At 72.2% G+C, this 57489-nt stretch carries 49 protein-coding genes, 4 pseudogenes and 1 riboswitch; of the genes and pseudogenes, 32 read left to right on the top strand and 21 right to left on the bottom strand.

What is annotated here, in order from left to right; translation table 11 throughout:
- Positions 1-70: 70 nt before the first annotated feature.
- The 8 genes and pseudogenes from ACIRVF_RS22315 to ACIRVF_RS22280 all read left to right on the top strand — a co-directional run.
- Positions 71-532, top strand: coding sequence for a DUF6924 domain-containing protein (locus ACIRVF_RS22315; RefSeq protein WP_402820378.1), 462 nt, complete (start codon positions 71-73; stop codon positions 530-532).
- Positions 533-562: 30 nt separating this feature from the next.
- Entirely contained in the window at positions 563-1258 is a 696-nt protein-coding gene (locus ACIRVF_RS22310) for a TetR/AcrR family transcriptional regulator (protein ID WP_402820375.1), read from the top strand.
- A 245-nt stretch (positions 1259-1503) separates the two neighbouring features.
- Positions 1504-2646 carry an FAD-dependent oxidoreductase gene (locus ACIRVF_RS22305; RefSeq protein WP_402820372.1) on the top strand — a complete coding sequence of 381 codons (1143 nt, stop codon included), beginning with the start codon at positions 1504-1506 and terminating at the stop codon, positions 2644-2646.
- 69 nt (positions 2647-2715) lie between these two features.
- Positions 2716-3453 (top strand): alpha/beta fold hydrolase, encoded by a 738-nt coding sequence (locus ACIRVF_RS22300; RefSeq protein WP_402820369.1) that lies wholly within the window; start codon positions 2716-2718, stop codon positions 3451-3453.
- Between the two features lie 364 nt (positions 3454-3817).
- Positions 3818-4639: a hypothetical protein gene (locus tag ACIRVF_RS22295; RefSeq protein ID WP_402820366.1), complete on the top strand. Its 822-nt coding sequence runs from the start codon at positions 3818-3820 to the stop codon at positions 4637-4639.
- 99 nt (positions 4640-4738) lie between these two features.
- Positions 4739-4972 (top strand): annotated as a pseudogene (locus ACIRVF_RS22290) (transposase); the annotation flags it as partial.
- 38 nt (positions 4973-5010) lie between these two features.
- Positions 5011-5589, top strand: coding sequence for a hypothetical protein (locus ACIRVF_RS22285; protein WP_402820363.1), 579 nt, complete (start codon positions 5011-5013; stop codon positions 5587-5589).
- 50 nt (positions 5590-5639) lie between these two features.
- Positions 5640-5786 (top strand): annotated as a pseudogene (locus ACIRVF_RS22280) (IS630 family transposase); the annotation flags it as partial.
- A 59-nt stretch (positions 5787-5845) separates the two neighbouring features.
- On the opposite strand, the gene ACIRVF_RS22275 reads toward ACIRVF_RS22280, so the two are convergent.
- The 7 genes from ACIRVF_RS22275 to ACIRVF_RS22245 all read right to left on the bottom strand — a co-directional run bounded on the left by ACIRVF_RS22275 (position 5846) and on the right by ACIRVF_RS22245 (position 14486).
- Positions 5846-6412, bottom strand: a complete 567-nt coding sequence (locus tag ACIRVF_RS22275; RefSeq protein WP_402820360.1) for an SRPBCC family protein — start codon at positions 6410-6412, stop codon at positions 5846-5848.
- Between the two features lie 76 nt (positions 6413-6488).
- A complete protein-coding gene (locus ACIRVF_RS22270; protein WP_402820357.1) occupies positions 6489-7835 on the bottom strand; it encodes a carotenoid oxygenase family protein in 1347 nt (448 codons plus the stop codon).
- 48 nt (positions 7836-7883) lie between these two features.
- Positions 7884-8324, bottom strand: a complete 441-nt coding sequence (locus tag ACIRVF_RS22265) for an SRPBCC family protein (RefSeq protein ID WP_402820354.1) — start codon at positions 8322-8324, stop codon at positions 7884-7886.
- Positions 8325-8405: 81 nt separating this feature from the next.
- Positions 8406-9848 (bottom strand): MFS transporter, encoded by a 1443-nt coding sequence (locus tag ACIRVF_RS22260; RefSeq protein ID WP_402820352.1) that lies wholly within the window; start codon positions 9846-9848, stop codon positions 8406-8408.
- A 60-nt stretch (positions 9849-9908) separates the two neighbouring features.
- Positions 9909-10364, bottom strand: a complete 456-nt coding sequence (locus ACIRVF_RS22255; RefSeq protein ID WP_402820349.1) for an SRPBCC family protein — start codon at positions 10362-10364, stop codon at positions 9909-9911.
- A 128-nt stretch (positions 10365-10492) separates the two neighbouring features.
- Positions 10493-13195, bottom strand: coding sequence for an AAA family ATPase (locus tag ACIRVF_RS22250; RefSeq protein ID WP_402820346.1), 2703 nt, complete (start codon positions 13193-13195; stop codon positions 10493-10495).
- Between the two features lie 487 nt (positions 13196-13682).
- Positions 13683-14486, bottom strand: coding sequence for a hypothetical protein (locus ACIRVF_RS22245; protein ID WP_402820343.1), 804 nt, complete (start codon positions 14484-14486; stop codon positions 13683-13685).
- 474 nt (positions 14487-14960) lie between these two features.
- On the opposite strand from ACIRVF_RS22245, the gene ACIRVF_RS22240 reads away from it, so the two are divergent.
- The 7 genes from ACIRVF_RS22240 (at position 14961) to ACIRVF_RS22210 (ending at position 22080) form a co-directional block, all read left to right on the top strand.
- A complete protein-coding gene (locus ACIRVF_RS22240) occupies positions 14961-15770 on the top strand; it encodes an ankyrin repeat domain-containing protein (RefSeq protein WP_402820340.1) in 810 nt (269 codons plus the stop codon).
- Between the two features lie 617 nt (positions 15771-16387).
- Positions 16388-17695 carry a molybdopterin-dependent oxidoreductase gene (locus tag ACIRVF_RS22235; protein ID WP_402820337.1) on the top strand — a complete coding sequence of 436 codons (1308 nt, stop codon included), beginning with the start codon at positions 16388-16390 and terminating at the stop codon, positions 17693-17695.
- Between the two features lie 2 nt (positions 17696-17697).
- Positions 17698-18180: a hypothetical protein gene (locus ACIRVF_RS22230; protein ID WP_402820334.1), complete on the top strand. Its 483-nt coding sequence runs from the start codon at positions 17698-17700 to the stop codon at positions 18178-18180.
- A gap of 211 nt (positions 18181-18391) precedes the next feature.
- The gene (locus ACIRVF_RS22225; RefSeq protein WP_402820331.1) at positions 18392-19246 is read left to right on the top strand and encodes an S-methyl-5'-thioadenosine phosphorylase; all 855 of its coding nucleotides are present in this window, start codon (positions 18392-18394) and stop codon (positions 19244-19246) included.
- A gap of 103 nt (positions 19247-19349) precedes the next feature.
- Positions 19350-20717, top strand: coding sequence for a hypothetical protein (locus tag ACIRVF_RS22220; protein WP_402820328.1), 1368 nt, complete (start codon positions 19350-19352; stop codon positions 20715-20717).
- Positions 20718-20771: 54 nt separating this feature from the next.
- The gene (locus tag ACIRVF_RS22215) at positions 20772-21485 is read left to right on the top strand and encodes a molybdopterin-dependent oxidoreductase (protein WP_402820325.1); all 714 of its coding nucleotides are present in this window, start codon (positions 20772-20774) and stop codon (positions 21483-21485) included.
- Complete coding sequence (locus tag ACIRVF_RS22210; protein WP_402820322.1) at positions 21469-22080, top strand: cytochrome b/b6 domain-containing protein; 612 nt, start codon at positions 21469-21471, stop codon at positions 22078-22080. Before ACIRVF_RS22215 ends, ACIRVF_RS22210 begins: the two co-directional genes overlap by 17 nt.
- A gap of 85 nt (positions 22081-22165) precedes the next feature.
- Here ACIRVF_RS22210 and ACIRVF_RS22205 read toward each other — a convergent pair whose 3' ends face one another.
- The 3 genes and pseudogenes from ACIRVF_RS22205 to ACIRVF_RS22195 all read right to left on the bottom strand — a co-directional run.
- Entirely contained in the window at positions 22166-22822 is a 657-nt protein-coding gene (locus ACIRVF_RS22205; RefSeq protein WP_360429367.1) for a class I SAM-dependent methyltransferase, read from the bottom strand.
- The gene (locus tag ACIRVF_RS22200) at positions 22819-23346 is read right to left on the bottom strand and encodes a DUF2064 domain-containing protein (protein WP_402820715.1); all 528 of its coding nucleotides are present in this window, start codon (positions 23344-23346) and stop codon (positions 22819-22821) included. The genes ACIRVF_RS22205 and ACIRVF_RS22200 overlap by 4 nt, the downstream gene beginning before the upstream one ends.
- A 99-nt stretch (positions 23347-23445) precedes the next feature.
- Positions 23446-24156: pseudogene (locus ACIRVF_RS22195) on the bottom strand (glycosyltransferase family 2 protein); the annotation flags it as partial.
- Positions 24157-24308: 152 nt separating this feature from the next.
- Between ACIRVF_RS22195 and ACIRVF_RS22190 the strand changes: the two are divergent.
- Both ACIRVF_RS22190 and ACIRVF_RS22185 read left to right on the top strand, forming a co-directional pair.
- A complete protein-coding gene (locus tag ACIRVF_RS22190; RefSeq protein ID WP_402820319.1) occupies positions 24309-25112 on the top strand; it encodes a response regulator transcription factor in 804 nt (267 codons plus the stop codon).
- Positions 25109-26266 (top strand): sensor histidine kinase, encoded by a 1158-nt coding sequence (locus ACIRVF_RS22185; protein ID WP_402820316.1) that lies wholly within the window; start codon positions 25109-25111, stop codon positions 26264-26266. Before ACIRVF_RS22190 ends, ACIRVF_RS22185 begins: the two co-directional genes overlap by 4 nt.
- Positions 26267-26268: 2 nt before the next feature.
- On the opposite strand, the gene ACIRVF_RS22180 is transcribed toward ACIRVF_RS22185, so the two are convergent.
- Entirely contained in the window at positions 26269-27324 is a 1056-nt protein-coding gene (locus ACIRVF_RS22180; protein WP_402820313.1) for an NAD-dependent epimerase/dehydratase family protein, read from the bottom strand.
- Between the two features lie 468 nt (positions 27325-27792).
- On the opposite strand from ACIRVF_RS22180, the gene ACIRVF_RS22175 reads away from it, so the two are divergent.
- On the top strand, positions 27793-29073 hold the full coding sequence (locus ACIRVF_RS22175; RefSeq protein ID WP_402820712.1) for a PP2C family protein-serine/threonine phosphatase: 1281 nt from the start codon (positions 27793-27795) through the stop codon (positions 29071-29073).
- A 324-nt stretch (positions 29074-29397) separates the two neighbouring features.
- Here the strand turns inward: ACIRVF_RS22175 and ACIRVF_RS22170 are convergent, their stop codons facing one another.
- Complete coding sequence (locus ACIRVF_RS22170; RefSeq protein ID WP_402820311.1) at positions 29398-29568, bottom strand: hypothetical protein; 171 nt, start codon at positions 29566-29568, stop codon at positions 29398-29400.
- A 73-nt stretch (positions 29569-29641) separates the two neighbouring features.
- On the opposite strand from ACIRVF_RS22170, the gene ACIRVF_RS22165 reads away from it, so the two are divergent.
- Positions 29642-32959, top strand: coding sequence for an SGNH/GDSL hydrolase family protein (locus tag ACIRVF_RS22165; protein ID WP_402820309.1), 3318 nt, complete (start codon positions 29642-29644; stop codon positions 32957-32959).
- Positions 32960-33281: 322 nt separating this feature from the next.
- On the opposite strand, the gene ACIRVF_RS22160 is transcribed toward ACIRVF_RS22165, so the two are convergent.
- Positions 33282-33587, bottom strand: a complete 306-nt coding sequence (locus ACIRVF_RS22160; RefSeq protein WP_402820307.1) for a hypothetical protein — start codon at positions 33585-33587, stop codon at positions 33282-33284.
- Between the two features lie 362 nt (positions 33588-33949).
- On the opposite strand from ACIRVF_RS22160, the gene ACIRVF_RS22155 reads away from it, so the two are divergent.
- From ACIRVF_RS22155 to ACIRVF_RS22140, 4 genes are all read left to right on the top strand, one after another.
- The gene (locus ACIRVF_RS22155; protein ID WP_402820306.1) at positions 33950-34876 is read left to right on the top strand and encodes a hypothetical protein; all 927 of its coding nucleotides are present in this window, start codon (positions 33950-33952) and stop codon (positions 34874-34876) included.
- A 590-nt stretch (positions 34877-35466) separates the two neighbouring features.
- Positions 35467-35635, top strand: a riboswitch (cyclic di-AMP (ydaO/yuaA leader).
- A gap of 2 nt (positions 35636-35637) precedes the next feature.
- Positions 35638-36546 (top strand): CAP domain-containing protein, encoded by a 909-nt coding sequence (locus ACIRVF_RS22150; protein WP_402820304.1) that lies wholly within the window; start codon positions 35638-35640, stop codon positions 36544-36546.
- Positions 36547-37097: 551 nt separating this feature from the next.
- Positions 37098-37757, top strand: a complete 660-nt coding sequence (locus ACIRVF_RS22145; protein WP_402820301.1) for a hypothetical protein — start codon at positions 37098-37100, stop codon at positions 37755-37757.
- 59 nt (positions 37758-37816) lie between these two features.
- Positions 37817-38872, top strand: a complete 1056-nt coding sequence (locus ACIRVF_RS22140) for a LacI family DNA-binding transcriptional regulator (RefSeq protein WP_402820299.1) — start codon at positions 37817-37819, stop codon at positions 38870-38872.
- Between the two features lie 359 nt (positions 38873-39231).
- On the opposite strand, the gene ACIRVF_RS22135 is transcribed toward ACIRVF_RS22140, so the two are convergent.
- Positions 39232-39837, bottom strand: coding sequence for a TetR/AcrR family transcriptional regulator (locus ACIRVF_RS22135; RefSeq protein WP_402820297.1), 606 nt, complete (start codon positions 39835-39837; stop codon positions 39232-39234).
- A gap of 129 nt (positions 39838-39966) precedes the next feature.
- On the opposite strand from ACIRVF_RS22135, the gene ACIRVF_RS22130 reads away from it, so the two are divergent.
- From ACIRVF_RS22130 to ACIRVF_RS22100, 7 genes are all read left to right on the top strand, one after another.
- Entirely contained in the window at positions 39967-40899 is a 933-nt protein-coding gene (locus ACIRVF_RS22130; protein WP_402820295.1) for an alpha/beta hydrolase family protein, read from the top strand.
- Positions 40900-41315: 416 nt separating this feature from the next.
- Complete coding sequence (locus ACIRVF_RS22125; protein WP_402820293.1) at positions 41316-41885, top strand: DUF2243 domain-containing protein; 570 nt, start codon at positions 41316-41318, stop codon at positions 41883-41885.
- A 14-nt stretch (positions 41886-41899) separates the two neighbouring features.
- Positions 41900-42736, top strand: coding sequence for a cytochrome c oxidase assembly protein (locus ACIRVF_RS22120; RefSeq protein ID WP_402820291.1), 837 nt, complete (start codon positions 41900-41902; stop codon positions 42734-42736).
- A 289-nt stretch (positions 42737-43025) separates the two neighbouring features.
- Positions 43026-43679, top strand: coding sequence for a hypothetical protein (locus ACIRVF_RS22115; protein ID WP_402820288.1), 654 nt, complete (start codon positions 43026-43028; stop codon positions 43677-43679).
- A gap of 461 nt (positions 43680-44140) precedes the next feature.
- Positions 44141-44368 (top strand): ferredoxin, encoded by a 228-nt coding sequence (locus ACIRVF_RS22110; protein WP_402820286.1) that lies wholly within the window; start codon positions 44141-44143, stop codon positions 44366-44368.
- Positions 44365-45756: an NAD(P)/FAD-dependent oxidoreductase gene (locus tag ACIRVF_RS22105; RefSeq protein ID WP_402820283.1), complete on the top strand. Its 1392-nt coding sequence runs from the start codon at positions 44365-44367 to the stop codon at positions 45754-45756. The genes ACIRVF_RS22110 and ACIRVF_RS22105 overlap by 4 nt, the downstream gene beginning before the upstream one ends.
- 13 nt (positions 45757-45769) lie before the next feature.
- A complete protein-coding gene (locus ACIRVF_RS22100) occupies positions 45770-46993 on the top strand; it encodes a cytochrome P450 (RefSeq protein ID WP_402820280.1) in 1224 nt (407 codons plus the stop codon).
- A 7-nt stretch (positions 46994-47000) separates the two neighbouring features.
- Here the strand turns inward: ACIRVF_RS22100 and ACIRVF_RS22095 are convergent.
- Positions 47001-47144 (bottom strand): annotated as a pseudogene (locus tag ACIRVF_RS22095) (transposase); the annotation flags it as partial.
- Positions 47145-47425: 281 nt separating this feature from the next.
- Entirely contained in the window at positions 47426-48457 is a 1032-nt protein-coding gene (locus ACIRVF_RS22090) for a LysR family transcriptional regulator (protein WP_402820277.1), read from the bottom strand.
- A 108-nt stretch (positions 48458-48565) separates the two neighbouring features.
- Between ACIRVF_RS22090 and ACIRVF_RS22085 the strand changes: the two genes are divergently transcribed.
- Positions 48566-48844 (top strand): 4-oxalocrotonate tautomerase family protein, encoded by a 279-nt coding sequence (locus ACIRVF_RS22085; protein WP_402820709.1) that lies wholly within the window; start codon positions 48566-48568, stop codon positions 48842-48844.
- 654 nt (positions 48845-49498) lie between these two features.
- On the opposite strand, the gene uppS is transcribed toward ACIRVF_RS22085, so the two are convergent.
- From uppS to ACIRVF_RS22070, 3 genes are all read right to left on the bottom strand, one after another.
- Positions 49499-50275 (bottom strand): polyprenyl diphosphate synthase, encoded by a 777-nt coding sequence (gene uppS, locus ACIRVF_RS22080; protein ID WP_402820274.1) that lies wholly within the window; start codon positions 50273-50275, stop codon positions 49499-49501.
- Positions 50276-50341: 66 nt separating this feature from the next.
- Positions 50342-51130 carry a hypothetical protein gene (locus tag ACIRVF_RS22075; protein ID WP_402820272.1) on the bottom strand — a complete coding sequence of 263 codons (789 nt, stop codon included), beginning with the start codon at positions 51128-51130 and terminating at the stop codon, positions 50342-50344.
- Positions 51127-51426, bottom strand: coding sequence for a PadR family transcriptional regulator (locus tag ACIRVF_RS22070; protein WP_402820269.1), 300 nt, complete (start codon positions 51424-51426; stop codon positions 51127-51129). Before ACIRVF_RS22070 ends, ACIRVF_RS22075 begins: the two co-directional genes overlap by 4 nt.
- 84 nt (positions 51427-51510) lie before the next feature.
- On the opposite strand from ACIRVF_RS22070, the gene ACIRVF_RS22065 reads away from it, so the two are divergent.
- The gene (locus ACIRVF_RS22065; RefSeq protein ID WP_402820266.1) at positions 51511-52542 is read left to right on the top strand and encodes a hypothetical protein; all 1032 of its coding nucleotides are present in this window, start codon (positions 51511-51513) and stop codon (positions 52540-52542) included.
- A 232-nt stretch (positions 52543-52774) separates the two neighbouring features.
- On the opposite strand, the gene ACIRVF_RS22060 is transcribed toward ACIRVF_RS22065, so the two are convergent.
- Together ACIRVF_RS22060 and ACIRVF_RS22055 are read right to left on the bottom strand one after the other, a co-directional pair.
- Positions 52775-53326 (bottom strand): hypothetical protein, encoded by a 552-nt coding sequence (locus ACIRVF_RS22060; protein WP_402820263.1) that lies wholly within the window; start codon positions 53324-53326, stop codon positions 52775-52777.
- 87 nt (positions 53327-53413) lie between these two features.
- On the bottom strand, positions 53414-56098 hold the full coding sequence (locus tag ACIRVF_RS22055; protein WP_402820260.1) for a hypothetical protein: 2685 nt from the start codon (positions 56096-56098) through the stop codon (positions 53414-53416).
- Between the last annotated feature and the right edge of the window lie 1391 nt (positions 56099-57489).

Raw genomic sequence — 57489 nt, 5'->3', positions numbered from 1 at the left:
TTTGGCCAACTGTCGGTACGGCCTGGCACCTTGTACGCAGTAGCTGTATCCATACAGATCGGAGCCCGAAGTGCTGCCCGCCATCGCCGGCCGTTGTGAATCCGCCGCTCTGATCATCAGAACCGACTTCACCGATGACACGGCCTGGCGAGCCGTGTGCGCGGAGTCGTCGAGGCCGTGGGGCGACGGTGACTGTGCGTCCGCCGTTCACATCGTCGACGATCCGGTCTGGGCCGGCGCCGCGCCCGATGACGTGATCGCCGCCGTATCCGCGGACCCTGACCTGAGCGTCGTCTTCCTTGCCGACCGCATCACCATGCGGGACCACGACCACGCGCTGCTGGCCGTAGCGGTCCTGACCCGAGAGGAGTGCGAGAGCGATGAGGAGTTCGAGGCCTACGGCGGATCGGTCCGTACCGTTCCCGCCGGTATCCATGACATCCATGCGAACCTGTCGATCGCCAACCTGGACTTCGCAGACGTCATCGATGCCGCCCGGACCGATCCGGCAGGAACCTTCCGCTCCTTCTAGAGAGCCGAACGTGTTCGTTACGATCGGGTTGTGAGTGCGAGAAGAGAACCGATCAGCCGCCGGGAGCGTCCGGCGAAGCCCGCCCTGTCCCGGCGGTGGATTGTGGACACCGCAGTGCGGATCATGCGGGCAGAGGGGCTGGGGAAGGTCACGATGCGCCGCCTGGCGCAGGAGCTGGACACCGGGCCGGCGTCACTGTACGTCTACATCGCCAACACCGCCGAGCTGCACGCGGCCGTTCTGGATTCCCTGCTCGGCGAGGTCGACCTGACCGGGCGGGACGGAGGTGAGGGCTGGCGCGAGCAGCTGCGTGCCGTCATGACGTCGTACATCCAGGTGCTGTTCGAGTACCCGCAGCTGGCGCGGGCCGCGCTCGTCGCCCGCCCGAGCGGCGAGAACTACCTGCGGCTGGTGGAGCGCATCCTCGATCTCCTCTCGCAGAGCGGCGCCGGTCGCGAGCAGGTCGCCTGGGGGGTGGACAAACTGCTCCAGGACGCGACAGCCACTGCTGCCGAGCACTCGACGCGTGAGCACGATCCCGCCTCCGAGGACGACTGGAACGCCACCGTGCGTGCACTGCACGCCGTGGACGCCGCCACGCATCCGGCGATCACCGCGCACATGCCCGCCCTGATCGGCGGCTCGGTGTCGGACAGGATCCGCTGGAGCTTCGACGTCCTCGTCAACGGCATCATGCACACGCCCGTTCCTGGCGCAGGAGGCTGAGTCCGGGCGGGGTCGCCCGCCCTGCCGGCGGCTGCCGCCTGGTTGAACGCAGTTCTTTCGCCGCCTGCCGCTGACGCACAGCCTCTACCGAACTTGTTCGCAACGAACATGTTCGCTACGGTCTTGTGTGTGACCGCGCGCCATCGCCTGCCGGTCCGCGTACGCCGGCCTTCCTCGGAGCCCGGCGGCGTCGGCGGGGCCGGCTCGGCGGACAGAGGTGTTCCCCTACTGCTTTCGGAGGCCCCATGAGCACCAGCCATTTCCCGATCGCGATCATCGGTGCAGGTCTCGGCGGCCTGACCGCCGCCCGTGTCCTGCACGTCAACGGCATCGAGTCGGCGGTCTTCGAACTGGAGGCGTCGGCGGCGGCCCGTACGCAGGGCGGGATGCTCGACATCCATGAGGAGAACGGGCAGCAGGCTCTGCACGCCGCCGGCCTCCACGACGACTTCCTCGGGATCGTCCATGAGGGAGGTCAGGCCATGCGCCTGCTCGGCGCAGACGGCACCGTGCACGTGGCCGAGGAGGACGACGGTACCGGCGGCCGGCCGGAGGTGGACCGTGGCGACCTGCGGGACCTGCTGCTGGGCTCCCTGCCCGACGGCACGATCCACTGGGGACGGAAGGTCACCGGCGCCCGGGCGCTGGGCGACGGGCGCCACGAGGTGACGTTCGCCGACGGCTCGGCCGTCACCACCGAGCTCCTGATCGGCGCGGACGGCGCCTGGTCCCGGATCCGGCCGCTGGTCTCGGACGCCCGGCCCGCCTACACCGGCATCTCCTTCGTCGAGAGCGACCTGTTCGACGCCGACACCCGCCACCCGCGCAGCGCCGCGGTCATCGGCGGCGGGTTCCTCATCGCCCTGGGGGACGAACGCGGTGTCCTCGCGCACCGGGAGAGCGATGGCAGTCTCCATGTCTACACGGCGCTCAAGGTCGACGAGGGCTGGCTGGACACGGTCGACTTCACCGACCACGCAGCCGCCAAGGCTGCGGTCCTCGCCCACTTCAAGGGCTGGGACGAGAGCCTGCGCGGCCTGGTCGCCGACGCGGAGACGATCATGCCGCGCCGTATTCACGCCCTGCCTGTGGGGCACCGCTGGGACCGCGTCCCGGGCGTGACGCTGCTCGGTGACGCCGCTCACCTGATGTCCCCCTTCGCCGGGGAGGGCGCCAACCTCGCCATGTTCGACGGCGCCGAACTCGCCCTGGCCATCGCCGCACATCCCGGCGACACCGAAGCCGCCCTGGCCGCGTACGAGGAGGCCCTCTTCCCGCGCAGCGAGGCGTCCGCCACCGAGTCCGCAGCCAACCTGGACACGATGTTCGGCGCGCGGGGCCTGGAGCGGATGGCCGCGTTCTTCGCCTCCGGCCCGGCGGCCCGGTAGGCCCGCCCCGGCGGCCGCCGCTCTCCCAAGTCACCGAACCCATCCGCTCAGCCCATCCGGGAGGACCCCATGACGATGCCCCATCGGCGCACCATCCCGCTACGGCCCGGCCTGGACCTCGAAGTGCGGGAGGCCGGCACGGGCAGCAGCCCGGTCCTCGTCCTGCACGGCGGCCCCGGCCCGTCCAGCATCGCGCCCCTGATCGACCACCTCGCAGCGGATCACAGGGTGGTGGCGCCCACCCACCCGGGCTGGGACGGCACGGTACGGCCCGACGATCTGGACTCCGTGCCCGCACTCGCCGCTGCCTACCTGGACCTGCTCGGCCACCTCGGGCTGAACGACGTGACGGTGATCGGCACCTCCTTCGGCGGCTGGGTCGCCACCCAGACCGTCCTGGACGACCGCGAGGGCCGCATCTCCCAGCTCGTCCTCATGGACGCCATCGGCCCCGTCGTACCCGGCCAGCAGATCACCGTGCCCGCCGGCCCACCGGCTCCGGCGCCGCAGGGCGGACCATCCGCACAGCCGATGGCCGCCATGCGCGCCTACGCCGGGAAGGCCATGGCAGACGCCGGCCTGCTGCCCCGCCTTTCCACCGTCACCTGCCCGGTACTGGTGATCTGGGGTGCCGACGACGCGGTCGTCACCCCCGACTTCGGCCGCGCCTACGCCGCGGCGTTCCCCCACGCGCGATTCGAACTCGTCCCCGGCGCAGGACACCTGCCCATCCGCGAGAAGCCCGAGACGGTCTTCACCCGTCTCGACTCCTTCCTCACCCGCCGAGCCCGGGCCACCGGCCCGTGAATCCCTGCCATCCGTTCCCCGTCCGCGGACCGACGTCGGCGCTGTTCTCGGCAAGCGGTTGATCACGCGTGGCCGGGGGACCGCTCCGCGCCCTGGACGGGGAGCCGCCGTTGCCGGGCCCTCGGCTGTTGAGCCCGTCGCGCGCCCTGGTGACCGTTGGCCGGCTGTGTTCGGCCGGGCTGTCCTTGCCGTTCCGGGATCGAGCCCGTCTTGGCTGCCGTCCGGTCGCCGTTCCGCCGGGCGGTGCTCCGGGCGGTGCTCCGGGAGATGGACGATCCCAATCCATTTGGCCGCCTGACCTGCGCAGACGATAATGAACAGTGCCAATTCGAACAACTGAAAGGGAATCAGAACTGTGCGAGCGATGGGGAGGGGTATCGCGGTGGCGGCCGCGGGAGCGGCGCTCACGATGGTCCTGGCAGGCTGCGGCGGGGAGCCCCACGGCGGTGCGGCGGGGGCGAGCCCGGGCGGGGACAAGACCGCGAACACGCGGACCGACGCTCCGACCGTGCTGATGGCCGCGTCCAAGAAGACCGCGGAACAGGCCTCGTACCGGACAATCCAGACGGGGGAGGGCGGCTCCGACAAGTCCGAGATGCTCTTCCAGCGTCAGCCGTACGCCTCGTCCATCACGTCGACGGGGAAGAAGAGTGCGGACAACCCCACCGGCGTCACCCAGATGATCGTCACGGGCGACGCGGCCTACATCAAGTCGGACCAGATACCGGGCAAGAGCTGGTACCGCATGGACGCGCCGACGGGCAGCGGCCCCTCCAACGCGCGGGCTGCGGGGTCCGTCAACGAGGTCGCGGGCGCGCTCGCCGCCACCGCGTCCACCTCGTGGGTCGGCGAGGAACAGGTGGGCGGTCGAGCGGCGGACCACTACCGCGGCACGGTGGTCTTCGAGGAGCTGGCCCGCTACACCGGGCCCGCCATCAAGGACGAAGTGCGCGACTACTACGTCCAGTTGGCCAAGCGGCGGGGCGAAACCTCGGGCGTCCTCGACGTGTGGGTCGGCAAGGACGACCTCGTCCTGAAGTCGCAGCAGGTCATCACCGGCAGCAAGGGGCAGGCCCAGGTCTTCGAGGAGTACTCCGACTTCGGCACCGTCCCGGCCATCACAGCACCCCCGGCCGAAACCGTCGGCACCTGGGACGAGTTCATCGCTGGCACGGCGAAGCGCTAGATTCTGTACGGCGGATCTTGTGACCGCCGCACGATCGGTTCGTTGTGCCGGTCACGGGGCCGGGAGGTCTGAGCAAGGTGCGACCAGCCGAAGCCGCACCTGCCGGCGAACGGGCGGCAGGGCGGCCAGTGGGCCGGCCAGCGATGTGTGATCAACGGAGTCCTCCACCGGGTACGCGCCGGCGTGCCGTGGCGGGATGTGCCGCCGCGTTTCGGGCCGTGGACCACGGTGTACGACCGGCGTCGCCGCTGGTGCGCCGACGGCACGTGGAACCGGATCCTGACCGCTCCGCAGGCCGCGGCCGACGCCGGCGGCCGCCTCGACCGGAGCATGTGAGCGGTGCCGTATTCGCCGAGGCCGGAGGACAACCAGTGCCGATCCTGTTCGAGTTCCGCACCGAAGCCAGGCCCGACAACGGTCTCATCGAGGTGTACGACTCCGACGCCTACCTCACCAACTCCGAGGCTGTAAGGCAGAGCTGGGACACGGTGGTAGCGAGCACCGGTACCCAGATCTATCTCCGCAGCCTCCAGAGCATCGCACCTGCCGAGATCCTGGTACGGGTGTGGGACGGCCCTGCGCCGGCCGACAGCACCTGGATCGCCGAGGGAGAGCGCTCGACAGTGCTCGACAGCCCCACCGGCGAAGTGGTCATCCGCGCCTTTGCCCCGGACATCGCTGGTCACTTCCAACTGCCCCGCCCGGGTATCTACGAAGGCCGCGTGTCCTGGAAGGGGCGACATGAGGCCGCCGCGCAGGAGGCGGCCCTCCACGCCGAACTCGGCACGGCGAAACCGCCGTCACAGGCTGACACCGACACGATTTGGGCAGCCCATCGGGAGGTCCTGGAGACCTACCGGATCGACCTGTGGTGGACCTCCGAGGACGACGAAGACGAAGACTGGTGCCGTTCCAGGCAACGCTCGCCCCGTCCTGATGCCCCGTCCTGATGCCCCGTCCGGTGCTGCGCCGATTGGCACCGGACGGTCAGAACGATCACGTGGCTGAACGCGTACGGGTCCGTGAGATCGATGACGACGAGGGCGGCCGGTTGCCGAGGATCATCCGCAGAGGGGCCGGTTCGGTGGTGACCTGGCGGCGGGCTCAGATGGTGCTGCTAGACCGCGTGGGAACACCGGTCCCACGGGCCGGCGCCAGGACGTCTGCTCGGCAGCAGGGGCTGCCCGGCCCCGGCCTTGTGGTCGATCACCGGATTTCTGCTTCGTGCTTGAGGTTGGTGACCCAGTTGTGCAGGGAGTTGTCCAGGGCCGCCTGCAGGGCGGCTCGGTTCGCGGTGACGGGTTCCCCGGTCCAGGACTCCTCGGTGTGGACGAGGACGCCCTCGCGGGTGGGGGTGAAGGTCCAGACGTGGACGGCGGTGATGCCCTGGGCCGGGCCGCCCCACGCGAGGCGCCTGCCGTGATCGACCTGCCGGACGGTGGAGGTGATGTCGAGCCCTTCGGTGCTCCAGCGGAACCGCGAGCCGGGGCGCAGCCGACCGGGGGTGTCCTTGACGACGGTTTCTACGTTGGGCTGCCAGGTGGGCCACTTCTCGACGTCGGTCTGGATGTTCCAGACGGTGTGCAGCGGGGCGTGGATGAGGATGTCGGCGCGGGTGATGACCGGGGCGTGTTCGTCGATCTGCACGTCGGTGCGGTGGGCGGCCGCTGCGGTGGGCGTCCGGTCGGTGGTGAGGGCGGACGCGGCGGTGGAGGCGGTGAGGAGGAGTGCGAGGGTGAGGGCGGTGGTAGTGGCTGCGGCGGGTGCGCGCATGGCAGTGCTCTTTCCTTGAGGTGGTCCGGCGGATCCCGGGGGCGGCGGGCGTCCCCGGGATCCGGCTCGGGTGGAGTCAGAGGGTGCTGTCGGGAATCCAGGAGCCGTGGATTCCGGCGGTGACGCGGCGGGGGAGGTGGACGGTGGCGACCTTGTCGAGGCGGGCGGCGTCCAGGACGAGCAGCTGCGAGGCGTCCTGCTTGAGGTCCGAGACGACGGTGAGCAGGTAGCCGTCGTCCTCCCGGGTCCCGCCGGCCGCGGCGACGAACACCGCTTCGCTGGGCAGCCGGGCGTCGCCGGCCTGGTGGATGCGCCGCTCACCCGTGGCGCGGTCGTACTTGACGACGCCGTAGCCGCCGAAGCCGTCCTGGTCGGGGAAGGAGATCGCGTACTGGTAGCGGTTCTCGCTGCCGAGGAAGTCCTCGTTGAGGGTCGGGAACTCGATGGCGAGGTCGTCGATCACCCGCTCGTCGACCCGGCCGGTCGCCAGGTCGAGGACCCAGCGGCGGTTGTAGGAGCGGGCGTTGGGCTCGCTGCCGCGTCCGGGCGCGCCGACCCACCAGTTCCAGGAGACCTGGAAACCCTCGCGGTCGACGGTGGGGCCCTCCAGCACGATGCGGCCCTTGGCGTCCTCGTAGGCGTTGGCGACGTGGAGCATGTTGCCGGGTTCGATCGGGAACCACCGGATCGCGGCGGCGCCCTGTGCTCCGCGCGGCATGACGCCGATCCGGGCCGGCTGCTCGTCCTGCCAGGAGTAGGGGATGCCGGAGTGCTCGGTGGGGTCGAAGGTGACGGTGCCCTCCACGAAGACCACGTGGTGGCGAGTGATCGCGAAGTCGTGCTTGAGCGCGGCGCCGGCACCGGGGATCTCCGCGCTGTGCGTGATCTGCCCCTGGGCGTCGGCGACGTAGTACACCAGGTAGGGCGGGAAGGGCGAGGAGCCGAAGAAGTGCAGCTCGCCGGTGACCGGGTCGCTCTTGGGGTGCGCGGTCATCGCGCTGCGCAGCTTGCCGTCGAAGTCGTAGGCGCCGACGGTGTCCAGGTCGGGCGTGAGTTCGAAGGGGAGGTTCGCCTCGCAGAGGGCGAGCAGCCGGCCGGCGTGCTCGATGACGTGGGTGCCGGCGGTGGAGGCGGTCAGGTCGGGGCCGTGCTCGGTCATGTAAGGGGCGCCGTCCAGCGCGGGGGTGCGTACCCAGCGGTTGCGGTACCACTCGGCGCGGCCCTCGCGCAGCCGGATGCCGTGCACCATGCCGCTGCCCTTGAACCAGTGGGCGGGGGTGACGCCCGGCTTCGGGTTGTGGCTGTTGCGGACCAGCCGGCCGGTCAGCTCCGGCGGGAGGGTGCCCTCGACGGTCAGGTCGGTGGCGGTCAGTTCGTCGGCGACGGGGGTGTAGTGGCCGGTCAGGTAGGGCTTGGGGGTCATGCTCGTGGTCCTCGTGTCTCCAGTGCGGAAAGGGGAAAGGTGGCGGGGTCAGGAGAGCTTCTCGGCGCGGTTCCTGAGGCAGGTGAGCCAGTCCTCCAGGGAGGTGCGCAGGGCGGCGGCGAGCTGGTCGGTGGCGGCGTCGACGGGCGCGCCGCTCCAGGACTCCTCGGTGCGGACGACGACACGGTCACCGCTCTGTTCGAAGGTCCACACGTGGACGCCTTCGATGCCGTGGGCCGGGCCGCCCCAGACGATCCGGGCGCCGGGCACCAGCTCGTGGACGGTGGAGGTGATCTCCATCCCGTGGGTGCGCCAGGTGAACGAGGCGCCCTCGGTGAGCGGGCCCTCCAGGCGGGCCTGGTCGATGTCGGGGTTCCAGACCGGCCAGTTGTCGATGCCGGTGTGCAGGGACCAGACGCGCTCCAGCGGGGCGTTGATCTCGGTGGACAGGCGGACGATGACGGGTGCGTTCTCGTCGATGGTGAGCACGGGTGTTTCCTCTCGGCGGTTCGGTGGTCAGGGCGAAGGGTTGATGTGGGTAGGGAGGTGACGTGAGGGGGTGCCGGGCAGTCAGCGACGGCCGGGGACGGCGGACTCCTCGGTGGGCGTGCGGCGCGGCCGGTCAGCGGTGGGTGTGCGGCGCACCCACAGGGCGGCGAGCAGGGCGGTCAGGACCAGGACGGCGGCGCCCAGGGTGAAGGCGCTGCGGTAGCCGGCGGTCAGCGCCTCCAGGGGTGGCCGGTGGCTGCCGGCGCGGGAGGTGACGGATCCGGCGACGGTCGCCAAGACGGCGAGGCCGACGGCGCCTCCGACCTGCCGGGTGGTGTTGACCAGGCCGCCCGCCAAGCCGGCGTCCGGTCCGTCGACGCCTGCCACGGACAGCCCGGTGAGCTGGACGAAGGCGACGCTCAGACCGAGTCCGACCAGGACGCTCGGGCCGAGCACATCGGTGAGGAAGGTGCCGTCCGCGCCGATCCGGGACAGCCACAGCATCCCGGCCGCCTCGGTCAGCAGTGCCGACACCAGCGCGGCGCGGCCGCCGGTCCGGCGGACGAGGGCGGGGGCGAGCGCGGCGCCGAGCATGTTCGCGAAGGCGAGGGGGAGTTGCCCGAGCCCGGTGGTCAGCGGATCCTCGCCGAGGACCTGCTGCTGGTAGAGCGGCAGGAAGAAGAACAACGCGATCCACACGGAACCGAACAGGCCCGTCAGCAGGTTCCCGACCGTCACGTCGCGGGCGGCGAACAGCCGCGGCGGCACCAGAGGGGAGGTGCTGGTGCGCTCGACCCGCCGGAACACCACCGCGAGCACGGCGGCGGCGCCGAACGCGGCCAGCACCCAGGGGTCCGTCCAGCCCGAGCGACGGGCCGTGGTCAGGCCCCACACCAGGGCGGTCAGGGCCAGGGCGCTCGTGGCGGTCCCGGCCCAGTCGAACCTGGCCCGTTCCACCCGGCCCGAAGCGGGGACGCAGGCGGCCGTCGCCGCCAGTACCGCCAAGCTGCCGATCGCCACCGTGCGGAAGATCCACGGCCAGCCCCACGCCTGGGTCAGCAACCCACCGAGCACCACCCCCGCCGCACCGCCCGCACCGGACACCGCACCCCAGACCGCCAGCGCCCGGCCGCGGGCCGGGCCCGGCGCATACAGGCCCACCGCGAGGGCAAGGGCCGCCGGGGCGACGGCCGCCGCCCCCGCCCCCTGGACGGCCCGTGCGGCGATCAGCACACCGGGCGAGGTGGCCAGCGCCGCGACGGCGGAGGCGGCCCCGAAGGTCCCCAAGCCGGCCAGCAGGACGCGGCGCCGTCCCAGCAGGTCGGCGGCCCGCCCACCGGCCAGCAGCAGCGCCCCGAACGCCAGGCCGTAGGCGTTGACCACCCACGTGGTGGCGGAGTCGGAGAGGCCGACGCCGTCCCTGATCTGCGGCAGGGCGACGTTCACGATCGAGGTGGCGAGCATGACGGTGGCTTGGGCGGCGGCCAGCACCGCAAGGACGGCGCCACGCGGCGGACTTGGCATGGGAACTCCGTGAACTGGGCCGTGGGAGACAGCCGGTGGGAGGGGAACGGCGCGGCGGCGTCAGCGCTCGGCGCGCTCGGCGGCGGACTTCAGGTGCAGCAGCCACTGCGCGAGCGACCGCTCCAGGGCCCGGGTGACGGCGTCGGCGTCGGCCCGCACGGGCGCACCGTCCCAGGACTCCTCCGTGACGACGAAGGTGGCCCTGGACGAAGGTGTGAACGTCCACTGGTGGACGGCGGTGATGCCCTGCGAGAGGCCACCCCAGAGAATCGACCGGGGCGCGTCCACCGCGTACACGGTGGAGGTGACGTCCACCCCGCCGGTGCGCCAGTGGAACACCGCGCCCGGAGCCAGCGGAGTCAGGGCGCGGGCCACCGCGATGTCCGGCTGCCAGGTCGGCCAGCCGGGCACGTACGTCAGCAGCGCCCAGACGGCAGGGGACGGGGCCCGGATCGGCAGCTCACGGCGGGCGACGACCGGGGCGGCCCGGTCGATGCCCGAGGGCGTGTTCTTCATGCCCCCGAGTCTGGTCCGCCCCACCCCGCGCCTTCATCGGCGAAAGTCACCTAGCCGACTGCCTAGGCGTCCCGGTCGAGCAGGTCGGCGACTGCCTAGGCGTCCCGGCCGAGCACGTCGGCGACTGCCTAGGCGTCCCGGCCGAGCACGTCGGCGAGTTGGCGGCGCGAAGTGACGTCGAGCTTGCGGAACACACTGCGCAGATGGGCGTCGATGGTGCGCGGGCTCAGGAACAGCCGGTCGGCGACCTCCCGGGAGGTCGCCCCGGTCGCCACCAGGCGCGCGATATTCAGCTCCTGACCGGTCAACAGTTCCACCGCGCCGAGCCCGGCCGGCCGAGCCTGCTCCCCGGCGGCGGCCAACTCCACCCGGGCCCGCTCGGCGAACCCCTCCGCGCCCATCGCGGTGAACAGCTCATGAGCGGTGCGCAGCGCCTCACGGGCCTGCCCGCGGCGGCCGTCCCGGCGCAGCCACGCGCCCTGGTGCAGCAGGGCCCGGCCGCGCCACACCCGCAGGCCGGCGGCGTCCAACCGGGCCACTGCCTCGGCGTGGAGTTCCGCCGGGTCGTCCGACAGCAGGGCGGCGAGGGCCGCGCGCACGCCCAGCGCCCAGTCGGTGCCCGCCGCCGACGCGTGCCGCGACAGCCGCGTGAACGCCTCCTGGGCAGTGTCCTGCTCGCCGCACCGGACGGCCGCCTCGACGAGCTCGGGCAGGGCGAGGCTGGACGTTCCCAGGTCTCCGTCCGCCACGGCCAGCCGCGCAGAGGCCAGGGCCGCGCGGTGGTCCGCGACGCCGTTGGCGTGCAGCGCCGCCGCCGCGTGGACGGTCGCCGTCAGCATGCCCTTGCGCCGGGCATGCGACTCGGCCAGCACCCGGTCGAACAGGGGCCGCGCCTCAGCGTCCCCGCACACCGCGACCGCGAACAGCCGGCCGTACCAGTGCGGCGGGACGCCGGTCACCTCGGCTATGCCGTCGGCCTCGCTGTTCAACGCCGCCGCATCGAGGACGTCACCGCGCTGCGCGGCGGCCATCGCCTGCATCCACAGGCCCACCGGCAGGACCATCAGCGTTCCGCCGGCGCGCGCGGCGTCAACGGCCCGACCGGCGAGCCGGTCCTCCAGGGCGACGTCCCACAACTCGATGGCGAGCAGGGCGGCCAGCGACAGCCGGCCCGCCCACAACGGGTCGGCCACGTCGGACAGCATCCCGAGCAGCGCCGGCACCACCGCGAGGTCGCCGTCGAGGTAGCCGACGAGGGCGTCCAGCAACTCGTCCGCAGTCGAGGGTTCACCGGCCGGTGCGGGCGCCCGCCGGGCCGCCGTCAGGGCGTCCCGCGCCGCAGGGGAGGACCTGCCCACCACCAGACCCGCCTGAAGGGCGTCCAGCAGGTGTGTCCGCGCCCGGCCGGGATCGAGGTCGGCCGCCGCCACCAGGTGGCCGACCGCGTCCGCCGCACCGTCGCCGAAGAACGCCGCACGGCCGCGCAGAAGTTCCGCCTGCACCCGTCCGGCGGCGTCGATCGGGCCGCCCTCGGCCGCCTCGACCAGCGTCAGCGCGCTCTCGAACGAGCCGGCCTCCATCGCAGCCCGCGCGGCGGCGAGACTGCGTTCGGCCCGCAGCCGCGGATCGGCCGTCAGGCCCGCGGCCTGCTCCAGGAACGCCGCCTCGGCAGCGGCCCCGCCCCGGCGCCGCGCTCGCTCCGCGCAGCGCAGCAGATCGGCCGCCACCTCCTCGTCCGGCCGGGACAGGGACTGCGCCCGGTGCCACGAACGCCGATCGGGCGCCGTCAGCGGATCGGTGACCTGTGCGAGCGCCCCGTGCACCCGGCGGCGCTCCGCCGGCGAAGCCGCCGTGTACACCGCCGAGCGCACCAGCGGATGCCGGAACCTCGACTGCCCGCCCAACTCGATCAACTCGCTCGCCTCGGCCTCCGGCCCCGCTTGTGGCCCCACCCCCAGCAGATCGGCCGCCCGCCACAGCAGGCCAGGGTCGCCCAGCGGTTCGGCGGCCGCCACCAGCAGCAGAGCCCGGGCGTCCTCGGAGAGCCGGGACACCTGCTGCTGATAGCTCTGCTCGATCCGGCTGGCCGGGGAGACCGGCGTCGGCAGGCCGAAACCGCCCGCCAGCACGGCGGGCCCGAGCCGGCGCGGCAACTCCAGCAACGCCAGCGGGTTACCGCGCGCCTCGGCCAGAATCCGCTCCCGCACCTGGTCGTCCACGGGGCCGAGCAGACTGGACGCCAGTAGCCGACGTGCCACCTGATCGGACAACCGGGGCAGCGTCAGCACGGGCAGCCCCTCCAACTCCGCGATGACGTGCGCGTCACGCACCCCGAACACGAACGCCACCGACTCGTCCGCCACCCGCCGCGCCACGAAAGCCAGTGCCTGCGCCGACGCCCGGTCCAGCCACTGCGCATCGTCCACCACGCACACCACGGTCTGCTCCCGGGCAGCATCCGACAGCAGCCCCAACAGGGCCAAACCGACGGCGAAACGACTCGGCGCGCCTCCCTCGTCCAGCCCCAGCGCCACCGCCAGCGCGTTCCGCCGTGCGGCGGGCAACCGCCCGATCCGCTCGTGCAGCGGGCGGGTCAACTGGTGCACGGCGGCGTACGCGAAGTCAGCCTCGAACTCCGCCCCGTTCACCCACAGCAGCCGCACACCCGGCAATCCGTCAGTGACATGGCGCAGCAACGTCGTCTTGCCGATGCCCGCCTCACCCCGCACGACCGCCGCCCCGCCCCGACCTGCCCGCGCACCGGCCAACAGGTCGACGAGGGCAGCACGTGCAGCAGGCGGTATGTACTCGGAGACGGTCGCAGAAGCCACCCCGGAATCATGCCATGCCACTTGACCTCGGCTTTTTCTCTCAGCCCGTAGGGCGGCCCAGGTGCCCGCTTCCAGGGCGTGGGCGAGGGCCAGCAGTGCCGGGCGGGGCGTTGCGGGCCGGGCAGGGGCGGCAGAAGGCGATGCGGAGGTACGCCCTTGCCGCGCGGGCGGGCAGCGGGCCCGGGGGGTCGGCGCTCCGGCGCAGGCAGGCGGCGAGGTCCTGCCAGGTGGGGCGTGAGCCCGCATCGTTCCCGGCCGCCCTCGGCGAAGGCGTCGCTCTGCGGCAGATGCACCTCGTTCACACCGAGGACCAGCTTCTGCCGGCCTGCGGCCACCGCCGCGGGGCCGGGCGGGGACGCCGCCAGACTTCATGTCGCCGACCGAACACCCCCGCGTCGTTCGACAGTGGTGGTTCTTCTGCGCGTCCGGCGAAGCCGTCCCGGTGGCGGCCCTTGGTCCGCCGGCCGCGCCGCCGTCCTGGTCGTCGTCAAAACGGTAGGTCTTCGGAGTAGCCGTCGGTCGCCCGCCAGGAATCACGTTCCGCCTTGAGACGGGCGTCATGCTCGCGGGCTGCGATGTCGTCCGCGTTCTCCAGGTCGCTGGTGTCGTGACCCCATGCCTTCATCGCGTCCAGGACGCGGTCCCGGTTGTAGCGGTCGGTGCTGGTGGCCAGCAGACGACGGGAGTGGCCGACCAGCTCGACCTGGTGTTCGGTGAGGACGGGATGCTCTGCGAGGGGGATCGCAGCAACCAGGGCCGCGTCGCGTACGTCTGCGTTGTCATGGCTGAGAAGGGGATGGACAGCGGAGAAGATCGCCGGGCGCAGGTCCCGGAACTCGCGCATCTCCCGGTACTCGCCGAGGAACCCCTTGCCGAAGTGGCGTTCGCCGAGGGCGACGCACTCGTCGTCGGCGTCGTAGGCGTTGTCACTGAGCCACTTGAGCAGTCTCACGAGGGTGGGGCGGTGCGGTGGTATGTCGGCATCCTGACCGAAGTGGTCTGCCGCGACGGCCGGGTGGTTGAGGATGGCGGCGACGTACAGCGCCACGGGCACGGTGGCTTCATAGATGGTGTTCTGGTGGGTCACTTTCCTGAGCGCGTTGTGGGTGGCGGCCGCGCTGACGACTGGGTCGGGGCTGAGGATGCGCGCCAGCGCTGCCGGCAGGGTTTCGCCGGTTCCTGGCCCGGACGGGGTTTCGAGCGACGCCCAGTCTGTACCGTCCAGGAGCGCCTGGTAGTGGGGTAGCTCCTGAGGGTGAGGATTCTCGGTCTGGCTGCGGCTGTTGGTCACAGGCGAAGGCTATAGCGCCTATGAGCCGTGCGGCGCGGGGTGTCATGTGTAGCGCAGACGCGCTTTCGTAGCGGGCGGAGAGGGCGGTCGTCGTGGTTGCCGGCCGGTGTTCGGCCGGGTTCCTCGCCGCCGTGGGGCCGGCCGCCGCCCTGCCGGCGCGGATCGCCAGGTCCCACCGCGGACTGTCCGGCGTTCCTGACGTCGCAGCAGGCACCCGTGCCGATCGCCTCGGTGCGGACAGGATCGGTTCCGGAACGACGGTTGTCGGACTCGTGTGCGATCGTGCAGAGGGGCTGATGCCCGCGTTGGTGCGGAGAGGACGGAGAGGCAGGATGACGGGCTGGGCCGGTGTGACCTGGGAAAGCTGGCGAGACCTCGGCGACATCCGCGCGCGGCTCGACGCGGGCGCTGACCCTGATGCGTGGGGCGGGGGGGCATCCTCTGCACCGGGCGGCAGGGTTCGGCTCTCCCGAGGTGGTGGCCGAACTGGCGGGTCGTGTCTCGGACGTGGATGCGCTGGAGTACGGGACGACGGCGCTGTGGGAGGCTGCCATGGGGGACCAGCCGGACAATGCCCGCGCCCTCGTAGCTGCCGGTGCCGATCCCTGGCGGCCCCAGCTCGGCGGTTGGTCGCCGGGCCGCCTCGCCCTGGCCGGGCCGATCCCCGATCTGTTCCCCGTCCCCGACGAGGAACCCGGCCTGACGGCAACCGAGCAGGCCACCATTCAGCGCGGCCGGCAACTCGTCGAGGCACTGGGACGTTTCCATTACGAGGGTACCGGCCTCGCCTGCATCGCCGGCATCGACGCCGCAGAGGCGGTCCGCCGCCTGGACGCGACGCCTGTGGACGAGGAGTTCGTCGCGGACTTCCTTGACGATCCGTACGAGTACGACACGGACGAGAGCCTGCTCATCGCCGGCGTCACGACCGTTCCCGGTGGATGCATCGTCACCCAACCCTGGGGCTACACCCCGTCCACCCCGGGCGCGATGACCCGCCTGACCACCGGTACTGTCGGCTACGGCCTCTACGCCAACCCCAAGAGCGGCAACCAGGGCAGCATCGTCCGCGACGGCACCGTCGAAGGCTCGGACCTCCACCCCGGCGGCAGCCCGCTCCCTGACGACAGCCCGCAGGAGGTCCTGGCCGGCTATCTCTACCGCCGTCACGCCGTCGCCTACGCCTGCGCTTTCGCCGGTCTCCGACCCACCAGCGCCCGCGCTGTCACCGGCCCCGCCGACACCTGGATCCGGCTGCCCGACCTCGACTACTGGGAGCACTGACCTGCCCCGCAGGCCCCTGCACGCCTACACCTGGCCGACTTCTACGGTCGGCTGCGGGACCGCTTCCGACTCACCGACGCACCCGCCACCGCGACCGACCCGGAGTCCTCCCCGCTCTTCCGTCCCGACTCCGCCGTACCCCCGGACCTCGCGGGGCTGCCGCCGCCCACCGCGGCCCGCTGAACGCCTCCCGGCCGCGCGGGCCGAACTCCCGACCGTCGCCGCCGAAGCCCCGCGGGAAGGTGCACGGCTTCCCAGGCGTCCGTGGCCCGAGGCGCGTCCGTCCGGGTGATGTTCTCGTCGGTCGGGTCCGGCTTCGCCGAGACGGGTGTGCCGCTGGTGGTTCGCTGTCCGGCGGGCGCTGGTCGACCGGTTCTGGCCGTGGTGGCACGGAAGAGCCGGCGATCGCCGGCTCTTCCGTGGGCAGGGAGCCGGTGAACCGCGCTTCCACGGTGGGTCCGGGGCGGAGGTGGCGGGTGGTCGGGGCTGGGCGTGGTGGTGGATCGGGTGGGCGAAGGCGGTGGTGGCGAGCCGCCGATCCGCTGCGGCGCATCACCCGGGCCGGCGGCAGCACCTGGCGCGGCGCGGTCCGGGCCGTTGAACGGTCCCGTGCCGCGGTGAGCGCCCGACTGCCGGCGTTCGCCCGCGGGCCCGGGCAGGCGCCCGCACCGCCCGGGCCGTTCCGCCCGGGGTTCTGGCGCAGTCCGATCCGGGGGCCCTGGCTGACGTCGGTGTTCGGGCTGGTGCTGCTCGTCGGGCTCCCGGTCCTCTTCGTGACCGGAGCCCTGTCCTACGCCGCGTACAACCCGGACCTCGGCCCGCTCAACGACCAGACCCCGGACAAGGGCGTGCTGGGCTTCTACCTCTTCGACTGGCCCACCCACCCGTCCTGGCTGTACCGGCTCACCCAGGGCGTGCACGTGACGCTCGGCGTGACCCTGGTGCCGGTGGTGCTGGCCAAGCTGTGGTCGGTGTTCCCGAAGCTCTTCGAGTGGCCGCCCGTGCGCAGCGCCGCCCACGCGCTGGAGCGGCTGTCGCTGCTGATGCTGGTCGGCGGGGTCGTCTTCGAATTCGTGACCGGGATCCTCAACATCCAGCTCCACTACGTCTTTCCGGGGTCCTTCTACACCCTCCACTTCTACGGCGCGTGGGTGTTCGTCGCGGCGTTCGCCGTCCACGTGGCCCTCAAGCTGGCAACGATGGTCCGCGCCCTGAAGTCGCGTTCGCCGCTGGGGGAGTTGCGCACCGGTCTCGCCGACACCAGGCCCGAGCCGCTCGACGCCGACGGTCTGGTGGCGGTCGCTCCCGACGCCCCGACGATCACCCGGCGCGGCGCACTCGCGCTGGTGGGCGTGGGGTCCCTGGTCCTGTTCGCGGTCACCGTGGGGCAGAGCATCGGCGGCCGGCTCCGGACCACCGCACTGCTGGCACCCCACAACCGTGAACCGGGGGAGGGTCCGAACGGCTTCCAGATCAACAAGACGGCCGCCTCCGTCGGCGTCTCGTCGGCGATGGTCGGTCCGCACTGGCGGCTGGAGCTGTACGGCGCCGGGCCGGCGCAGTCGCTCTCCCGTGAGCAACTGCTCGCGATGTCGCAGCGGTCGGCCTGGCTGCCGATCGCCTGCGTGGAGGGCTGGTCCACCGCGGACCAGCACTGGAGCGGGCTCCGGCTCGCCGACCTCGCCGCCATGGCCGGTCTGCCCGAGGCGTCGAGCGTGCTGGTGGAGTCGGTCCAACCGCCCGGGCCCTACAGCTCCGTGGTGCTGCGCGGCAATCAGATCCTCGACGTCCGCTCTCTCCTCGCCCTCGGGGTCAACGGAGCCGACCTCTCCCTCGACCACGGCTATCCCGCCCGGATCATCGTTCCCGCCAACCCCGGTGTGAACAACACCAAATGGGTCCGCCGACTCACCTTCAGGACGTGACCATGGCCCGACCTGCCCGCCTCACCCGCTGGTACGGCGCCGGCCCGATGCACCTGCTCGTTCTCGTCGCGTCCCTCGCGCTGACCGGGTACGCCGTCGAGCGACTCGTGGCCGACCGGCCTCTCGCGGTGGCGATCTGGTTCGTCGGCGCGGCCGTCGCTCACGACCTGATCCTGCTGCCCCTGTACTCACTCGCCGACCTCTCGGCCCGGGCCGTGCTCCGCCACCGCCGGGAACGGGCTGCCGCGGTGGAGTGGATCGGGTATCTCCGGGTACCGGCCTTCCTCTCCGGTATCCTGCTGCTCGTCTGGTTCCCGCTCATCCTCGATCTGTCCGAGCCCTACCCGGGAGCCACCGGGCTGTCGGCGGACGTCTACCTCGGCCGCTGGCTCGCGATCACCGGGGCCCTGTTCGGCGCGGCAGCCGTCGGCCTGGCGCTCAGGCTGCGCGCCGCCCATCGGACCGGGCGACGCGAGCCGCGGTGAGCGGCACCCGCCGTGGCACCCCACTGAAGCAACGGAAGCACCGCGGCGGCCCGGAACACCGCTGACCGGACGCCGGACGCCAGCCGCCGGCCGTCGAGGCGGGCCTCCGCGCGTGCACGGCGTCCGCGAATCGTAAGGCTGTGGTTCACGGAGTCCGCCGTGGCCGGCTCCTACAGTGGCCGGTACGTTCTTGCTCTGAGAGGTGGTAGAGATGACGGTGCATCAGGAGGAGCCGCGGGCCGAGGTGGGTGTGATCGGCGGTTCGGGGCTGTACACGCTGCTGGACGAGGTGACCGAGGTGCGGGTCGACACGCCGTACGGGCCGCCCAGCGACGCGCTGTTCCTGGGGGAGGCGGCAGGGCGGCGGGTCGCCTTCCTGCCCCGGCACGGGCGCGGCCACAGGCTGCCGCCGCACCGGATCGACTACCGGGCCAACCTGTGGGCGCTGCACTCGCTGGGGGTGCGGCAGGTGCTCGCGCCGTGCGCGGTGGGCGGGCTGCGGGCGGAGTACGGGCCCGGCACGCTGCTGGTGCCGGACCAGTTCGTGGACCGGACCTCGGGGCGGGTGCAGACCTTCTACGACGGGCTGCCGCTGCCGGACGGTTCGGTGCCCGAGGTGGTGCACGTGTCGATGGCCGACCCGTACTGCCCGGCCGGTCGGCAGGCCGCGCTGGAGGCGGCGCGCGGGGCGGCCTGGGAGCCCGTCGACGGCGGGACGCTGGTGGTGATCGAGGGCCCGCGCTTCTCCACCCGGGCCGAGTCCCGCTGGTTCACCGCCAACGGCTGGTCGGTGGTCGGCATGACCGGGCACCCCGAGGCGGTGCTGGCGCGCGAACTCGGGCTCTGCTACACCTCGGTGGCACTCGTGACCGATCACGACGCCGGTGTGGAGGCCGGCGAGGGCGTCACCCAGGCCGAGGTGCTCAAGGTCTTCGCGGGCAACGTCGACCGGCTGCGCACGGTGCTGTTCAAGGCCATCGGGACGCTGCCCACCGACCGCGCGTGCGTCTGCTCGCGCGCCCTGGACGGCCTCACGACCGGCCTCCCCGGCGTCCCCGGCGACTGACCGCTCCGGACCGGTGAGGCCACCACCGCGCGGTGCTTACGGATTCCGGACGGCGGCCCCGCCGGTGCCGACGGCGGGCAGGTACAGGTGGCAGGGTGGGCGCGTGCCCACCCGTGCTTCCCTGACCTGCGCCCTCGCGGTCGCCGCCCTCGCGGCGGCCCTCGCACTGACCGTGACCGGCGGCGGGACGCTCGCCGACCGGTCGCCGCTCCACGACTGGTACGCGCTCGACGCCGCGCTCTTCGTCCTCGCGCTGCTCCTGCTGCGGAAGGTGACCCGCCGCCACGTGGTGCCGCTGGTGCTGGGCGGGAGCGTCCTGGTCGCCGCGGCCGGGCTGCTGGCGCCGCCGCGTACCAGCGACGACGCCTACCGGTACGTGTGGGACGGGCGGGTCCAGGCGGCCGGGCTCTCCCCGTACGCGTACACCCCCGACGACCCGGCGCTGGTCCGGCTGCGCGACGCGGGCCTGTTCCCGGTGGGGGACGGCTGTGCGACCTGGGACGAGCGGCGGACGGCGGCCGGGGACTGCACCCGCATCAACCGGCCGGCCGTGCACACCGTCTACCCGCCGGTCGCGGAGGCCTGGTTTCTCGCCGCCCACCCCTTCGGCGGCGGGGTGCGCGGCGTGCAGGCCGCCGGTGCGCTGCTGGCGGTCCTCACCACCGGTGTGCTGCTGGCGGTCGGGCGGGGCAGTCGGCGGGCGGCGCTGTGGGGGTGGTGTCCGGGCGTGACGGTGTGGGCGGTCAACGACGCGCACGTGGACACCCTCGGCGCGCTCCTCATGGTGGCCGGGTTGGGCTGCGCGGCCCGCCGCCGGGCCGGTGCCGGGGGCGCCCTGCTCGGGGCGGCGGTCGCGACCAAGCTGCTGCCGGCGCTCGCCCTGCCCGGTGCGGTGTCCGGGCTGCTGGCCCGGCGGCCGACGAAGGGCGACCTGCTGGTGCCGGCGGTGGCCCTCGGGACGTTCGTGCTGGCCTACCTGCCGTACGTCGCCGTCTCCGGTGCCGGCGTCCTGGGCTACCTGCCCGGGTACCTGCGGGAGGAGGGGTACGAGCAGGGACACCTCGACCGGTTCGGGTTGCTGCGGGTGGTGGTGCCGGACCGGTGGGCCGCGTGGGCGGCCGCCCTGGCGCTGGGCGCCGTGGTGCTGTGGGTGCTGCGGCGCGGTGATCCCCACCGTCCGTGGCGCGGCGCGCTCCTGGTGACGGGGAGCGCCCTGCTGCTCGTCGCGCCGAGCTACCCCTGGTACGGACTGCTGGTGGTGGCCCTGGTGGCACTCGACGGGCGGTGGGAGTGGCTGGCGGTCCCGGCGGCCGGACAGGCGCTCTACCTGGTGGGCGGGCCGCAGGCGCAGCGCACCGCCTACGCGCTCGCACTGGTCTGCGTCCTGGTGGTGCCGGTGCTGCGCAGGCTCGTGAGCGCCGCGCCGGTCCGCACGGCGCGCGGCGCTGCGCCGGAGATGACGAAACCCTGACGGAACACCGCCGGCACTGGCCGGGGCCCGGGCCGACCTGGTCGAATCGGGGCCGTGGACAGAAAAGCGGAACACCCCAAGGGCACGCCCGTGGGCCGGCGGGTCGTGCTCGGGCTGCTCGGGCTGGGCACCGTGGGCGTCGCGGCCGGCCCGTACCTTCAGCGGGCCGAGTCGTCGTTGGCGGAGCGGGACCCGAGCGGCCTGAGCGGGCTGCTGCCGGGCAACAACGGCTTCCGGTACTACTCGGTGGTGACCTCCGTCCCCGAGCGGGACGCGACGAACTACACCCTCACCGTGGACGGACTGGTGGAGCGCCCCGCCACCCACCGGCTGGCCGACCTCCAGGCCATGCCGCAGCGGCGGCTGGTCAAGGACGTCCAGTGCGTCACCGGCTGGCGGGTGCCGGACACCCCCTTCGAGGGGGTGCCGCTGGCCCACCTGCTCGACGCCGCCGGGGTCGAGCCGGGTGCCAAGGCCGTGCGCTTCAGCTGCTTCGACGGCGCGTACACCGAGAGCCTCACCCTCGAACAGGCCCGGCGGGACGACGTGCTGGTCGCACTGCGCATGCAGGACAAGCCGATCGCGCACGACCACGGCGGGCCGGTGCGGCTGTACGTCGCGCCGATGTACTTCTACAAGTCCGCGAAGTGGCTCTCGGGCATCACCGTCACCGATGCGGTGCAGCCCGGGTACTGGGAGGGCAACGGTTATGACGTCGACGCCTGGGTCGGCCGGTCGAACGGGCGGGACGATGCACCGACGAGCTGAACTGGTCCTGCGCTTCACCCGCGCCGAGCGCTGGGTGCACCGCACCACGGCCGCGCTGATGGGCGTCTGCCTGGCCACCGCCGGCTGCCTCTACCTCGCGCCGCTCGCCGAACTGGTCGGCAACCGGCCGCTGGTGGTCACCGTGCACGTGTGGTGCGGCCTGGCGCTGCCGGTGCCGCTGCTCCTCGGCCTCGTCTCCCGGGCGGTGCGGGCGGACGTCACCCGGCTGAGCCGGTTCACCCCGGCGGACTGGCAGTGGCTGCGGGCCGTGCGCGCCCGGGCCGGGCACCGGCCGGCCGGGAAGTTCAACGCCGGGCAGAAGCTCTACGCGCAGTGGACGCTGGGCTCGATGCTGGTGATCGTCGGCACCGGGCTGCTGATGTGGCTCACCCACCTCGCCCCGCCGTCCTGGCGCACCGGCGCGACCTTCGTGCACGACTGGCTGGCGGCCGCCATCGCCGTCGTGATCGCCGGACACGTCCGGATGGCCTGGCGGGACCGGGAGTCACGGCTCGGAATGCGGACCGGCCTGGTGGAACGGCACTGGGCCGAGCGCGAGCACCCGCAGTGGCGGGCCACCGACGCCGAGCGGTAGGCGAGCGGCACCGCGCCGGCGCCCCTGGACCGCGCCGCCCGTCATCCGCCGCGTCGGGGGGCGCTCGCCCTTTGCGCGGCGCGGTTCACCCCTTGCGCAGCGCGAGGAAGTGGCGGCCGTGCGAGGTCCAGCGCTCCGCCGCGACGAGGCCCGTGGTGCGGGCCCGTCGCAGGGTGGCGTCCGCGCCGAGACGGGCCCAGGGGAACGGCGGGCCCAGGCGGCCGTCCGGGCCTTCCACCCGGACGACGGCGCGTTCGTCCACCTCCTCCGGCTCCACCTCCACCAGCAACAGCCCGTTCGGTGCGATGAGTTCGGCGCCCCGGCGGAGCAGGGCGTCGGGGTCGCCGCCGATGCCGAGGTTGCCGTCGGCGAGCAGCGCGGCGCCCCAGCGGCCCTCGGCGGGCAGGCGGTCGAACACCGACCGGCAGAGCGCCGGACCGCCGAGGTGCCGGGTGCGCGCCACGGCGGCGCCGGTGATGTCGACACCGAGCGCCGGGACGCCGAGGGCCAGCAGAGCGGCGACCAGGCGGCCGGGCCCACAGCCCAGGTCCACCACCGGCGCGTTCACCCGCAGGCAGCGCCGCAGCAGGCTGTGGTCGCTCGCGGCGGCGGGCGCGCACCAGCGTTCGACATCGAGGGGGATGCGCGCCCCGTCCTCCTGGCGCAGCCACAGCGGGCCGTGCCCGGCGCGGACGGCCTCGGCGAACGGATCGTCCACCCACGCGGTGGCCTGGGCGGTCATCCGGCCGTCCCCGGTGCGGCGTCGATCGAGCGCAGGCACGCGGCGAACGCGGTCTGCGGTGCCTCGGCGGCGACCCGGCGCGCGTCGAGGATGGTGTCCACGTCGGTGGCCCGGTCGAGGTGGTGGACCGTCAGCCCGTCGGCGACGAGGCGGTCGAGCAGGGCACGCCCGGTGTGGGGCGTGGACATCGGTACGCCCAGCAGGAGCCGCCGGGCGAGTCGCCCGGTGGGGCGCGCCAGCCCGAGGGCCCAGAACCCGCCATCGGTGGCGGGCCCGTACCAGGCGTCCACGCCCGGGCGGCGGGCGGCCGACAGCGGCTCGGCCAGCGCGGCCGCGTCCAGCTGCGGGGTGTCCATGCCGACCAGCAGAGCGGGTGCCCGCGGGGCCACCCGGGCGGCGTGCGCGAAGGCGGCGGCCAGGCGTTCGTCGAGCCCGCCCGCGCACTGCGGCACCACCTCCCATCCCGGTGGCAGCCACCCACCCGGTTCGCCGTCCAGCACCAGCAGCCGCCGCCCGGCGGGCATCCGGCTCAGGGTGGCGAGGGTGTCCGCGATCGCGGCTCCCGCCAGTGTCGCCGCCTGCTCGGGGGTGCAGGGCGGGGTGAGGCGGGTCTTCACCCGCCCGGGCACCGGAGACTTCGCGATGACCAGCAGGGTGGGCGGCGGTGCGGCCAGGACGGCCCGCATGTCCCGTACGGCCTGCCGGGTGCCGCGCAGCGTCCCGGTCACCTTGGAGCGGCCGGTGCGGGGCAGGTAGTCGACGGCGGTCTCGGCGATCCGCAGCCCGGCCACCGAGGCGGCGAGCACCATCTCCAGCGGATAGCCGGAGCGGCGGTCTCCCAGTCCGAGCGCGAGCAGCCGTTCCCGGTGCGCGGCGCGCATCGGCCCCAGGTCGTGCAGCGGCGCGCCGGTCCGCGCGCGCAGGCGGCGGGCCAGGAGGGCGTTGGCGAGCCGAGCGTGCGCCGGCCACGCGCGGGCCTGCGAGGGGCGGCGCCGGCCGAGCACGAGGTCCGCCGCGCCCGCCGCGACCGGCGCGGCGACCCGCGGCAGTTGGGCCGGGTCGAGCGAGCCGTCGCAGTCCATGAAGCAGACCAGCTCGGCGGTCGCGGCGAGGAGTCCGGCATGGCAGGCGGCACCGAAACCGCGCCGGTTCTCCGTGACGACGGTTGCGCCCAGGGAGCGGGCCAGTTCCGCGGAGCCGTCCCGCGAGCCGTTGTCCACGACGATCGCCCGCCAACCGGCGGGCACGCGTCCGAGCACCCAGGGCAGGGCCTCGGCCTCATCGAGGCAGGGCAGGACGACATCAGCGACAAGGGGAGGGATCACGTCGGCCACGCTAACCGCGGTCCGGCCCGTCGAAGCCGAACCGCGCCCTTACGGAAGTGCGACGTCCGGGCACCGCTGGCCCGTTCGGGGGAGCTTACGGAACCCGGACGTCGGACCCGGCGTGGCGCTCGGCGCTCGGCGGGGCTCGTATCCTCGGCGGGGTGAACGAGAGCCCCGCCACCCCAGGACCGCCGTGCCCCGGCCGCATTCTGGTGATCGACGACGACCCGACCGTGGCCGAGGTCGTCGCCGGCTACCTCACCCGGGCGGGCCACCGGGTCGACCGCGCTGCCGACGGCGACAGGGGCCTTGCCCTGGCCCGAGCCCATCGCCCGGACCTGCTGGTCCTGGACCTCATGCTCCCCGGCATCGACGGCCTGGAGATCCTGCGCAGGTTGCGCGCCTCCGAGGACGGCGCCGGGCTGCCGGTCGTCCTGCTCACGGCCAAGGGCGACGAGGCCGACCGCATCCTCGGCCTGGAACTGGGCGCGGACGACTACGTCACCAAGCCCTTCAGCCCGCGGGAACTCGTCCTGCGGGTCCAGTCCGTGCTGCGCCGCTCCCGGGCCGCCGCTCCGGCGCCCCCCGTCGGCGGCCCGGTGGTCTCCGGAGACATGGCGCTCGACCCGCAGGCCCGCCGTGTCCACCGCGGCGGGCGTGAACTACTGCTCACCCTCCGGGAGTTCGACCTCCTGGCGTTCCTCCTCCGGCACCCGCAGACGGTGTTCTCCCGCCAGGAGCTGATGGAACGCGTGTGGGGCTGGGACTTCGGGGACCTTTCCACCGTCACCGTCCACGTCCGCCGACTGCGCGAGAAGATCGAGGACGACCCGGCCGCGCCGATGCTGATCACCACCGTCTGGGGCGTCGGCTACCGCTACGACCCGGCGGCCGGGCAGGCGGGCGGCCCGGCAGCGGACCAGCAGCGCGGCCCGGCAGCGGTGCGGGAGGGTGGCCCGGCGTGAAGGACCTGCTGCTGATCGCCCTGTTCGCCGCGCTCGGAGCCGGCGGGGCCGGTCTGCTCGGCTGGGCGGCCGTCCGGCTGCTGCGCCGGCGCTCGCTCGCGCTGGCGCTGTTCTGCGTCGCCGCCGTCACTGTGCTGGCGGTCACCTCCGGGACCTTCGCCGTCGCGCAGGCGATGTTCCTGTCCCGGCACGACCTCGGGGTGGTCATCACGGTGCTGGCGATGGCCTCGGTGGTGTCGCTGGCGACCGCCGCGCTGCTCGGCCGCCAGGTCGTGGCCGGCGGCAGGGCGCTGACCGCGGCCGCCCGGACCGTGGGCAGCGACACCGGGTTCGCCGCGCCGGAGCCCCCGCTCGGCCTGGAACTGGCCCAGCTCAGCGAGGAACTCGCCGCCACCAGCGCCCGACTGGCCGAGTCGAGGGCCCGCGCGCAGGCCCTGGACGCCTCCCGCCGGGAGCTGATCGCCTGGATCTCGCACGACCTGCGCACCCCGCTGGCAGGGCTGCGCGCCATGGCCGAGGCGCTGGAGGACGGCGTCGCGAAGCATCCGCAGCAGTACCTGCAGCGGATGCGGACCGAGGTCGAGCGGCTGACCGGGATGGTGGACGACCTCTTCGAGCTCTCGCGCATCCAGGCGGGGGCGATGGCCCTGTCGCTGTCCCGGGTGTCCGTCTACGACCTCGTCGACGACGCGCTCGCCGGGGCCCATCCCCTGGCCCGGAAGCGCGGTGTCCGCCTGGAGGGCCGGCAGGTCGCCGCCGAGCCCGTCGAGGTGGACAGCGGCGAGATCACCCGGGTGCTCGGAAACCTCCTGGTCAACGCGATCCGCTCGACCCCGGAGGACGGCGTGGTCGCGGTCTCCGCCCGCCGGGAGGCCGACGAGGTGGTGCTGTCGGTCACCGACGGCTGCGGCGGCATCCCGGAGCAGGACCTGCCCCGGGTGTTCGAGACGGGGTGGCGCGGCAGTGCCGCCCGCACGCCCCGGCCGGCCGACCAGGGGAGTCCGCGGCAGCGGAGCGAGGGCGGGGGCAGCGGTGCCGGGCTCGGGCTCGCCATTGTCCGCGGCATCGTCGAGGCGCACGCCGGGCGCGCCCGGGTCCGCAACGTCACCGGGGGCTGCTGCTTCGAGATCGTCCTTCCCGCCGCGCGGACCTGAGGTCAGGCGCGCAGTGGCGCCGCCGCGAACTCCGCCATTCCCTCGGCGAACGGTACCCGGGCACGCCAGTGGAGCTCCGCGCGGAGACGGGAGGAGTCCGCGGTGACGTGCCGGACGTCGCCGAGCCGGTACTCGCCGGTCACCACCGGGGCCGGACCGCCGTGAGCGGCGGCCAGCGCCCGGGCCATCTCCCCGATCGTGTGCACCTCGCCGCTGCCCACGTTGTAGGCCCGGGCGCCGCCCGGCGGCCGATCTCCGACCGCCGTGAGCGCGGCCAGGTTGGCGGCGGCGACGTCTTCGACGTGGACGAAGTCCCGCCGCTGGCCGCCGTCCTCGAACACCCGGGGCGCCTCGCCCCGGGCCAGGGCGGAGCGGAACAGCGAGGCCACTCCGGCGTACGGTGTGTCGCGCGGCATCCCCGGCCCGTAGACGTTGTGGTAGCGCAGCGTCAGGACGCGGCCTCCGCAGGCTCGGGCCCAGGCGCTCGCCAGGTGCTCCTGGGCCAGCTTGGTGGCCGCGTACACGTTGCGCGGATCGGTCGGAGCGTCCTCCGTCACCAGCTCGGGGTGCAGTGGTGCGCCGCACCGCGGGCACGGCGGCTCGAACCGGCCGCCGTCCAGCTCGTCCGGGCGGCGCGGACCGGGCGAGACGTCTCCGTGCGCCGGGCACCGGTACCGGCCCTCGCCGTAGACCACCATCGACCCGGCGAGCACGAGGTTCCGTACCCCGGACTGCGCCATCGCGGCAAGCAGCACGGCGGTGCCCAGGTCGTTGCAGCCCGCGTAGGCGGGCGCGTCGTCGAGATCCAGCCCCAGGCCCACCATCGCGGCCTGGTGGCAGACCGCGTCCACCCCGGCCAGCACCTGTCCGACCGCCGCCGCGTCCCGCACGTCCCCGCGCCGCAGTTCCACGCCGTCCGGCAGCACGGGCATCACCCCGGAAGGGTGAACGGCGGGCAGCAGCGCGTCCAGGACGCGAACCTCGTGACCGGCCGCCACCAGCGCCCGCACGACCGTCGAACCGATGAACCCGGCGCCGCCGGTGACCAGAATCCTCATGCCCGCCGACGCTACCGGCCGCCGACCGCGCAGCCACCGAAGGCGGCCGCCGCGTCATCCATCGGTAAGAAGCAGCAGCCTGCCACCGGCTCGGTCCTGCGGCGGGTCGGTTGTTCGGTGGTGGTGTCGACCGGGTGCCTTGGGTCGTTCGACCTGCGTCTTTTGGTGGTCGGTTGAGAGTTGTGGGACGGCGTGAGAAGTAGTGGGGTTTTCCGCGGTCCGGATGAGAGCCCTGTATGCGCCGGGATGTTGGTGGGAGGCTCCTGGAGATCGGCGTCACGGGGCACCGAGCGGTTGGCGCTCGGCCGTGTCCGGCTCCCGCGATCGGTGACGCCTGCCGGGCGTGTGCTCCCGGCCCGGCGACGGTGTCGTGCGTAGCGTTGGCGGTGATGAACGAGGTGACGCGTGAATCGTGATGCGGACCATCCGGGCACGTCACCTGGTGAGGGGGACAGGCCGGATCTTCGGCTGTTCCTGGACGATCAGTTGGAGGGCACCGCCCAGCAGTTGCGTGCTCTGGCCAGGGCGAGGGACCGGGTGCAGGGGCTGCTGTCGGCGGTGCTGGCCATCGGCAGCGAGCTGGACCTGCCGACGGTGCTGCAGCGGATCGTCACGACCGCCATGGACCTGGCCGACGCGCGCTACGGAGCGCTCGGCGTGCTCGCCCCCTCCGGCGACCACCTGGAGCAGTTCATCACCGCCGGGTTGACCGACGACGAACGCGCGGCCCTCGCCGGGATCGACTTTCCCCACGGCCGCGGCGTCCTCGGGCACCTGATCCACCATCCCGAGCCGCTGCGGGTGGACGACATTCCCTCGCATCCGGCCTCGGTCGGCTTCCCGCCCGGCCATCCGCCCATGCGCACCCTGCTCGGCGTGGCGATCAGCGTCCGAGGCGAGATCTACGGGGACCTCTACCTCTCCGGCCGCCGTGACGGCCAGCCGTTCGACCGGGACGACGAAGGGGTCGTACGCGCCCTCGCGGGAGCAGCCGGCATCGCCATCGAGAACGCCCGCCTGTTCGGCTACATGCGCGACAGCACGGAACAGTTCCAGCGACTCCTGCTGCCCGTGCTACCGGACCTCACCCCGTTCTCCGGCGCCGCGGTCTACCGCACCGCCGCCGAACCGGCCACCGTCGGCGGCGACTGGTACGACGCCGTCGTCCTGCCCGACCGCGCCTGCGCAGCCGTCATCGGCGACGTCGTCGGCCACGACCTGCACGCCGCCGCCGCCATGGCCCAGACCCGCAACATGCTCCGCGCCCTGCTCTACGCCCGCAAGACCCCGCCCAGCGCGGTGCTCACCCAGCTCGACCGCACCATCCACGCCATCACCGACCTGCCCGTCACCACCGCGCTGCTGGCCCGGATCGAACCCGCCGCCAACGGCTGGACCCTCCACTGGAGCAGCGCCGGCCACCCGCCGCCGCTCATCCTCACCCCCGACGGATCACCCCGGTACCTGCACGCCGAACCCGGCATCCCCCTCGGCGTCGACCACGAGATCCGTCGCCCCGACCACACCCACCTCCTGCCCGGTGGCACCACCGTCCTGTTCTTCACCGACGGCCTCGTCGAACACCCCGATCACGCCATCGACGACCGCCTGGACGTCCTCGCCGACCTCGCCGCCGCCCACGCCCACCGGCCCCTGGACGACCTCGTCCGCACCCTCGCCGACAACCACCCCAGCGACGGCCACGACGACATGGCCATCCTGGCCATCCGCACTCCCACCGAGGACTGACTGGACAGGCCGCTCCCGTCCGGAGAGTGACGCCGGGCCGGCCGGCGACGGCCGCCGAGGCGTCCCGCGCGTAGTGGACCCGGGCCCCGTGCTGCGCGATCTGCCTCCGCCGCTGTGTCGCTACTGACCGTTCGCATCCTCCCTGCAGGCCTCACCGGGCCTCAACTGACCAGCAGGCGCCGCCGCCGAAGGCCCCATCGGGGCCCTCGACGGCTGGGCGTTCACCGGCCAGGCCGTGGCGGCCCTGAGGCCCCGGAGTGCCGGTTGAGCGAGCGACGGGCACCGCTGTCCGGAGGGCGCTACCGACACCGGGTTGAGGTCGGGTCAGGGCCCGGTGTCACCGGGGTGGGAGCAGAGTCCGCCCTGGTAGTGGCTGTCGTACCAGGCGCCGGTGGCGTCCAGGTCGAGGTTGGTGCGGCCGGGGCCGACGCAGCGGTGGTAGTCGGACCGGGCATGGGTCCGGCCGCTCCCACCTGACGGCACGGCCCCGGTCACCCCGTGCGAGGGTGATCCGGGCCTTCCGGCCGGTGGCTTGCGGGCGCGTGGACTGTGCGCCGCGGGACGCCGTATGCCGATCGATCGTGCAGATCACATCGATGGAGAGTCCATTAACCTTCCTGTGGTGAACGTATTAAAGGAACACCTCACCCGTGCACTGGCCCGGCTGCGTCTGGTGACCAGATCCAGGGCGGCACTGGTAACGCTGTCGATTCTGGGTACGGCACTTGTCGTGGTACCAGGGGCTTCCCCCGCCGCCGCGGCGCCGTTACGGGAGACGTCCATCATCACCAACAACATCCAGGGTGAGGGCGACGGGACGGCCAGCAAGTGGACCACGCAGGTCCAGAATTACGCCAGGTCTGCCAATATCGTCCTGATCCAGGAAGCCGGGCCCCAGGGCCCCAGCGGCGCCGCCCGGCAGGCGGACGTCATCACCGCGGACGGTGACACCGTCCGGCACTCGATGTGGCAACCGTTCACCAGCCGGATGCAGCCCAGCCCGTACCACATCTTCTTCATCCAGACCGACGACTACGGCGGTCGGGGCCAAGGTGGCCGGGTGAACCTGGCGACCATCACCAATGACCAGCCCGACGAGGTACGCGTCGTCACCAACCCGCTGGAGCGGGGCCGGGCCGCGCTGGGCGTCCGGTTCGGAGACGACTGGTACTTCAACGTGCACGGCCTGTCGGGCGGCGGCGGCGACTCCAACACCCTGCTGACGGCGATCCGCGACTCCGTCCACTCCTGGGGCGCGCAGTACCGCTGGACGGCCGGCGGCGATTTCAACGTCGACCCGATAACGCTGCAACGCCGCGGCACCTTCCCGATCGGCGCCCGCGTCTACCGTTCCCGACGTGCCACCCACCAGAGGGGCGGCGAACTGGACTACTTCGTCAGTTCCGACGACAACGTCGGCAACGTCACCGCGAGCCGTATGGACGCAGGCAGCAGCGACCACTACCCCGTGATGTGGAACGGCATGCGCGCGGCGGCGGAACCGCCGGAGCTGAAGGTGATGCCGCTGGGCGACTCGACCATCGGCACCGGCGAGAAGATCGGCTACGGCGCCACCCTGGCCGGCTCGCTCTTGGCCCTGATCTCGCTCGTCTCCCAAAAGCGGGACGTACCGGTGGACTTCGTCGGCTCCGGCTCGACGGGGCAGAAGGGAGACCCCTCCTACGAGGGCGCTCCCGGCGAGCAGATCAGCGCCATCGCCAAGCGGTCCACAACCGCCCTGCCGAAGTACCGGCCCAACATCGTGACGCTGCAGGCCGGCACGTACGACATGCGGGACGGCAAGCAGGACGGCGCCGCGCAGCGGCTGAAGGACCTGGTCGACCAGATCGAGAAGGACAACCCGGGCACGGTCGTGGCACTCGCCACCCTGGGTCCCGCCACCGACCCCGCCGTCCAGGACCGGATCACCGCCTACAACGACGAGATCCGCAAGATGGTCGGCGCCTGGCAGAGCGCGGGACGGCACGTCGTCCTGGCCGACACCGACGCCATGACCACCGAGGACCTGTCCGGTGACGGCCTGACGCCGAACGACTCCGGCAACAAGAAGATCGCCGAGGCGTTCCAGGACGCCATCCGCTGGGCCCTCGTCATGGACTGGGTCCCGGAACCACGAGCCGGCGACGGGAAGTTGCCACTGAAGGTGATGGTGGTGGGCGATTCGATGAGCCAGGGCTACGAAGGTGACTGGACCTGGCGCTACCGCCTTTGGGAATGGTTCAAGAAGGAGCACATCGACGTCGACTTCGTCGGTCCGTACCAGGGAACCCGTCCTCAGGAATCCCCCAAGCCCCCGCCCGTGCCGCCGTTGCAGGGGGAAGCCCCGCCACCGGCTCAGAGCGTTCCCGTCACCTCGGGCGCGTATGCCCCCGGGGTCGCGAAGGACTTCGACTCCCACCACTTCTCGGTCTGGGGCCGGCAGGCGGCGCAGGACAAAACGCTGATCGCCGAGCAGGTGGCGAAGTACCAGCCCGACCTGCTCCTGGTCGGGCTCGGCTTCAACGACATGGGCTGGTTCGTCAGCGGCCCGGAAGGCACGCTGGACAGTATGCGGACGCTGGTCGACCAGGCCCGCGCCGCCAAACCGGACCTCAACTTCGCCCTGGCCAACGTTCCCCAGCGGACGTCCATCGGCGGCCGGGACGACCTGCCCGTCAACACCACCAAGTACAACAGCATGCTCGCGGCCGCGATCCCGTCGTGGAACAACGACAAGTCCCGCGTTGCCCTGGTCGACTGGGCCGGCAACTACAGCTGCGACACGCATGACTGCCCTGCCGGCTACGACGGGCTGCACCCCAACGCCCTGGGCGAGTACCAGATCGCCCAGGCGTTCGTGCGCACCTTGCACGACAGCTACGGTCTCGGCAGCCAACTGATCGACATTCCCGCGCATGTCCCCGACCGGCCGACGCTCGCGCCGGACACGGTCGAGGTCAGCTCCGGCCCGAGCGGCATCACCCTGAACTGGGAGCCGGTCTTCGGCGCCCGCGGATACACCGTCCGGCACCGGATCAAGGGCTCCGGCACCTGGGACGAGACACCGGTCAAAGCGGCCCGCTTCGACACCACCTGGACCCTCGACGGGTGGGAGTGGGAATACCAGGTCCGTACCGACAACGGTGAGGACGGGAAGTCCGAGTGGTCCCACACGGTCGGTGGTGTCGCACACCCGGAAACCGCCGCGGCCCCCAAGGGAATCGTCACCCGGGCCACCGCCACCGGCGTCGACGTGTCCTGGGACGCGGCGACCGGCCCGTACACCGACACGATCGACCGGTACGAGATCATCACCTGGGACAGGGACACCCCCGGCGCGTTCCTCAACAGCACCGCGGTCAGGGGGAATTCGGCGCACATCGACGGGCTGAGGGAGGGCCATCACTACCTCGTCGCGGTCGCCACCTGGAACGCCGCCGGTGGCGGCATGCCGGGCGTCGCCCGATCCGTCACCGTCGGAGCCGGCACACCTCCGGCACCCACCGGTCTGAAGGTCACCTCCACCGACGCCACTACCGTCCAGCTGTCATGGAACGGGTCCCTGTGGGCCGCCGGTTACCGCGTCTGGATCCGCAACGTCAACGACGACAGCGGGTCCAAGCACGACGGCAGCGGGTTCAAGGCCGACGAGTACGTCACCAACGAGACCAGCCGGGGCATCGCCTACCTCGTCCCCGGCGTCTGGAACTACGAATTCTGCGTCACCGCCATCAACGGCGAAGCGGAATCCGGCAAGTCCAACTGCGTGATCGCACCAAAGCCGTCGGCCCCGGCCCAGACGCCGGCCCCGACGGACCCGAAGAAGGGCGCACCGCCCTCCGCCCTGACCCAGGCCCCGCGCGCGCTGGTCGGAGCGGCCGGGTAAGAGGGGCCGCACTCCGGTGAGGAGGCGGTGGGTGAACGCCGCACCGCCTCCTCACCTGGGCGCCGAGGTTCTTCGGCAAAGATCCGGCGTCGTCGCGGCACGAGCGGACGGGGAGTCTGTTGTGGGCGGACGATCCCCGGCTGTCCGCGCCCGCTGACCAGCCGCGGGTGCCAGCCGCCGTCGGCAGCGGCGGGCACCCGGTGATACCGCACCGACATGTCACGTACGGGGTGTCCGAGCTGCCGGTGGCCTGCTCGGGCCACGCCGCCGTGGCGGCGCGAGGCGGGTGGCTCGCACCGGACGGCAGTCCTGGGAGCGGCGGTCAGTACTCCTCGTCCGGGTAGCCCCAGGTGATGGAGGTCTCGGCGTCCGGGGCGACCTCGGCCACGGCGGCGGCGAAGGAGGTCTCGAAGTACGGCTGCCAGCGCCCGAATCCGCTGATGATGATCGGGTACCTGGCCTCGCCGCTGACGTAGTGCACACCGTTGTCGACGACCGGGCCGTAGCTGATCTGGTCCTCGAAACCCTCGTCGCGCAGCAGGTCACCGACGGCCGAGGAGACCGCCTCGGCCTGCGGGGCGTCGGCGAGCTTGGACACGGTGAAGTGAAGATCGATGTTGACGGACATGCCCGCAGGCTACCGGCCAGGCCGTCTCGGCGCCGTCCTGGTACGGGGCAGGGCCCGTTCCCTCCGGTGTCTTGAAGCCGTAGAGAACGGGCCATTTTGCGGGGCCGCCACGCCGTCCACGTCCGCCCTGACGGACTGTGCGTCGTCGGTGCGGCCGGCCATGGCCGCCGAGACAGGATCGGTCGCGCTGCTCATCGGCAGGCTCGACTGGGACGACATCATCACCCGCGAGTCCGGCAGGGCAGCCGGCACGCCACCGACGCCGCCGCGCCCGATCAGGCCGACGGGCGCGGCCGCTGAACCATATGCCCCTTTGTGGCGTCTTCTGCCCCGGTACCCATCCCGATCAAGGAGATCCCACTGTGAAGGTCCACCCCGTTACCGCTCTGTTCCCGATGCTCGGCCCCGACGAACTCCTCGACCTCGCCCAGGACATCGAGAGCAACGGCCTGACCGAGCCCGTCATCCTGGACGCCGACGGCGTCCTCCTGGACGGCCGCGGACGACTCGCCGCCTGCGAACTGGCCGATGTCGAACCCCGCTTCACCACCTATCAGGGCGACGATCCGGTCTGCCTGATCGTGTCCGCCAACCGCCACCACCCGAACACCACCGCGAGCCAGCACGCCATGATCGCCGCGATGGCACGCTCACTGTCCCCGGGCTCGCTCCCGTCCGACACCGCCCGCTGCGGCATCAACGTCACCCGGCTGTCCATCGCCACCACCGTGCTCGAACACGCCCCCGACCTCGCCGAACAGGTCCGCATCGGCACCCTCGCCCTCAACGCCGCCTACACCGCCGTCCGCAGACGCAAGGCTGACGCCAAGGCCCTCCTCGCCCAGCACGCACGACTGCGACGGCACGCCCCCGACCTCGCCGAGCAGGTCATCGCCGGCCACCTCGCCGTCACCGACGCCACCGCGGCCCTCGACTCCCGACAGGAGGAGGAACACCTCCGCCGGCGCGTCGAGGAGATCGACGCCATCCGCCTCGCCGACGGCGACACCACGCCGGCCTTCGCCCGGACCGTCGAAGCGGGCGATGTCGACTGGCGCCGCGCCCACCAGATGGCCGAGCAGTACCTCGCCCAGCGCCACGACGCCATCCGCCACGTCCAGCACAGCCTGGCCGGCATCGCGGAACTCTGGAGCGCCGTCCAGGATCTCGCCCACCACCCTCGGAGCCCCTACGCCCGGGAGATCCTCAAGGGCCTCACCGGCCCGGCGCGCACCCTCGCCCACCGCCTCATCGCTCTCGAAACCGCTTGCGCGACAGGCACGGCCTGATCTGCACCCCGCCGCCGTTACGGCTGAGACAGGTCCGGAAGTCTTCTGCGGCGGCGGAGAACCAACCCGCCGCCGCTGCCCGTGCATACTCCAACGCGCTCCGACGGACCCCGGGTGCCGCATCTGGCCGGCGGCTCCGCCCCGGTCCAGGGCCCGGCCGCTGATCGGCTCAAACGCCGCTCCACCCGGCTCCGGGCGCTCGCCCACCGACCTGGACGGACCAGGGTCCGAGTTGCCGTGCACGAGGCGGAGACCGAAGGAACGCCGCGCAGCCGTCCATGCGGGCCGTGTCAACGCGAACCCGGGAAGACCGTGGCCCGGCGGGCGACCTCGCCCGACTGCGCCCCAGCACTTCCCGGAACGGCGGCCGTCGCAGCCGGCATCGACGGTCAGGAGAATTGTCCGATTAGGACACTTATGCGATGTTAAATCAGCCAATATGGTATTCCGTCAGTTCTTCGTCGGATGTCCATGTGATCTGCATGATACGAACTTGTGTATTCGGGGTCGGTCTGCCTAGCGTTCAGGCTGTCCGCACCTGCGGACCCTGCCGCCGGGACGCCGAGTCCTGTCCACCGGTCGGCCGGACGTCGAGCAGTGCACCGGGCAGGAGCGGGGGAACCAGGTAGTTCGCCGCGCCCTGCTCGGCCCGTTCACGGACGAGATGGGTGTGGCTAGGGGTGAAGCCGCTACGTGCGGCCGGGCTACCTCACGGCCCGAACCCGACAGCTCACCTCGCAGGCGTCGCAGAGGGACGCCCCATGCTGATTTCAGGTACCGGCCGGCATCGCCGTGCGCGCCGGAGACACACCCAGCGTCTGGCCGCCACCGCCGGGATCGCCGGCGCCGGCCTCATGCTGCCGCTGCTGAGCGCGAGCGGAGCCTCCGCCGCGCCCGGCTCCCACACGCAGGCGAGCCACGCCGGCTGGCAGGAGCACCATCAGCACCGGCACCAGAGCGACTCCGACTATCAGCACCGCCACCAGGCCGGTCCACCCGCCGCTCCGGCCACGCCCGACGCCTCGCACGCCTCGCCGTCGCCGTCCGCCCCGGCCTCCCACGCCCCGGAATCCGCGGCCGCGCGCCCCGGCGGCGAGTCCCAGGGCTTCCATCCGGCCTGGCCCTCTGCTCCGACCCCGGCCCCGGCATCCCACACGTCCGCGCCGTCGTCCCCGTCCGCCCCGGTCACGCACGCCCCCGCCCCCGCGGCCCCACCCGCCACCCCGGCCGCGCAGACCGGTTCGAACTCGGACGCCGTGCAGCAGGTCCTCAATCTGATCAACCGGGCGCGGGCCGCGCAGGGTCTGCCCGCCTACACCATCACGTCGGGGCTGACCAGCAGCGCCGAGGCCCACAACCAGGCGATGGCCGGCGGCTGCGGCATGTCCCACCAGTGCCCGGGCGAGGCCGAGTTGGGGGCACGGGAGACGGCTGCGGGCGTCCAGTGGAACGCCGTCGGGGAGAACATAGGCTACGGCAGCGGGGTCTCCAGCTCGGCCCAGGACATCGCCGCCCTGGCGGTCAGCCTGACCCAGGACATGCTGAACGAGACGCCGCCGGACGACGGCCACCGCAAGAACATCCTCAGCAGCGCATTCACCCACATCGGCATCGCCGTCCACCGGGATGCCAGTGGAACCGTCTGGCTCACCCAGGACTTCTCCAACTGACCCGTCCGTCACGGACGTAGGCCGAGGCCGGACCGACCCCGTCCGGGCGGGTCGGCCGCCTCCGTCCCGCGGGCACCCGGCCCGTGGGACGGAGGCGGCCGGAGGATCAGGACCGCCCTGCGGGCAGGCACGCATCCTCTTCAACTTGTGATTCATCCGTTTACGGCGGATCGCCGGGGTCCCCCCGCCCCGAGATGTGAGCCATTCACGTGTACCAGACTGAGCACACGCACCTGTGCGCCGACAGCCGTGGTGGGGTCGGCGAGCACCGCCCGGGCCGCGGCGATCAGATCGGTCTGGCAGTTGGCGCCCAGCCAACAGACGAAGGCCGGTGGGTCCGGCAGATACTGACCTTGGCGCTTCGAGGTGGGCGTGCGCCGGATCCGGAAGGGCGCGTATCAGCCACAGCCGTCGGTGTGGCTGGGCCGAGAGCGAGCTTCGATGTCGAACCCCCTGTTCGGCGCTGCCGTCCGGGCAACCCAAACCTTTGGCCTTCCCATTGACCCAAACGTTTGGGACCGGCATCCTGATCCCTCGTGAAAGGGGTGTCGATGACTCAAGAATCCTCGCCTGAACTGGAATTGCGTCCTCTCCCGTTACGGCAGACCTACCGGCGGCTGGTCGTCGCAGGTCCGGTGGTCGGCCTCATCCTGCTGCTGGCCGCGGGCCGGGTGGTCATGCGGGCCGCCCTGGACGGCGTCGGCGCCCTGCCGGGCGCGCTCATCGTCGTGCTGGTGGCCGGGTCGGCCGTGGCGTGGCTCGGCCTGTCCAGCCGGCAGCGGTCGCGCCGCCAACGGGTCCGTTACGCCGACGGCCGGCTGACCGTCACCGATCGCCGGGGCCGGGCCGCCTCGGTCCGGCCGACCGCCGCCACCGCCCACCCGGTGCTCGGGTCCAAGGGCGGGTCGGTGCTCCTCGTGGTGTCCGGGACGGCGCAGGAGACCCCGGTGCTGCTGCGCGCCGAGCACTGGGACTGGCAGACCCTGGACGACAAGGTGTTCCGGCCGGCCGGTTTCACCATCGCCGTGGCACCCGAGCGCGACAGCAGGCCACGCGCCCTGCGCACGGCCTACCCGGGTCTGCGGCTGCCGTTCTCCGTCGCCCGGCCGGTCCTGTTCGGGCTCCTGGCCGCCCTCGCCGTCATCGCCGTGATCGCGGTGATCGTCACCCTGGTGTCCCTGCCGTACCTGACGGCGGGCAACGGCTCGTGAACTCCTGACCGTCCCCGAGAATGGGGGAAGGACATCCGGGCGGGGAAGGGGGAGTCGGCATGGCGAGTGAGGGCCGTCCGGCGACGTTGCAGGGCATCGCCGAACAGTTGGGGCTGCACGTGTCGACGGTCTCGCGGGTCCTCAACGGCCCGGCCGGCGAGCGCGGCCGCGCCGCCTCCGAGGCGACCGCCGACCGCATCCGCACGCTCGCCCGGGAGCTCGGGTACCGGCCCAACCCCCACGCCACCAGCCTGCGCACCCGCCGCAGCAACCTGGTCGGCGTGCTGTTCCCGCGCCTGTCGGAGATCGTCGTCGCGACCATCTACGAGGGCGTGGAGGAGGAGGCGGCCCGGCACGGCCTGTCCACCTTCGTCACCAACACCCACGACGACCCCGGGACGCAGCGCGAGCGCCTCACCATGGTGCTCGGCCGCCGGGTGGACGGCGTGATCATCGGTGACGCCCACCTGGACGGTGCCGCGCTGCGCGACCCGGCCCTGCGCGCGGTCCCCTTCGTCCTGGTCAACCGGCGAACCGCGGACGCCCCGGACGCCACCGACCTGACCGCCGTGACCTGTGACGACCACCTGGGCGGGCGGCTGGTGGCCGAGCACCTGCTGGCCCTCGGCCACCGGGACGTCGCGGTCGTCGCCGGAGAGGCCTTCGCGAGCACCGGCGCCGACCGCACCGCCGGCTTCGTCGAGCGCTATCGGGAGGCCGGGCTTCCCCTGCCCGCGTACCGCGTCCGGCAGTGCCGCTTCGACACGCGTGGCGGACGCGAGGCCGCCACCGACCTGCTGCGCGGTACCGACCGGCCCACCGCGCTCTTCGCGGTCAACGACTTCGCCGCCATCGGCGCGATGGGGGCGGCCCGGGACCTGGGCCTGCGGGTCGGCCAGGACCTCGCCCTCGCGGGCTTCAACGACACCCCGCTCGCCGCCGAGCTGCCGATCCCGCTGACCAGTGTCCGCTCCCCGATGGCCGAACAGGGCAGGCGGGCGGTCCGGCAGTTGCTGCGGCTGATCGCCGGTCAGCCGGCCGCCTCCGAGCGACTTCGGCCCGTCCTCGTTCCGCGCGCCTCCACCGGGCAGCCCATCGGACCGGGCCTGGGATGACCTGCCCTGGTCCGCGAGAGCCTGCGGCAGGCGCCTTCGACGGCAGCAAGCTGGTCAACGGCCGCAACTCGCGCGCCCCGTGGCCGCTGGCGTTCCCGCTCCCCGAGACCGCCGAAAGACGGACGGAGCTTCCGAGGAAGTTCGCGGCGGCATCGAGCACGGCTACCTCGCCGACTACCGCGTCCTGGCCCCCGTCGTCACCGACGAGGACCTGCGCGACCTGCTCAACCTGCCCGCCGTCGCCGACCTGCGCACCGTCGCCGGCCTGCGCACCCAACGCTCCAACGAGGACCTGTTGCGCCTCGCGTCGCAGGTCGCGGTGCTGCGGGCGGTCGCGGACCTGGACCTGTGCCGTGTGATCACGTTCCACTCGCGGGTGGCGGGGCGGTCCGGGCAAGGCCGGCGAGCAGCAGGTCGATCATGCGGCGGGCCTGGTAGTCGGGGAAGTTCTCCACCCCGATGCACAGGTTGCCGATGGCGATCATGAAGTCGTAGGCCCGTACGTCGGAGCACGTGTATCCAGCGGCAGCGGACACCTTCAACAGCTGGTCGAGCACGGGCATCAGGCGCTCGACGAACTCGTTGTGCAGGCTCTCGAATCCCGCCTGGTCCGAGTGCAGCGCCTCGGCGAGGCCGTGCTTGGTGACCAGGAAGTCGGCGAATTGGTGGACCCACTGCCGCAGGACCTCGTACGGCGTGCCGGCAGTCGGCGCCGCGTCGACGGCGGCGGCGAGCGCGTCGAGCTGATGCCGGAAGACCGCCACCACCAGGTCCGCCCGGGTGGGGAAGTGGCGGTAGATCGTGCCCATACCGAGACCCGACTCCGCGGCGATCTCCCGCACGGGGGCGTCGATCCCCCTGCGGACGAAGACGGCCGCGGCCGCGTCCAGGAGCTTCTGCTCGTTGCGGCGTACGTCGGCACGCTTACGTCCTGCAGATGCTGACGGCGTGTCGGCCGTGGACATCGTGCACACCTCCTGCTTGCAAAGCGGAGCACTGCTCCGTATCGTTATCCGGAGCAGTGCTCCGGATTCTCATTTTGCCAGACACCGCGCAGCAGGAGCCCACTGGGCTCGTCCGAGAAAGGCAATTTCGTGAGCGACAACACGTCCGCCGACGGCGGCAACGACTTCACCACCCCGGTCATCTCCGTCAGCCCGATCTCGCTGGCCGCTCCGGGCCGCGGTCAGGATCTGGAGGTGCGGATCACGGCGCCGACCACCGGCGGCAGCCTGCCCGTCGTCGTCTTCTCCCATGGCATGAGCCTGACCATGGACGACTACCTGCCGCTGGCCGGCTACTGGGCCGCCCGCGGGTTCATGGTCGTCCAGCCCACCCATCTCGACTCCCTCGGCCTCGCCCCCGACGACCCGCGCTCTCCGCTCATCTGGCGCATCCGCACCGCCGACCTCACTGCCGTCCTCGACCAACTCGACACGATCGAAGCCGCTGTGCCCGGGTTGGCCGGTCGTGTCGACCACGACCGCATCGCGGTCGCCGGACACTCCTGGGGCGCACAGACCGCCAGCACCCTCGCGGGTGCACGGGTCGTGGGCGCCGACGGCCTTCCCGGTGAGAGCATGGCCGACCCGCGTGTCAGTGCCGCCGTGCTGCTGTGCCTGCCCGGCACCGGCGGCGCCGACCTGAGCCCGCTCGCCACCCAGTACTTCCCGTTCATGAACCCCGATTTCGCCGAGCTGAAGACGCCCAGCCTCCTGGTCGCCGGCGACCGCGACCAGTCCCCGCTGGCGGTACGCGGTCCGGACTGGTTCACCGACGGCTACCGGCTCAGCCCGGGCGCCACCGATCTGCTGACCCTGTTCGGGGCGGAACACGGACTCGGCGGCATCCAGGGAGCCAACGACACGCGCACCACCGACGAAAGCCCCGAGCGTGTCGCGCTCGTGCAGCAGGCCACTCTGGCGTACCTGCGTACCGCGCTGGGCCTCGACCGGAGCGCATGGCCCACCGCCCGTCGGGCGCTGGCCGCGGCCGATGCCCCGCTGGGAGGCATCGACTCGAAGTGACCGTCCTCCTCGTGCCGACCGACACGCCCAGTTCTGCGTCCGCGTCCGAACCCCCGAGCGGGCAGCGGACCGGCGCCCTCATCCACTCGCCGCTTCCCCAACCGTCGACAGTCCCCGTCTGCGGCGACATCCGGCCCTGATTCTCCGTCGAGGGCGGCCGGGAGCGCGATGAGGAGCTTCTCCTCGCGCCGGTACGACCAAGGCCGTCAGCAACCCGCGAGCCGGACCGGGGTGCGGCTCAGGGCCGTCCGGCACCTGGGCCGCCCTTCCTGCCGCTCCGTCGGTGACGCCGGCCGGTACCGGAGGCGCGCGGTGGGCGAATGGAGCGGAAGCCGTGGCCGCGGGGGATGGACGCGCGCTGAGCGGGAACACGTGCCCGGAGGTTGCATACGGTCGGCGGGCAGGGAGGGCATGTGATGGCGACTTCGGCCGGTGGATCCCGCGCGGTCACAGGCGCGCCGAGCAGTCTGCGGCTGCCCGGCATCGTCCTCGGCGTCGGTCTGGGCGGGTTCGTCGACGGCATCCTGCTGCACCAGCTCCTGCAGTGGCACCACATGCTCTCCAGCACCAACCACGACCGCATCGGGGTCAAGTACTACAACCCGAACACCGTGTCCGGGCTGGAGATGAACACCCTGTGGGACGGCATCTTCCACGCGGTGTGCTGGATCGCCGTTCTGACCGGCCTGGCGATCCTGTACTCCCGCGTCACCCACGACCGGCGGACCGTGTGGGCCTCGCGGGTGCTGTGGGGGTGGATCCTGGCCGGCTGGGGCCTGTTCAATCTGGTCGAGGGCCTCGTGGACCATCAGGCGTTGGGCATCCACCACGTCCACGGCGGCCCGTACCAGGCTTGGTGGGATGCCGGCTTCCTCGTCCTGGGCGCCCTGCTCCTCATCGGCGGATACCTGCTCCAGCGCAGCGGCCGCCTCCTCGACCCGACCGGAGCGCGTGGCTCCGCGCGGCCCGCGGGCCCCACCCGGTGAACGACCCCGGTGCCATGTGCGAGCCGACCACCGGAGGCCTGGGGACGGTGCTGACGGTACTGGTGCTGTTCTGCGCCGCTGCCGTGTACCTGTTCGCCGCGCGCCGGGCCCGGCGCCGCAATCCCTCCAAGGGCTGGGACCGGTGGCGGGTCGTCTCCTGGACGGCCGGGCTGGCTCTCCTGGCGGTCGCCCTGCTGCCGCCCCTCGCCCCCGCGGCGCACACCGACTTCCGAGGGCACATGGCCCAGCACATGCTCATCGGGATGTACGCGCCCCTGGCCCTGGTGCTGGCCGCGCCGGTCACCCTCCTGCTGCGCGTGCTTCCACCGGCAACGGCCCGGCGGGTGAGCGCGCTCCTGCACAGCCCGCCTGTGCGGCTACTGACCCATCCGGCGGTGGCACTGGCCCTGAGCACCGGGACGCTGGGGGCGCTGTACTTCACCCCGCTGTACGACACCACCATGGGGCATCCTGCGGGGCACTGGCTGATGGACGGCCACTTCCTGGCCTCCGGGTGCCTGTTCGCGTACGTCATCGCCGGTCCCGACCCCGCACCCGTCCGGCCCGGCGTGCCCGTGCGCCTCGGGTACCTGGGAACGGCGATCGCCGCGCACGCCCTGATCGCCCAGGCCGTGTACGGCGGGTTCTACGTCCACGTCCACGCCCCCATCGACCAGGTCCAGCAAGCAGCGGAGATCATGTACTACGGCGGTGACATCGCCGAGCTCCTGCTGGCCGCCGCACTGGTGACCACCTGGCGGCCCCAGCGCCGCAGCACGACCCCAGCGCTGCCCCCCGGGCACCCGAAGCCGGCCGCCGTCCGGATCGGGCCGCACGACCTGCAGCCGTAGATCTGTCACCACCCCAGCCGGTCGGGTGCCGCGCCGGCGACCCCCGCAAGGACCGCCGCGCCGCGGTCACCGACTTCACAGCCCGCACCGGCCGGAGTGGCGCGGAGTACGGCGAGAGTTGCTCACGCGACGGAACGCCGGCCACGGCTTCGCGCGTCGAGCACACCGCGCTGGGGGCGACCAGGCCGCCGCACTGGCGCGGGGAATAGAGGCGGTTCGGGTGAGGCACGGAGTGTCCGGGGCAGGCGACGGGAACGGATGGCGCACGTCCAGCCACCGGAGGATCCGTATGCGACCCGAACCAGCCCTTCGACGGAAAGCCCTGCTGCGCTTGGGCGCTGCGCTGCTGGTGACGGCGAGCCCTGCGGCGGCGTGCGCGGCCGGCAACGACGCGGAGACCTACCGGATCGCGTCGGACACCGTGAACGCAGACATCGGGGACCTGAAGCTGCGTGATGTGCTGCTGGTCGCGGATGCGGGCGGCAGCGGCACTGCCTCGCTGTCGGCGTACATCCTCAACCCGGGTGGGGAGCCCGACACCCTGACGGCGGTCAGCCTTGAGGGCGGCGGCTCGTCCGCGGCGGGCGTTGCGATTCCGCCGGGGCAGCCGGTCCTGCTGGGGTCGCCGGGCCAACCGCAGGTGCAGTTGCCGGGGCCGGTCAGCCCGGGCACCTTCCGGCTGGTCGGTTTCACATTCGCCCATGCCGGTCACGGCACGGTCGACGCCTACGTTGTCAGCTCCGCCTCCCCGTCGGCGCAGCTCTCGACGGCTCCCACCGTGGGTCCGACGTCAGGTGTCTCGCCTTCGCTGGCGCCGGGTGGTGGAGCGCCCACCGCCGAACGCTCCGCCAGGCCCACGGACCTCGCCTCGGGCGCGGCGACGCCCGCCACACCCAGCAGTCAGGCTCCCGTGACACCCGCTACTCCCAGCAGCCAGCCCTGATGGGACTCGACGGGCCGCGAGAGAGGCCGCGGTCCGCAGCCGCCAGCAGGTGAGCACCACCCAGCCCCCCTCGACCGTCAACAGTCGCCCGGGGAGTCTCCGGCGCAAGCGGCCCTGGGACACATGCTCGACTTGTGGTCCACCGGCACCGCTGGGGCCCCGGCCGGGCTGCTCGTGGGCCGATCGGCAAGAGAGCCCGCTTCCCCGCGTGCGGGCGATATGCCTCCGGGATAGGCTGGTCAGCAGGAAGTTCGTGATCTCTGGGCGGTTCCACCCGCCGGTCGCCTCGTAGGCGACGACCAGATTCTTTCTGCGGCGACCCGACGGGCGCGGCGCACACCCTCGCAGTTGGCAGAGGTGGGCAACAGCCCGGTCCCTTTCCTCCCAGCCATACCGCGCCTTGCACGCCGAAATGGCGCCGGCTTCCGGGCCCGCAGCTTGCAGCCCCTGTGGAGGTCGGGATGCGAGTCGTCGTTGATCTTTCCCGGTGCGAAGGGTATGCGCAGTGCGCCTTTCTCGCTCCGGACGTGTTCCGAATGCACGGCGAGGAAGCACTGATGTACGACCCCAACCCCGACGACGCCCGACGCGACCAGGTGCTGCGCGCCGCAGCGGCCTGCCCGGTCCAGGCGATCCTGGTCGACCAGTTGGAGGGACGGGACGCACCGGCGGAGGCATCGCCGTCATGACCAGCGCGGACAACCTGCAAGCGTTCAAGCGTGAGGGCCGCATCGTGGTCGTCGGGGCGTCGCTGGCGGGACTGCGGGCCGCGGAGACGCTGCGCGACGAAGGCTTCACCGGCTCGTTGACCATGATCGGTGACGAACTGGGCGAACCCTACGACCGGCCTCCCCTGTCCAAGCAGGTGCTGACCGGGTGGGTGCCGGCCGAGAACACCATGCTGCCGCGACGTCGGGAGGTCGACGCGGAGTGGCTGCTGGGTGTGCCCGCCAGCGGGCTGGACCTGGCGACCAACCACGTGCGTCTGGCCGACGGCCGTGAGGTGCCCTTCGACCGGGTGCTGATCTCCACCGGGGTCCGGGCCCGGCCCTGGTTCGTCGAGAGCGAGGCGGCGCTGGACGGAGTGTTCGTCGTGCGAACGCGCGAGCACGCCGCGGGCCTCCAGCGAGCCCTCGCCGCCGGACCCTCCCGGGTACTGGTCATCGGTGCGGGATTCACCGGCTCCGAGATCGCCTCCATCTGCCGGGAAAGGGACATCCCGGTGACCGTCGCCGAACTCGCGCCGGCGCCGCTGGTCGGGGCGCTCGGGGCCATGATCGGAGAGGTCGCGGCGGACATGCAGCGAGCTCACGGCGTCGACCTGCGCTGCGGTGTCAAGGTCACCCGGCTGGAGGGCGACGCACAGGGGCGGCTTCGCCGGGCCCACTTCGACGACGGCAGCACGATCGACACCGACGTGGCGGTCGTGGCACTCGGGGGCGTGCGCAACACCGACTGGCTGCAGGGCTCGGGGCTGGCGGCGGGCGTCTGGGGCATCGCCTGCGACACGGGGTGCCGCGCCCTCGACCTCAACGGCCTGGTCACCGACGACGTCTTCGCCGCCGGAGACGTGGCACGCTGCCCGAACCCGATCTACGAATACCGGCTCATCTCGCTTGAGCACTGGGCCAACGCCGTGGAGCAGGCCGAGGTCGCGGCACACAACATGGTCAGCGGCCAGGCGGACCGCTGGCCCCACCTGTCGATCCCGCGGTTCTGGTCGATCCAGTTCGGGGTCAACATCAAGTCCGTCGGCGTGCCGACCTTCGCCGACGAGGTGGTCGTCACCCAGGGATCGGTGCCCGACCGCCGCTTCGTCGCCGCATACGGCTACCGGGGCCGTGTCACCGCGGCGGTGAGCTTCAACAACGCGAAGTGGCTGGACCACTACCAGGCACTCATCGAGACGGCCGCGCCCTTCCCGCCTCCATACCCCGCCCCCGACCAGCCCGCCGACGCGAAGCCGGTGCCCGTCGACTTCCCCGGCCCGACCCTGCTCGCCCAGGGCGCCACCGTGGTCGTCACCGGCCACGACCCGAGCGAGAGGCGCGTCACGGCCGCGTACCAGCACCGGTAGGAGGGAAAGCGAGATGACCACGACCGAGACGCCCAGCACGTTGCAACGGATCCTCGACTACTCCTCCCGAGCCGACCCGTACCCCCTGTACGCCGAACTGCGCAAGACGCCCGTGGCCCGGCAGGAGGACGGCAGCTACGTCATCAGTACCTACCGCGAGATCAGCAACGTCCTGCACAACCCGCACCTGAGCTCGGACACCCGTAATCTCTCGCATGCGACAGCCGGAGCCGAAGAGCGGACCACCCCGGCGTTCATCAACCTCGACCCGCCCGCGCACGACCGCCTGCGACGCATGGCCATGCGCCACTTCGGCCCCCCGCACACTCCGGGACTGGTGACCGGCATGGAGGACGACCTGACCAGCATCGTCGGCAGTCTGATCGACGACTTCGCGGGCAAAGAACAGATCGACCTCGTCGACGACTTCGCCTACCCGTTCCCCGTCACCGTGATCTGCCACCTGCTCGGCGTACCACGCGAGGACGAACCGAGGTTCCACGTGTGGGTCAACGACATCATCGACGCGATCGACTACAACCCCAAGACCGACCCCAAGGAAAAACTCGACAACGGCATACAGGCCCGCCAAGACCTGCGCCAGTACCTCGGCGGCCTGGTCGAACAACGACACGGCAGGCCGGGTGACGACCTGTTGTCACGGCTGGCCAACGACGACGGCCCCGACGGGCGGATGACCGACGACGAAATCGTCTCCACCGCCAACCTGCTGCTCATCGCCGGCCACGAGACCACCGTCAACCTCATCACGAACGGCATGCTGACGCTGCTGCGCCACCCGCAGGTGCTGCAGCGGCTGCGGGACCAACCGGACCTGGTCGTGCCACTGACGGAGGAACTGCTGCGGTACGAGCCGCCCGTCCACATCGTTCCCTGGCGGGCGGCGTACAGCGACATCACCGTCGCCGACACCGTGATCCCCAAAGGCTCCCGGATCATCCTGATGCTGGCCTCGGGCAGCCGCGATCCGAACCGCTTCCACGAGCCCGACCGCTTCGACCCCGACCGGCGCGACAACCAGCACCTCGGCTTCGGCAGCGGCATCCACCTGTGCTTCGGCGGCCCCCTGGCCCGGCGGGAAACCCAGATCGCGCTGACCGAGCTGACACGCCGGCTCGACCGCCCCAGGCTCGTCACCGACCCGCCACCCTACCGGCACAGCCCCGTCCTCCGCGGCCCGATCCACCTGCACATCGAGCAGGGCAACAGTTACTGATGCCGCATCAGGCAACGTTCGCCCTGGCCACGACTTTGCGTAGGCGTTCATCGGCGGCGTGCTTGTTCCGCCAGATGACGTAGCGGCGGATCGTGCTGCCCTGTTCCTTGTGGCTGGCGTGGTCGGTGCCGTCGTGGGCGAAGTAGCGGTTCGGTGAGACGGGAAACCTGACCTCTGACAGGCGACCTTGACCGGTGGCCGGGGGAGCGGTGGAGGTTGCTGCACGGGTGTACGGCGATGCTGGGTTGGCGGAGTGTGCGGGCTGCCGTCGGATCGAAATGTGTCGCTCCGGGCGGGAGGGGATGGTTACGCCCGCGCGATGGAGTTGGATGAGGCGCTGGAGCCGTTGCACCGGGTGCTGCTGGAGCGACGCATCGTTGGGTATCCGGAGTCGGTGGCCCAGGCGGTGCGGCTGCCTGGGCAGCACTGGTGTCAGCGGTCACGTGATTCCCCACGATTCGCATGATCAGCGCCACGTAATTCCCCATCGCTGTGGTCACGTTCCCCATGGGACGGCGGAGGAGAGGGAGGTCGCCCGGCCCGCCGAGATTCGGTCGGCTCGGCTGTGGCTGTGGTGGCCAACAGCTCGTCCAGGACGACCCGGACGGCCGGGTGCTGGGTGCCGCTGCGACGGGTCACGGCGAAGACCGAGCGGGTCACGGGTACCGCGAGTGGGTGAAGCACTACGCCCGGAGGGATGTGGTGAATCGCCATCCGGGGGATGAGCGAGACGCCCATCCCGGCCGCCACCATGGCCAGGACCGCCGGGAAGTCCCCGCACTCGGCGATGATCCGCGGGACGAACCCCGCGTTGCCGCAGACCCGTTGGGACATCTCGAAGCAGGTCGTGCGATGCGGGGCACTGATCCAGGCGTGGTCGGCGAGGGCGGTGAGGTCCACCGGTTCGACGGCGTCCGCGCCTTCGTGGGGCACGGTCGCACCGGGCAGGGCGACCACCACCGGGTCGGTGGCGAGCTCGTGGCGCTCGCATCCCGGGGGCAGTGCCGCGGGCAGGAAGTCGTAGGCGTGGGCGACGGTGAGCTCCACCTCACCGCGGCGCAGCGCGGTCAGGCCGTCCGACGGATCCATCTCGGTCAGGCGCAGGCGCAGGCGGGTGCCGTGGCGCGCGGTGAGCCGGGTCCAGGCCGGTGGGAGCAGGGCGGCCATCGCGGATGGGAAGGCAGCGATCCGGACCGTACCGGATACCTCGGTCCGCAGGGCGACGAGGTCTGCCTCGGCGGCTGCCATCTGGTCCAGCATCACCTCGGCGTGGGCCACCAGTACCCGGCCGGCCTCGGTCAGCCGCAGTTTGCGGCCGTCCCGTTCGAGGAGGCGGGTGCCAACTTCCCGTTCCAGCGTGGTGAGTTGCTGGGAGACTGCCGGAGCCGTCAACTGCAGCGCCTCGGCGGTGGCCGAGACCGTGCCGTAGCGGGCGAGGTTGTGGAGCAGGCGGAGCCTGCGCATCTCCATCACGAAAGTGAACCTTAGCAATTCGGCTAGAAAGCCTACATGGACGTTTAACGGTCTGGCCGGAAGACTCGGGGGCGTCCCGGCGCACACCAGCGGTCCACGCTGGCGACGCGGACCCGCGACGCACACCGTCAACACACCCAGCGGCATGCGCCGGCCGCTCGCACCCAAAGGAGGACCACCATGCCGATGATCACCGTGGACATGCGCGAAGGCCGCACCGTGGAGCAGAAGCGGGCACTCGTCCAGCGCCTCACCGAGGCCTTCGTCGAGACCTGCGACTGCCCGCCGGACGGCGTCTGGATTGTGCTGCGCGATGTGTCTACGGACAACTGGGCGATCGGCGGCCGGCTGCAGTCCGACGGCCCCGTCGAGGCATGAGGACTCCAGCCGGGGAAGTGCTGGCGACTCTCGGCGCGCCTGGCCCAGTCCTACGCCACCGACCTCGGCTCCACCGCCTGCCCGGTGGCGCCGCAGGCGCTGCCCGGACACCCCAGACCCAGGGCCGCCAGGCCCCATCCCGCATACCGTGCCGCTCCTTTTCCCGGTGGCGCCGCAGGCGTCACCCTCAGCCCTTTTCGAGGGAAGCCGTCAGGCCCCGGCCCCCAGCAGCCGAAGGCCTGCGTGGTTCTGGATCCCTTTCGAGTCGTCTTTCCGGTGGGGGGGCTTCGTGATGTTCGGGACGGTTCGGGCGGGTCGTTATCGGCCGGTAGGAGCGGGCAGCGAATGATGCTTGTTGTGGGTTTGAAGGCGGAAATTTCAGACGACTGCCGGCCGGATACAGGGTGGTCTTCCAGTCTGTTTCCCGTACGCCTGTTCGGTGACATCCGAAGACCGGGCACCGGTGACATTCACGTGCGCTTCAGGGCGCCCCGCGCTGCGCCGCAGCCCTGGTACTGCACGGGCTTGTTGAGCGCGTTGGTTGTGACAACGAGCTCGGCCCGCAGGATTTCGCCGCGGCCTCCTGATCGCCACCCGCCGCCACGGAAAGGGGCGGCACCGGCCGAGTCGGTGCCGCCCTGCGGGAACCGGGACTCAGCCGCCGTAGCGCCGCTGCCTGGCGGCGAAGCTGCGGACCGCGCGCAGGAAGTCGACCTCGCGGAACGCGGGCCAGTGGGCCTCGCAGAAGTACAGCTCCGAGTAGGCGCTCTGCCAGAGCAGGAAGTTCGACAGCCGTTGCTCGCCGCTGGTACGGATGACCAGGTCGGGGTCGGGCTGGCCGGCGGTGTACAGGTGCGGGGCGATGTCGTCGACGGTCAGGGCGTCCGCGGCCTCGGTCAGTGACGCGCCCGCTTCGGCTCGCGCGTACATCAGGTCGCGCACGGCGTCGACGACCTCCTGACGGCCGTCGTAGCCGACAGCCAGGGTGACGTGAGCGCCGGTGGTGCAGGTGCGGGTGGCCTCGACGGCCTCCTTGAGGGCGCGGGCGGTGCTGTCGGGCAGGGCGTCGGTCATTCCGGCGAGGTGGACCTGCCGGCGGGCGTCCGGGCGGGTGAGGCGATTGACGACCACCTGCTCGATCAGCCGCATCAGGTAGGCGACTTCGGTGTCGCTGCGGCGCTGGAGGTTCTCGGTCGAGCAGACGAAGACGGTGATGTGCTTGATCCCCAGGGCCTCGCACCAGGAGAGCACCTCCTCGACGTGCTCGGCGCCCACCTTGTGGCCGAGGCTCGGATTGGCCATGCCCATCTGTCGGGCCCAGCGGCGGTTGCCGTCCATGATCAGCCCGACATGCCGGGGCAGCGGGCCGGCTATGACCTGGCGACGCAGGCGGCGGGTGTAGAGGGAGCGGAGCAGGTCGGGCATGGGCACCGTCCAAGTGGTTGGGGAGCGGCCGGCCGGTTCCGGCGAGCCGAGGTCGTGTGCGGGCCGCGCGGCTTACGGGACCGACGGCAGGTCGCGTAGGTCGCGCAGGGTGCCTGCGCACACTGCCGTCAGCAGCAGCAGCCCCACGCCGATGCCGGCGCCGAGCGGGTGGAATCCGTCTGCGGTGAGCGAGAGTCCGAGGATGGTCGCGCCGCCGCTGGCGCTGGCGCCGGCGAGGGTCCATACACCTACCCGCAGGCGGCTGGTGCCGGGTGGCACGACGGCGTCCGCGCCCACGCCGGTGAAGATGCGGGGGATCTGGATCGCCCCGAGGCCCAGGGAGATCCACCAGGCGGCGAGCACGACGGCGCACAGGGTGGGGGGCGAAGCGTCTGCTTCCACGCCGCCGTGCACCAGGACGATCACGCCGGCGCCGAGGACCGCCGGTACGGCCAGGCGCCGGAGCGCCCAGCCCAACAGGGTGATCGCGGCGCGCAGCGTGGGCCGGGGCCTGGGTGCGACGAGGGCGATGCCGAGCAGCAGCAGGGTGGTGCAGCCGTGCGTGACCTGCTCCCGGACGCCGTCGGCGGGCAAGGGGCCGGCCTGTTCGGCGGCCAGGTGGCTCAGGAACCAGGCGGCGAGGGCGACGGTGATGCCCATGGTGGCCACCCTCCGCTGGCGCTGTGCCGGGGAGTCGGCGGGCCAGTGGGCCGGGTGCAGCCACATGTCCACGATGCCCGCGATGAGATTGGGCCAGGACTTCCAGCCCGCGCCCCGGGCCTCGTCCTCCACCATCGCGCCCCAGCGCTCACGGAAGGCGTCCGGGTAGAGCCTGACCAGGCTGCGGATGACGACGCTCACGCCGGGTGCACCCCCAGGCGCCGCAGTCCCGCGTTCGCCACCCGGGCCATGGCGCGCAGTTCGCGTTCCAGGACCTCGCGGCCGAGGGACGTCAGCTGCACCGGGCGCTGGCGGCCCTGCCCGTCGAGCGGCTCGATCAGCCGCTTCGACTCCAGCCTGGCCAGCGCCCCGTACAGGCTGCCGGGGCCCAGCCGCTCCCCGGTCAGCTCCTCGATCGCCGCGTTGATGGCGTACCCGTGCAGCGGCCCGTCGGCCAGCGCGCAGAGCACCAGCGTCTGGGCATCGTTGGCTTGCATATCGCTCCTCCCGATCTGACGGAGCACCATACTACGTGCCACGAACTACGCGCCAAGTAGTACGCGGCGTGTACTATCGCCGTCATGCGCGATGACTTGACGATCCATCAACTGGAGGTCGGACACCACGCTCGGCCTGCCGCTGCCGCGGCGCTGCTGGCGTCCGCCGCCGGCGCCGCCGCCTTCAGCCTGTTCGCCTATCTGACGACACAGGTTCGCGTGGTACGGGCGGGCTGCCCCTGGCAGGACGATCCTTACGACGCGGTGGTGACCTTCACCATGTTCTTCGTCCCCCTGCTCGGGGCGCTCGGCGGGGCAAGGGCACTGCTGTGCCGCCGCGACCGGCCGCTGCCGCGCTACCGGATCGAGCAGGTACTTCGGGCCGCGCTGGTCTGCACGCTGCTCGTCGCCGCCACGCTCGCCACCGACTGGGCGGCGGTGGCCGCGCGGGCGGACCGCGCGTCCTGGGACGGCGGCACCCCCTGGCTGATCGCGTCCCTGTTGCCGCTCACCGGGGTGACAGCCGGGAGCCTGCTGCTGCACCGCCGCGCGATCCGACGGCTACCGAAGCCGGTGCGCGGGGCCGAGGACACGGGCGGGGACTGGCTGGACGACCTCGCACCCCTCGCGACCCTCCTCGCCGGCCCCCGCTCGCGCCCGGGGCGCGCACTCGCTGCGCAGATCGGCCGCGGCAAGGTGCTCGGCTTCGTACGCCTCCACTTCGCCCTGCTCGCTGCCGCGGCCGCTGTCGCCGCCGGCCTGCTGGTCGCCACGGGACTGGCCTCCGGCGAGGGCTGGCCCGGGGTACTGCTCTTCATCGTGGAGACCGCAGTCTTCGCGGGCGGCACCTTCGCCTTCACGATGATCTGCAACAGCCTCCTGCGGTTCGCCGCGCCCCCTCCCGCGCCGGGGACGCGACGTGCCGCCCGGATCGCGATCACCGCAGGCGCGTTGGCACTGCCGACCTCGTTGGCGCTGCGGGACACCGCCTGGCAGCTGCTCGGGCTCGGCGACCAGGTCGACTCCATCGGGCAGTGGGCGGCCGCCACACTCGCGTTCGCGCTACTGACGGGCGCACTCACCTTCGGTGTGACTGCGACCGCAGCCAGGGAGTGACAGCGGGAGGCCGGCCTCCCGCAGTGCGCGAAGGAGCGCATCACGCCTGCACCCACAGCTTTGACCACCGGTGGAACCAGCGGCATCGGGGTCCGCCGAGCAGGCAGCATGCGGTGGCCGGCCAGTTCGTGCACCAATCGCTATCGGGCCGCTCAGCGGGTCGCCCTGCCACTCCTCCAGCCCGAGCAGGGCGGAACCACCGTCCACCCGTACGCGCTGTCCACGGCGCGGGTCACATACTGGCGGCGCCGAGGGCGATACAGGCGCCGCCCACGCCGTTGCCGAGCAGGCTGCCGGTGACCTTGAGCGGGACGGTGATCTCCGCGTTGGAGTTACGGACCGTGGGGATGTCCAAGAAACTCAGGAGCGAGGGAAGGGATCCGAGGACTGCTCCTGCCAGGGCGGCGTCGTGGCCCTTGAACTGGCCCTGCGCGGCGCAGTAGCCGATGCGGGCGAGGCTCCCCGCGCCCCAGATGGTGAGGAGGAACGGCGCGACCGTCGCTGCCAGTGCCCGCAGCGACTCGTGGCGGATGAAGGCCAGGGTGATCAGTCCGATCACGGCGGTGCCCGCGGTACCGATGACGATGTCGAGCGCAAGCCCCAGGTCCTGGGCGGTGGACCATTCCCCTCCGGCGTTGGCGAGAGCGACGACGGTCACGGCCCACACGATGTTCACCGGGGTGATCCAGCCGGGCGCTTCCTCTCCGAGCATGTCGGTCACAGTGGCGGGCAGGGCGGCGGTGGCCTGAACGATTCCCGCGCAGACCATCAGCGTGCGGTACACCTCCGGCGTGTGGGCGGACGTCTCTTCGGTGGTGCCGCCATCGGAGAAGACGCCGCCGGGCAGGCCGGCGGTCCGGGGCTGGTCGCCTCAGGGGAGCACGTCGCCGGGGAACGGCTCTTTCTCGGCGCCGTGCGCGATCTTGTAGCCGATGGTGACCGGAACGGCTGCGAGCAGCGCGATCACTCCGCCGACGGTCAGCGTGGTGTCCTCCGGGTGGCCGGCCGCGCGGGCGAGCCAGGACCACAGGGTGTTGAGCGGGCCGAGGTCGAGTTCGCTGGTGAGCAGCGCCTGCACTCCGTCCAGGCTGGCGGTGACCAGAGCGGCCAGGCCGTCCAGGAACGCTTTGGCGACCGTCAGCGAGGCCTTGGCGAAGTCACGGACGGCATCGATCAGTTCACCGATGCCGCGGGTCGATCCGCCGTCCCGCAGCAGGTCCCACAGACCGCCGGCCAGCTCGCTCGCACCGTCGCCGAACTGCTCCCAGGCCGTTGCGAGTTCCTTGCCGAGCTGGGCCAGGATCTCCGCGATCCCGTCGCTCTCACCGCCGGTGCCCGCGAGGTCGGGGGCGTAGGTCTGCACCTTGTCCATCGCCCAGTTCCGGTGCACGTCGCCGGAGTGGGCGGGGCTGGTGTCCGGGTGCTGGTCCCGCTCTGCGCCCGGTACCGGGGAGCCGATCGGCATCGCACCGCACTCCTCGCGCAGCCTGGCGAACGTGGTGTCGAGGCCCGCCTGTTGTTGCTCCAGCCATCGGTCCGCGGCTCCCCGAGCGTGCTGCACGCCCCGGCCGAGCATGGGCAGGAAGCCCTGGACGGACTGTTCCAGTGCCTTCTTGGTGTTCCAGATCGCCCCGAAGTCGAACAGGGCCCGTAGCCACCGGATGACGTCCTCAAGAGCGGCTTCGATGGCGCGGAGCACGCCCACCACGAAGTTCGCCGCCTGCTGCAAGGCGTGGACGACCAGTTTGACCCCGTTGACCAGTGTCTCGCCGATCCGCAGCGTGAACGTGGCGACCTTGCCGGCCGCGTCGACCACGACGTGCTCGACGGCGACGGCACCGCTCTTGACGGCCTGCCAAAGATCCCCGGCGAGTTGCTCGGCCGCGTGCCAGCCCTCGACCGCGGTGTTCCTGAGCCAGTCCCAGGCGTCGTCGAGGATGGAGTAGTACTCCGGTTCGCCGGTCAGCTGCTGGTACTGGCGGATGTCCTCACTGGTGTGCAGGAGCGTGAAGGTGGCGGGGGACGGTACCTGCGCGGAGAAGGTGGCCCCGGCGCCGGTGGTGGTCGGGGCCCGGTAGGCGAAGCCGGCGGCACCTTCCGCGTCCGGGATCGGCGCGCCGATGCCGGCGGCGGCGGCGCGCACCGTCTTCGCGACCGCGGCCAGATCCTCCCCCTGTCTGTGCCCGGGGATCAGGGAGAGACGCCGACCGTCGCCGTGGTCCACCGTCGCCGAGCGCAACGCGCCTCCCTCGGCGTCGAACGGGCCGAGGCCGCCGCCCGGGTTGGTGGGGTTCAACTGTTCGCGCCGTCCGGCGAGGTAGGCGTGCACGCTGTGCCCGGGCTGCAGTTGTACGGGCTCGGCGAGCTCGGCGGCCTCCAGCAGCAGCTGGGGAGCCGCCAGCCCATCGGCGGGCAGGGCGATCGTCAACCGCCCCATCGCGTCGGTGCGCAGGGACAGCGGCTCGCTGTTGAGCAGCACGGAGCGGCCGCCGAGGGTGACGCGGCAGGCGGCCGAGGAGGCCGCGGTGCGCAACGTCACCGGGTGGTGAGCGAGGACGGCGCCCCGGTCGTCGGTGAGCTGTGCCTCCAGCCGGTGCCGGGTGACCTCGTGGGCCACGCCGTGCGGCGGCTTGCCGTCGGCGGCGCGGATGCCGGGCACCCGCACATCGGTCTCCTGCCACATCCCGGTGGCCGGGTCCTGGACGTCCAGGCGCAGATGGCCTCCGTCGACGCCGTGTGAGAACACCGCGGTGCCGCCGTCCGGTGCGTGGCTGACGGAGATGCCGCCCACGCCGTCCGCGATCGGCAACGGTGCGAGCCAGCGCGGGTTCCCGGACGCCTCCCGCTCGGTGCGCCGGTCCTCACGCATCACCCGCAGGGTGTTGTGTTCGTCGATGCCGTACAGGTCCCAGCTGGCGTCCCAGGCGCTGGTGCCGGTCATGTGCACCGCATCGGCACGAAAGGGCAGGGCGCCGATCGTGATGTTCTCGGCGAGCCGCCCCTCCGCGTCGAACGTGCAGCGGTGAAGTGCGCCGTCCTCCGTGCGCACCAGGGCGAAGGCACCGGAGGTCGAGGCGTCTGCGACCAGGACCTGGGCCACGCCCGCGCCGAGGTCGTAGTCGAGCTTGCTGGTCTCGTGGGCGACATCGATGAGGGCCGAGACCACGCGCAGCTTTGCGTGGCGCCGCCCGTCGGGATCCTCGTAGCGGGAAAGGCACATCACCCGGGCCGGGCCCCTGGCTCCGCCGCCGGTGGGGCGGCTGGCCACCGCGACCCGCGCGTCGGCGGGCACCGGGATGTACGGGGAGAAGTGTCGGTGCTGTGGCGGCATCCCGAGCACGAAGAACATCGACGACTCCGGGTGGTGGCCGTAGAGCAGGGGTGCGTGGTGAGGGGAGTAGGCCACTTTCAGCCCGGTCACCGCGCGTGTCCACTCCGGCATTTCCTGGGGCGGCTCCCAGGTGAGGCCGTCGCCCCGCAGCCATGACTGGTACAGCCTGCCCTCGGCCCGGAAGAAGCACCACACCGCCTGCTGCCCGCACTCGGCGACCACCATTCATCGGGCATGTGACCGGGGAACGGCTCACTTGCCTGCCAGCCGCTCTCGTGCGCCGGATCGACGGCCAGGTGCACCACCCGAGCGGTGCCCGTGGAATCGTCCAGCACCAGTGCCTCGTGCCGCGCCTGTGCGGCGACGTCGGTCCGGAACGGGTTGTGGAACGCGGCCAGTGCCCGGCGCTGCCCAGCCCCGATGGGCACGTGATCGCCCAGCGCGACGTCCTGGCTGAGGGAGTCGGTGACCGCTACCCGAATGTTCCGCACACGCTCCGGCATGATTCGTACCGCTCCTGTTCCGGTAGAGGGGATGGCCTTCGACACGCGGCCGACACCTCACCTTTGGCGAACAAGTGCGGCCAGACTGCGGGACGTACTGACGGGTCGCCCTCAAGAGTGGAGAACCGTATACGGACAGGTGTTGTCTCGGCGGCTGTCGGGAGCGCCGGATATCCCGGAGAGGCAGCAGCCGACCAGGACCACCGGCAGAGGCCCGTGAGCTCACGCCATCACGCTGCCTGCCGCCACACCCCTCCGCTGCGCACCGGGCCCAGCAGCTCCTGCGCTCGGCATCCGCCCAGGGCGCAGCGTCACAGCAGCCGCGACGCCGCCGCCCGGATCAATGGCCCGGTCGGCGTGATCGTGAGTCAGGAGGAGAGGGGACCGAAAGAGGCGGGTAGGCCGCGCCGGTCCAAGGGGATGGTCGGTCAAGTACACGCTGCTGCAGCCGCTGCAGCCGCCGGGCTGCGACCAGTGGATGGCCCTGGCGCCTGGTGCCTATGACAGGGATTGCAGACATGTGGCTCCGTCGACGGACTCATCGACGCGGTCGAGGAGGCCTCGCCGAGGCTGAGGGCCTGGCGGGAGGAGATCGCGCGGGGTCTTGGGCCCGGCCCGTGCATGCCAGGGCAGTGGGCTTGTGAGCTGCTGCAAGCGAGGGCTGACAGCGGGCCTAGCCACGCCACCCCAACCCCCTTGCCGGACTGCTGAGCAGACCGGCAACGCCCCACGATGGACCCAGCCGCCGGACCCCGGGGGTGGCATCGTCCGGTCGGTTGTTCCCCGTCGGCCAGGGGTGGTGGCGGTCTTGATGGCGGTCGGCTGGTGTTGACTCAGCGTGATGGCGGTGGGTCGGTCGGTGATACGGCCGGGGCCCGTCCAGTGAGTGCGCTCACAGGGAAATGCGGTGCACGACGGCGAATAGTGGTGTCCGTTTTGTCCCATTTTGAGACCGTTTGACGAGCGACTCAAGCGTATTGGCGCAGGTCGGAAGGGTCGGCGGGGATGAGCGGCCCCCGCGCGGCCCGTCTCTCGGATCGGTGCCGGCTCGCTTCGGCTACGACTGCGGATCGTAAGGAGGGGGTCTTGGCGACCGCCGATCCGGTCTGGCAA

Origin of the sequence: Kitasatospora sp. NPDC101157 (assembly GCF_044768255.1) — a bacterium.
Taxonomy (GTDB): domain Bacteria; phylum Actinomycetota; class Actinomycetes; order Streptomycetales; family Streptomycetaceae; genus Kitasatospora.
This window is presented reverse-complemented; position numbering and strand designations above follow the sequence as displayed.

Bases quoted from the DNA above. Each gene is read 5' to 3' on its own strand.
- ACIRVF_RS22305 (WP_402820372.1), top strand. From the start codon at position 1,504: ATGAGCACCAGCCATTTCCCGATCGCGATCATCGGTGCAGGTCTCGGC.
- ACIRVF_RS22300 (WP_402820369.1), top strand. From the start codon at position 2,716: ATGACGATGCCCCATCGGCGCACCATCCCGCTACGGCCCGGCCTGGAC.
- ACIRVF_RS22295 (WP_402820366.1), top strand. From the start codon at position 3,818: ATGGGGAGGGGTATCGCGGTGGCGGCCGCGGGAGCGGCGCTCACGATG.
- ACIRVF_RS22275 (WP_402820360.1), bottom strand. From the start codon at position 6,412: ATGCGCGCACCCGCCGCAGCCACTACCACCGCCCTCACCCTCGCACTC.
- ACIRVF_RS22270 (WP_402820357.1), bottom strand. From the start codon at position 7,835: ATGACCCCCAAGCCCTACCTGACCGGCCACTACACCCCCGTCGCCGAC.
- ACIRVF_RS22260 (WP_402820352.1), bottom strand. From the start codon at position 9,848: ATGCCAAGTCCGCCGCGTGGCGCCGTCCTTGCGGTGCTGGCCGCCGCC.
- ACIRVF_RS22255 (WP_402820349.1), bottom strand. From the start codon at position 10,364: ATGAAGAACACGCCCTCGGGCATCGACCGGGCCGCCCCGGTCGTCGCC.
- ACIRVF_RS22230 (WP_402820334.1), top strand. From the start codon at position 17,698: ATGGCCCGACCTGCCCGCCTCACCCGCTGGTACGGCGCCGGCCCGATG.
- ACIRVF_RS22225 (WP_402820331.1), top strand. From the start codon at position 18,392: ATGACGGTGCATCAGGAGGAGCCGCGGGCCGAGGTGGGTGTGATCGGC.
- ACIRVF_RS22210 (WP_402820322.1), top strand. From the start codon at position 21,469: ATGCACCGACGAGCTGAACTGGTCCTGCGCTTCACCCGCGCCGAGCGC.
- ACIRVF_RS22205 (WP_360429367.1), bottom strand. From the start codon at position 22,822: ATGACCGCCCAGGCCACCGCGTGGGTGGACGATCCGTTCGCCGAGGCC.
- ACIRVF_RS22200 (WP_402820715.1), bottom strand. From the start codon at position 23,346: ATGCCCGCCGGGCGGCGGCTGCTGGTGCTGGACGGCGAACCGGGTGGG.
- ACIRVF_RS22180 (WP_402820313.1), bottom strand. From the start codon at position 27,324: ATGAGGATTCTGGTCACCGGCGGCGCCGGGTTCATCGGTTCGACGGTC.
- ACIRVF_RS22165 (WP_402820309.1), top strand. From the start codon at position 29,642: ATGCCGATCGATCGTGCAGATCACATCGATGGAGAGTCCATTAACCTT.
- ACIRVF_RS22160 (WP_402820307.1), bottom strand. From the start codon at position 33,587: ATGTCCGTCAACATCGATCTTCACTTCACCGTGTCCAAGCTCGCCGAC.
- ACIRVF_RS22150 (WP_402820304.1), top strand. From the start codon at position 35,638: ATGCTGATTTCAGGTACCGGCCGGCATCGCCGTGCGCGCCGGAGACAC.
- ACIRVF_RS22145 (WP_402820301.1), top strand. From the start codon at position 37,098: ATGACTCAAGAATCCTCGCCTGAACTGGAATTGCGTCCTCTCCCGTTA.
- ACIRVF_RS22140 (WP_402820299.1), top strand. From the start codon at position 37,817: ATGGCGAGTGAGGGCCGTCCGGCGACGTTGCAGGGCATCGCCGAACAG.
- ACIRVF_RS22135 (WP_402820297.1), bottom strand. From the start codon at position 39,837: ATGTCCACGGCCGACACGCCGTCAGCATCTGCAGGACGTAAGCGTGCC.
- ACIRVF_RS22125 (WP_402820293.1), top strand. From the start codon at position 41,316: ATGGCGACTTCGGCCGGTGGATCCCGCGCGGTCACAGGCGCGCCGAGC.
- ACIRVF_RS22120 (WP_402820291.1), top strand. From the start codon at position 41,900: ATGTGCGAGCCGACCACCGGAGGCCTGGGGACGGTGCTGACGGTACTG.
- ACIRVF_RS22115 (WP_402820288.1), top strand. From the start codon at position 43,026: ATGCGACCCGAACCAGCCCTTCGACGGAAAGCCCTGCTGCGCTTGGGC.
- ACIRVF_RS22110 (WP_402820286.1), top strand. From the start codon at position 44,141: ATGCGAGTCGTCGTTGATCTTTCCCGGTGCGAAGGGTATGCGCAGTGC.
- ACIRVF_RS22105 (WP_402820283.1), top strand. From the start codon at position 44,365: ATGACCAGCGCGGACAACCTGCAAGCGTTCAAGCGTGAGGGCCGCATC.
- ACIRVF_RS22100 (WP_402820280.1), top strand. From the start codon at position 45,770: ATGACCACGACCGAGACGCCCAGCACGTTGCAACGGATCCTCGACTAC.
- ACIRVF_RS22090 (WP_402820277.1), bottom strand. From the start codon at position 48,457: ATGCGCAGGCTCCGCCTGCTCCACAACCTCGCCCGCTACGGCACGGTC.
- ACIRVF_RS22070 (WP_402820269.1), bottom strand. From the start codon at position 51,426: ATGCAAGCCAACGATGCCCAGACGCTGGTGCTCTGCGCGCTGGCCGAC.
- ACIRVF_RS22065 (WP_402820266.1), top strand. From the start codon at position 51,511: ATGCGCGATGACTTGACGATCCATCAACTGGAGGTCGGACACCACGCT.
- ACIRVF_RS22055 (WP_402820260.1), bottom strand. From the start codon at position 56,098: ATGGTGGTCGCCGAGTGCGGGCAGCAGGCGGTGTGGTGCTTCTTCCGG.